Here is a 57671-nt window from a genome sequence, read left to right as displayed (position 1 = left end):
GCTAAGAATGCCACTTACACAGATCTTTTCGCGCTCTCGAACTACATGTCCGGCCTTTTTCTATGCTTAATTTACAATCCCTGGTAGGGCTTCTCTTAAAAGTTCCAACTCCTTTTTGTTTGCTTTAATCCAAAGTTTTTTCAAGTTTGGTATCGAAGCCAATATTTCTACTGTCTCTTTAGTCTTAATTACATTTGTTTCAACAAGATACAACGCAAAAATATTTTTATTTCCACGCAATTCGTCAATACTGGACAACTGTGGGTTTCCACTGAGGTCTAACATTTTTACGCTGTCCAGCGTTGAAATGATAGAACCAAAATCTAACTTTTGACATTTATTTAAAGATAAGTAACTTAAATTCTGGGTGTTTCCGGTAATTTCAGAGAGTTTGCTTGCATGGGACACACTTAATGATTCAACTGAGTCTGAGCATAAATTAATTGACTCTAATGAACGAACAATGGAGCAGTTTAATGAAATTGCGACATCAACTTTTAGATTAATAACTTTGGAGTTGAATATATTTACATGCTTAATCCCGTCAACCAATTCAGATGATTCATTTTGCTCAACATAACCTTTCCGAATGAATGCCATTATGGCTTTCCAATCATCTCGCTGCCACTCAGCGTTATATACATAATCCAATATTGGTAATATAGAATCGAAGGTAGGTAATGAATTTTCCCACCTCTGCCATTCTGAAACATTTTCTGGTGCTAACTTTATATATTTCTTAAAAGATGAAATGTCCATGTTATCACTTAATTAAAATTGGGTTGTCGAATTCAGAACGTTGATCTCTTCCTGTATATTTTTGCATTTCTTTTGAGAAACGGCTCTAAATTCTGATGATTTATTCTGTCACGCTATCCCTTTACTCACTCTTATTTGAGCTGACTAAAGCTTTAAAGCGAAGGTCACTCTTGCTCAGAGGGGTAAGTGCCTCGGCTTTGGTGAGATATTGCATAGTGATGTGGATAGCGTCTTGATGGTGACTAAATTCCCTAAAAATACGCTTTGCAATCAGCAGATTTAATTGATGTGCGGCTAATGAGGCATGCTCATGATTTATCTGCAAAATAACCTCTTCTAGGGAGATAGGGGGAATTTCTCCCAAGGTTATAAGAAAGGCTTTTGCGACAGTTCTGGCGTGTGAGAAATAGTCTGAGTGCGCATCTAAGGCGTAAATATGCTTGAAAATGTGTTTGGCTAGGGCTTTATTGCCGTTGCGATAAAAAGATTCGCCATCAAAACAAATATCCCCTAGTCCTTCCATTATCTGCCTAGGGTTATCCGATAGGGAAAGCGATTCAATTTCTTTTTGGTATTCCGAAAACGGATCCATATTCTCGACCTTACTGGCAATACAGTGTGACTTTTCGACTATTGAAGTGGGAAGGCTGACAATCTTAGCAAATCCACAAGGTTAAAGCGTAACGGTCTGAATAAAATCAACGTCATTTCTGCAAACTCAAGCTTAATTTCGGCATAAAAAAATGCCACTACAAGGGGTTAGTGGCATAAATGCATAAGTCTGGCATACGCTTAAAAGGGTGGGTAGAAGACTGACATCTTGGCTGGGAACCGTTGCAACATCAGCCTCTACGCCGGGAAGTTAGTAAAGCCTTTGGGTGTAGGGTAGTAAAACAGCGCGTTATTGCATGCTCACTGGGCCGTCGATTTTGTTAAATGTCACATCGCCAGAACCTGCCGCAAGAATCGTTAATCCCTTAGTGTTAAAGACATTAATATTGCCTGAGCCATCTGTGATGGTCACAGCACTTTGCACATTGGCGACCTCGATGTTGCCCGAGCCGTCATCAATTGCGATATTGCCGCGAATATCGGTCACCTTGATGGCACCAGCGCCATCTTCAATGGTTAGGCTGCCGTTGATTTGGTTGATTTCAATATCACCTGAGCCATCCTCTATGTTGATATTGTTACCACCGTTGATAGTGAGTTCACCCGAACCGTCTTTGACGTTCATGTCCGACGTCATCTTGTTGATCAAAATAGCCCCTGAACTGTCATCGATATCCAGTGTAAAGTGCGCAGGGACTTGCAGTTTTAGGTCTATATAGGGCGAGTTATTATTAGAATCTGCTTGCTCAAAGCTGGCCTTGAGCTTGGCTTTATTGGCTTTTTTCTCAAGGGTGAGAATGACTTTGCTGTCATCGTTGTCGTCCTTATTGCTATAGATGTCGGCGACGAGTTTAATTTGGCTGAGGCCTTCGACACCGATAATTTCCAAGCTGCCTGCGCCAGTTTCTGCAATTAGGCCTTGTAAGTCTTGGCTATTGAGGGTGAGTTCGCGTTGTTGGTGGTCTAAGTCTGGCATGCCTGCAGCGTTCACATTAAGAATGCAGCCAGTGAGCGATACCCCAGCAGTAAAAAACACTATAAAAGCGAGGGTGAATATAAATGGGCGTAGTGACATGTTAGCTTCCTTGTTTATCTGGCACTCGATTTTTTGGGTGAGTGCTGAGTCGTCTTGCGATGAATAAGACATTGCACAGCCCATGCCAATTTTAAGTTTCATTTATAATCAATTGGTTAAGCTAAAAAGTGTCCGGGATTCACTGTGCGGACATGTCCGCAACATAGGTGATTTACTCATAGATTAGTGAAATTGCTCATTTATTAAGTTAGTTTAAGCTCCGTAAGTCACGCGGAATCAAAAATACAAAAAACATAAGAAGGGATGCAGATGGATTATTTAACGACGAACAAGACGGCTTGGGATGCGCGCACTCGGGTACATTTAACTTCTGATTTTTATGATGTTGCGGGCTTTCTTAGTGGTAAGACTTCGCTGCGGGAAATTGAGCTAGGTGAACTCGAGGTTGCAGGTAAAAGTTTGCTGCATCTGCAATGTCATTTCGGCTTAGACACCTTGTCGTGGGCGCGAATGGGAGCCAGGGTCACTGGCGTCGATTTGTCAGAGGTCGCGATTGTTGAAGCGCAAAAGCTGGCAGAACGGACACAGTTGTCCGCCGAGTTTATCTGTAGCGATGTTTACAGTGTGGCGAGCAAGGTTGAGCCTCACGATATTGTGTTTACGTCCTATGGTGCCATTGTTTGGCTGCCGGATTTAACTCTGTGGGCGCAGACGGTTGCCGACTGTTTAACATCCGGCGGACAGTTTTACATGGCCGAGTTCCATCCTGCGCAGCAGTTGTTCGATGGCTATAGCTATTTTAATCGGGGTGAGCCAGACATAGAGCTGGAAGGCACATATACCGAAAATACCGGTGATGATCAGCAAACCTTAATGTGCTGGTCGCACAGTTTATCTGAAGTGATTAATGCGTTATTGCAGGCGGGCTTAGTGTTGGAGTTTTTCCACGAGTTTGATTTCAGCCCCTATAACTGCTTTGAAGGGCTCGAAGCGCAAGCCGATGGTCGTTATGTGTTAACACACCAAGGGCAGAAGGTGCCCTTGGTGTATAGCATCAGCGCGCGTAAACCCGCTTAATCACAGCCTTTTGTAATCGCGATGATCAGCGACTACGGTAAACCGGATACTTAAGGTATTGGTTATCGTAGTAAGGGCTACGTTCATAGAACCAGCGTAGGCGTGCCTCAGGATCGGCGGCAAACTCGGCATTGGTCAGTGCTTTGTCGAACTCCGCTTGTAGCTTAGGATCTTCTTTTAGCATCTTGGCTGCCAGTGGCTCTACCGCATAATCTTCAATGTATTCAGTGCGAGTGAAGATAGGGTTGAAGAAACCCCATTGCAGTAAAGAATCTGGTGATTGCGGCTCAAGCAGTAAAATCGCCAGATCACCTAGCGGTTGATCTGTACTGATTTTAATGGTGCCAGCGGGCAGAGTGGTGCTGACTTTGGTTAACTCTGACTCGGCTTTGACCGTTTGGCGGCCCTCAAAATCCTGAGTGTTAAACACGGGATTGCTGAGGGTATATTGCTGCAATTTCAACTCGGTTGGCTTTTTGAGCGTGGTCATGCGAATGCCATGCACGTTAAGACGATCAATCACTTGAGTCCATTGCGCTGGAATATAGTAAGCACTTGGACGAGTGACCTTAATGTCGGGCACTGTTTCAGCCATCACAGGTAAGTTAGGGTAAAGCTTAGGTTCACCTGTCCAGCGCACAACTTCAGCGCCACTGATGGGGCTCTTTTCAAGTTGATAATCTATGCCTTTAAAATCCCAGCCTTTTTCTAATGGTGCTAATTTCCAAGTAAGGGTGATTAGCGGTGAGGCGCGGTATTTATCTTCTTGAATCGCACTCTTAAGTTTCGTCGCCTGTTCACCCACGGTTTTGAGGGTTTGCGCTAACATCACATAAGTGCCGAGCACCCTTTGCTTAAAGGGCTTTAGGCTGTGGTTTTCAACCAGAATGGTGGGCAAATGGCGAGCATCGCCATAACCGTTAGAGAAGCGCGGGCTTGGATTCCACAGCGACATGCCTTTGTTAATATCGGCGTTATCCACGGCAAAAATCAGTGCGCCGGGAATATGGCCTTGTTCCGTTAATGCGGCTTCAACCGCAGGTCTGTAGCTGTTTTCGAGCCAGCGGTAGCTCGCTGGGCTTAAGCCTTGGGCAAGGTTATAACCAAAGGTCACATCGTATTGGTAGTCGATGCCGTCGGTAACATGCACATCGATATACAAGTCTGGCTGCCATACGTTGATTGCGCGCAGCATATGCTGCATTTCTAAGCTGTCGGCCTTAGCATAATCGCGGTTAAGGTTGAGATTATTAGCCGTAGTGCGCCAGCCCATATTCACAGGGCCACGTTGATTCACCCGATTAAATTCGCCGCTGCGCTCATGGGCATCAACACTAAAAATAGGCACAAACAAGAGGTTGGCTTTATCGAGCAGGGCACTTTTATCGCCTTGGATAATGTCACGTAGCAGCATCATGCCAGCATCTTTACCGTCGATTTCTCCTGCATGAATCCCCGCCTGCACTAGCACTGTCGGCTTAGTGTTTTGTTTGAGGCGTGCCGATTCATTAATGCCTTCACTGCTGGCGATATACATCCAAATATCGCGCCCTTGTGGGCTCTTACCTAAGCTCACCTTTTGTAATTTATCTGTCTCGCCCGCGAGTTTGTCGAGCCAAGCGATAGTGGCATCGTAGCTTGGACTTTCAATACCGCCACTTTGCTCAAAGGGAGTCGCCCACTCGCTATCAACACTTAACATGAGCGATTCGCTGGCGCCATGCCAAGTGATGTTTGGCGGTAAAATCGCATCGTTGACAAAGGTGTTGGCTCGTTCAGGAATGGGCGCTGGTTGTGCTTCTGGTGCCGTAACTGTGGTATCGGCCAGTACATTAGTCGCAGTTTCAGTCGCTTGGCTATTCGCTGCTGGACTTGCATCCTGTGACGTTGTGATTACTGGGGAGCCAACTGCCAATGTTTCTGTGGTAGAGGCTTGCGCCATAGTGGCTGCCGGAGTTGTTTGGGTTGTGGTTTTCGCATCATTGGCAAAAGCATTCCCAGGGTAGAGATTGCCCGTAGAGAGACAGGCAATGGCGATAACGGAGAAAGAAAACAAGCGCATGAAAAGAGTCCATATATCGAATTTTTATTAGGACGGTATCTTTTCATTAAACGCCCCGTTAACGCAAGGGCGGCTAAGGGTTATCCGGCATTTCTGACATGGATTTAAGCACTAAGCGGAATGGTAAAATCGACTAAGCTGTTTTGTTGGGCGTAATCTGAGAAGCTGGCCGCTTGTTATAGGCAATGTCGATAATGGCAATGTCTTTATAAAGTGCTTCGACGGCAATCGCGAGCCGATAAATTAGCCAGCTATAACCTGTGAGCGCAAATCCCTGCGGCACTTGGTCGTTTACGGCTGTCACTTGGTCGTTTACGGCTGTCACTGGATCTGCGGTCGATGCTTGAGTGGCTGCGACTAGGGCAAGCTGGAGTCTGTGTTGCAATTCTTGATCTAAGCATTCTGGCAGTGTCGGCAATTGTTGAGCTTTACCCGCCACAAATTCTGCAAGTTGTTGCAAATAGAAGGCAAGCTCAGAGGCAACCGCATTAATCTGCAGATAGGCGTCTTTGTCTTCTTCCTGCCAGCGGGTTAAGGGTAAGAGTTCAAGTAAGGTGATTAAGCGCACTTGTTTATTGGCTAACTGCGACAGTAGCACTTTGTGTTTTTTGAGGGTTTGACTTTCCCATTCCAAGGAGAAAAACAGTTTCTTTTGAGTGAGTACGGCTTTCATCGCTGCCTCCAGTCTAGCGCGAAAATCGAGCTCATGATTGGCGGGCGCTTTAAGATGCTCGGCTAATACTTCGGCCATATTGTCGATGGCATGGGTGAGTTGGGAGCGCCAATCTTGTTTAGCTTTAATCGGAAAAATGAACAGTGAGACCAAAATAGCAATCACGCAGCCGGAGAGGATGTTGGCCGTGCGCCATAGTGCCTCAGAGGTGTCATGGTTGGCGTCGCCGACCACGATTATGATGGTAAATCCGGCCACTAAATAGGCATAGCTGTAACGTCCGGCCGAGATAAAACAAATCAAGCTAACGGCTAAGATAAGCAGGCTCATGATTAGCCAATAACTGTCCACAGTGGCAACTAACATCACCCCATAAGCTGAGCCTAAACAAGTGCCTATTGCCCTTTGTAGCGACTTTTCAATCGCGCCGCCTACCTGAGGTAAACTCATCATAATGATCACTATCGTGACCATGCTCCAAATAAAATGCGGTGGCGCCCAAATGGCATTAATAGTGACAGCAACGAGTAAGGCTAGCCCGAGCTTTAGGGCGTGAATTGAGCGAAAATGGCGATAGATAAAGTCGGCAAAGGGTGTGGCTGGGGCAAATACAGACATAGGGCAAAATTCCTTTGAGCTAACTTAGCGATGTTAATCTAGTGGCAGTATCGCAGAAAAACCGTGTCACTTGCGGCCATAGCGCCATAAAGAAATGTAAATTGCGAAATCTAGCAAATTGAGCTTAGTGGATGGCGCGGGAGAGATCACATTAACACTCAGATTAAATAGGCTTAACTTATGCGTGTAGAGGCAGGCCATTATACCGTGCTGCAGATATAAAAAAGGCTTGAATAAGCGTTGCCTATTCAAGCCTATATTCAAAGTGTTTGAGTTAGCTTAAGCTGCGCTCACTATCCGCTTTAACGTCAACTTCTGTGTATTTATCCATGATCAAGGCACAAGCCGCATCGCCAGTGATATTAAGTGCGGTGCGGATCATGTCAAAAACCCTGTCTAATGCAAACAGCAAAGGTAAACCATCGATAGGAATTCCCGCAGCTAACAGCACTGCCACTACTAAGAAGGATGGGCCCGGCACACCTGCTTGACCAATTGCACCTAAGGTTGAGGTGAAAATGATGGCCGCATAGGCTGTCATCGACAGATCAACGTTATACATTTGGGCGAAGAACATGGCTACTAAACCATAATAAATCGCGTTGCCGCTCATATTTATGGTGGCGCCTAACGGCAGTACAAAAGCCGTGGTTGCCTTAGAGACTTTAAGATCTTCCTCACAGGTTTCCATATTCACTGGCAGAGTCGCCATTGAAGAGGCGGTCGATAAGGCCATTACCTGCGGTTTCTTCATTGCCGAAATAAACTGGCGCGCCGATACTCTTGAGAAGAGTTGTACCACTAATGGGAAGAAGATAAAGCCGTAGATCAGAATCGCAGCCACAAACACGGCGAATAACTTAAACACGACTTCTAGTGCATCGAAACCGAAGGTGCCGACAGAATCGGCCATCAAACCAAATACACCGATAGGGGCAATGATCATCACGCAGTTGATCATCCACACAAAGGCATCGACGACTGTGTTGAGTGCGGCCAAAATAGGCTTAGCGCCATCGCCTTTAACTTTAGTCAGTGCGATGCCGAAGAAGATACTAAAGACTAAGATTTGTAATATGTTACCGCCGTTCAGCGACTCGAATACATTGGTTGGGATCATGCCGATAAAGGTATCCATTACCCCGGGTAATGCGCCATGTTCCTTGGTTACTTCCATCAAGTCTGTGCTGCTGTGGGCGGTAAAATCAACGCCTGCACCCGGTTGGAACAGACTACCCATCAAGAGTGCAAGCACAACGGCAAAGCCCGACGTGACAATAAAAAAGCCGAAAGTGCCAATGCCAATCTTACCCGCCGATGGGCTGTCACCTAAGCTCGCCGCGCCGCTGATGATAGAAACCAATACCAGTGGTATCACTAGCATTTTGATTAAATGGATGAAAATGGTTCCGAGTGGTGCAAACACACTTGCACTCTCGCCCATGATAAAACCCACCAGTGCGCCGATAATCATGGCAATAACCACTTGCACACCAATGTTACCTAATAAACTCTTGCTCTTCATTCTTGCGAAACTCCCCAGTTGCCGCAGCATTTTGTGTCATGCACAGACGATTTGAACCTAGACGACTCAAGCTTTAGTGATTAAGGCTTACTCTAGGCTAAAGGTTCACTCTATGTTAAAGGCAAATGCCCGACATTTTTGTCCGAGTAAAGTACCACAATTGCATAGTAGGGGATTGTGAAACATCACTAACCTTGGTTTCAAAATAACCAAAGTCTAAATCACGTTAACGTTAAATGAGAAATGCTTAAATTTATGCGCTTAAAAATGAATAAAGCTTATTTAATTGTGGAATTTTAACTGCCGAATTGATGAATTGTGATTTTTACTTTGATGGGCGCAGATATCCTCTCGTATTCTTGGGGCGGCTTGAGTCGTTAGTTACCCATCTTTTACTTGTATGAATCATGAGGGTGGTTAATAGCTAAAAAACCTCCATGACCATTCAACTCTGTGACTCACTCAGTTTTCCCTATGACAACTCCATTTCGAGGACATTATGAACATCACCTCATTTTTCGGCCCGCCCGAATCGTTACAGTGCTGGATAAGAAAGTGCGTCGAACAACCTGGATTAAGTTATTGGCTTGTTTATCAAGATCTTGATGAAGGTGAATCCCTGCAACTGGCCACTCCATTATTCCCGATAGTGAATGATATGAGAGACCTATCGGATGACGAAATCGATGCCTTTGAGGATAGCTTAGGCCGGAGTGACTATGGTTATCTGCTAAACACGGATCAGATTGAGGATGTGATCGATAACCTGATGCAGCAAAAAGCCCTGCCAAGTGAACAGGAACTACTTGAAGCTATTATTTTTTACTATGAGCGAGATGCGTTTATAGATATTTAAGTGTTTATTTTTATTTTGTTGTTTCTATATAAAATAAAATTACGTGTTGTTAGCGGTAAAATACCGACGGTTAACGTCGGCATTTGTGTTTAAGGCGAGGTAATAAGTTGTGCACCATTTAGTGGTTATTGAGGTATTGAGCGCCTGTTTATTATGAATTCAATTTCGCAAGCACTCTGAATATCTCTTGAACGCCCTAAGGCATTGCGGGGAAGGAGAGCGAGCTGCCAATCCCTAGAGGCAGGCCTAATGCCCAATATGCCAGTAAGAAACCGCTCCAAAGTAAAAGAAAACTGATTGAAAACGGTAACATCAGTGCCACTAAGGTGCCGATGCCTGATTCCTTAACGTATTTTTGGCAAAACACCACAATTAACGGAAAGTAAGGCATCAGTGGGGTGATGATATTAGTGGATGAGTCGCCCACTCGGTAAGCGGCTTGAGTCAAATCCGGTGACACACCTAGTTCCATTAACATGGGCACCATAATGGCACCAATTAATGCCCATTTGGCTGAAGCGGAACCCACTAATAGATTGACGAACGCAGTGAGAAACACAATGCCTACCAGTGTCACACCCATAGGAAGGGCTAATTCCTTTAACGCCAATGCGCCTTTAATTGCCATTAATGCGCCTAAATTGGATTGACCAAAAGCATAAATAAACTGGGCGCAGAAGAAGGCCATGACGATGTAATAACCCATGCCGCTCATGGATTTGCTCATGCCTTGAATAATGGCTCTGTGGTTGTTTGCCGTGCCAGCGACGTAACCATAGACTATGCCGGGCACGAGGAAGAACACAAAAATAATCGCCACAATGGAGCGCATTAATGGCGCTGAAGCACTGGTTAAGGCGCCGTCAGTAGCACGCCAAGCAGAATGTTCACCATAGGCGGTTAATACTAATCCTAATGCACACAACAACATGGCGGCCATGGCGAATTTGAGTCCGCGGCGCTCATGGGGTTGCAGTTCATCTAGGGTTGGGAGCGTGCTGGGATCGCCATTCACCGCAGTGTTTTTTAGGCGCGGCTCGATAACTTTATCCGTTAAGAACCAGCCAACTAAGATAATTAAAATGGCAGAAGCCGAAGTAAAAAAGATGTTATTCAGTGGGTTAATCGTTAATGTGGCGGCCGCGGGATCGGCCGATAATCTTGCCGCTGCCTGAGTTAAGCCCGCTAACATAGGATCAAGACTCGATGGCACGCCAACGGTTGCAGAAAAACCGCCGGATACGCCAGCGAAAGCGGCGGCAATACCGGCTAAGGGATGGCGACCAGCGGCATAAAAGATCACCGCGCCGAGCGGGATAACGAGTACATAACCCGCATCTACCGCGACATGGCTTAGAATACCCACGGCTATCAATACCGGGGTGAGTAACATTTTGGGAGTGACAGATAAAATGGAGCGCAGCCCCGCATTAATAAAGCCGGTATGTTCAGCAACGCCTAGACCCAACATAGCAACCAGCACGACACCGAGCGGCGGGAAAGTCACAAAGGTCGTGACCATCGTCGAGGTAAACGCGGTCAGTGCACCGCCTTCGAGCATATTAACGACTTGAATCGGGTTACCAGTACGAGGGTCGATTTCATCAAAACTGACACCTGATAATCCCCAAGAGATCAACCAGACTAAGCCCAGAAACATCGCAAATAATACCGCCGGATCAGGCAGTTTATTGCCGACGACTTCGACGCCATTGAGAAATCGCTGGAATCCAGTGACAGGTTTATGATTTTCCATTTGGGAGCCGCTTCCTAAAAATGATGATTGTTATCGGCGATTATAAAAACGCAGCATTAATTTAAGCTTGGTTTAACTAATCGATAAGAAATAAAACACATAAAAATCTATCGCAGTGACTTTAGTGCGGGTGGATTTCATCGTCACTAAATCAATTTAGCCGCAAATAAAAAGCGCGGGTTCATGACTGAACCCGCGCTTTTTATAGAACGATATTTTTGACTCAATAATCGTACCGAACAGAGCCGCTACGCGCTTATGCCTTTGGACCTGCGTTACGGATAGCGTCTGACACTTGATACTTAGCGAAGTTTTTAGTGAAAGCTTCTGCTAGTTTCTGGGCGTATTCGGCATATAGCGCTTTGTCGCCCCAAGTGTTGATTGGGTTGAGTAAATTGCTGTCTACGCCTGTGACTGCCACAGGAACGGCGAGGTTCAAGGTGTCTAAGTGGACGGTTTCAACATCTTTCAATTCACCGCTGACAATCGCATCGACGATGGCGCGGGTGGTTGGGATGTCAAAACGTTTACCTACACCGTGTGGACCGCCAGTCCAGCCTGTGTTGACTAAGTACACTTGGCTGCCGAAGGACTCAATGCGCTTCATCAACAGTTCTGCGTACACGCCAGCAGGGCGTGGGAAGAAAGGTGCGCCGAAGCACGTTGAGAAGGTGGATTGAATCGCCGAGGTTGAGCCGATTTCAGTCGAACCTACTTTGGCGGTATAGCCAGACAAGAAGTGGTATGCCGCTTGTTCTTTGGTCAGGATAGAAACCGGTGGTAATACGCCAGATACGTCGCAGGTTAAGAATACAACCGCATGTGGCTCAGCGCCGCAGTTGTCTTCTTTACGTTGGGCAATGTGCTCCAGCGGATAGGCTGCGCGGGTGTTTTCCGTCAGGCTGCTGTCTTTGTAGTTAGGTACGCGGTGTTCGTCCATAACGACGTTTTCAAGCACAGTGCCGAAACGAATCGCATCCCAAATCACGGGCTCATTCTTCTGGCTTAAGTCGATACATTTGGCGTAGCAACCGCCTTCGATGTTGAATACGCCGCCGGGTGCCCAGCCGTGTTCATCGTCACCGATCAGGAAGCGTTTTGGATCGGCAGAAAGTGTGGTTTTACCTGTGCCAGATAAACCGAAAAACAGCGTAGTGTCGCCATCTTTACCTACGTTGGCCGAACAGTGCATAGGTAGCACGCCTTGGGCTGGCAGTAGGAAGTTCTGCACTGAGAACATAGACTTTTTCATTTCGCCAGCGTATTTCAGGCCGGCAAGCAGCACTTTACGTTCAGCGAAGTTTAAAATCACGGTCGCATCTGAGTTAGTGCCATCACGTTCTGGTACGCAAACAAAGTCAGGGGCATTGATGATCTGCCACACTGGTTTGTCTTTACGATTAAATTCTTCAGGAATGATAAATAGATTGCGGGCGAACAGTTGGTGCCAAGCGTATTGTGTAGTAACACGTACTGGTTGGTAATGTTCAGTATCGGCACCGACTTCGAGATCAGATACAAACAGTTCTTTATCGGCTAGGTAAGCTTCAACCCGTGCCCATAAACCTTCAAAAGCACCTGGATCGAAAGCTTGATTGACTGGGCCCCATTCGATATCAGCTTCTGAACTGGGTTCTCTTACAATGAAACGATCGCCAGGTGAGCGACCGCTGCGAGCGCCTGTTTTAGCAACTAATGCGCCATTGGCTGTCAATTCACCTTCGCCGCGTAGCAGGGCAAATTCGACAAGTTGTGCTGTTGAGGGGTTAAAGTGAACGCGGTTTAATCCATCCGCCATAGTGAGGTCTCCATTTGATTTGTAAGGTTATTTTAATATCGATCGTCTGCCGATTTAATTTTATTTATCGCCTGAGTCGTGCTAGGTGACAAAGTGAGGGCGATTGTAGCCTAAGCCGAGTGCAATGTGTGAGGGGATTATAGGTATGAATAAAAAATGGGCGCCAAATAGGGCGCCCATTTTTTAGCGGGAGTCGTTTTACTGCTGGGTTGTTGATGTTTGACCGTTAGCAAATAAGGTTGCTACGTCTATGGCATCAAAGGTGTATTTAGCGTGGCAATATTCGCAACCCATTTCTATCTTGCCATCTTCGGCGAGTATGGCTTCGATTTCTGCTTGATCTAAGGTTTTGATCGCGCCGGCACTGCGTTCATGGGAACAAGTGCATTTAAAGCTCACATCGATAGGATCAAATAAGCGTACTTCTTCCTGATGATAGAGGCGATGTAACACGCTTTCTGCATCAAGAGTAAATAGCTCTTCGGCCTTGATGGTCGACGTCAGTTGGCTCAAGTGTTCGAAGTCGGCGTTGTGATCTTGCTGGCTTGGCAGAATTTGTAGGAACATGCCCGCCGCTTGTTTGCCGTCGGCAAATAACCAAATTCCCGTAGGTAACTGCTCAGATTGATTGAAGTATTCTTCAACACAGGCCGCAAGTGTTGGCTTGTCTAGTGCAACGACACCTTGGTAGCGTTCACCTTCGTCGGGTGTTAAGGTGATGACCATGTAGCCTTGGCCGAAGAGTTCTGTGAGGCTAGCATCATCGGCGAGTTCAGCATTCCAGCGAGCCACACCGCGTAACTCTTGTAAATTGTTACCGTTGATCACCGCTAAAGATACAGGGCCGTTGCCTTGTAACTGTACGCTGATATCACCGCTAAATTTCAATGTAGCGGTTAATAGTGAGGTGGCTGCCATTAATTCACCCAGTAGCACTTGCAGTACGGCTGGGTATTCTTGGGCGCTGATCACTTGTTGATAGCTGTCTTGTAACTGCACCAGTTCACCGCGCACATCGGCATTATCGAACAAGTAGCGGTGTAAAGTATCTTGGTTCATCGTGTATCTCACTGTTAAAGGTCTTTAAAGCGCATGAGCTGGCGTCGTTGCTTTTTATCTGGTTTCTGATCGGGTATCGGGTTATTGAGCATGTGGAGGCGTCGTTGCTCAGCATTAATGGCCCGTTTAGCCAGACTTGTCGCGGTTTCTTCGTACAATTCTTGTGCAATCGAACCACTTTGGCGTAATTGCGATAATTTTTTTATGACGATCTCTTTATCGTCATATCCTTGGCGTATCTTAAGGACGGCGCCTATCTCGGCATTCCTACTAGATTTGGCACGCTGGCCGTTGTAATGTACTTTGCCGCCGTTAATCATTTCTTTGGCGATGGCACGGGTTTTATAAAAACGTGCAGCCCAAAGCCACTTATCGAGTCGAATGTCTGTTTTATCGCTTTGACTTTGAGTCATAGTGTCTCCAGCTAAAAGATCGATGAGTTCACATGCCGAGCAAGAAAATGCGTCAAGAGCATTTCTATTATGTTAAAGGGTGGCGTGCTTCACACCCTTTTATGGCGGGCAAAGTTAGCATAATTGGCCTATTTTCGCCAATTTGAATGCTGTTATGGGCTTGTTGCCAAATGCTGCCTAGGTTAGCATGAGACGGTAATCGCCTAATTATTATAATCAGAACAGAGACCTGTATCGAGGGTCCACATAAAATATGGATTTATTAGATAAAGTTATCGCAAAAGCCATTGGCATGCCCCATAAGCCCTTAAGCCGGATAGTCTTCTGGTTGGGTTTTATTGTGATCATGTTGTTAGCCGCGCAAATTACATGGAAATTAGTGCCTACTAGCTCATCACCCAGTGCTTGGTCACCAACGCCCGTTAACCTGACGGGTAAAGGTGCTGGGCAGGTTGATCTTGCGGGTTTACAGCAGCTTGGTCTCTTTGGTAAGGCAGATGCTAAATCTGAAAAGCCAAAAACTGAGGTTGTTGAGACTGTGACCGACGCGCCTAAGACCACGCTCTCTATTCAGCTCACTGGCGTTGTTGCATCGACAGCAGATCAGAAAGGCTTAGCGATCATTGAGTCAAACGGCAGCCAAGAGACCTACAGCTTAGGCGATAAAATCAAGGGCACTTCGGCATCTCTGAAAGAAGTCTATGCCGACCGTATTATCATCACTAACGCTGGCCGTTACGAGACATTAATGCTCGATGGCTTAGTTTACACTAGCCAAAGCCCAGCCAATCAACAGTTACAACAAGCTAAGACTAATAAGACTGGCTCGGCAGTGAGCCGTGTCGATCAACGTAAAAATGCCGAAATCTCCCAAGAACTCGCCGAATCCCGCACCGAATTGTTAGCCGACCCTAGCAAGATCACCGATTATATTGCCATTTCACCTGTCAGACAGGGTGACGCTGTGGCGGGATATCGCTTGAATCCAGGGAAAGACGCCAATTTGTTTAAGCAGGCGGGTTTTAAAGCTAACGATTTAGCCAAATCGATTAATGGATACGACTTGACCGTAATGAGTCAAGCGTTAGAAATGATGAGCCAATTATCCGAGTTAACCGAAGTTTCTATTATGGTTGAGCGGGAAGGACAATTGGTTGAAATCATGTTTAGTTTGCCGCAATAACACGCGTTAGAGGAAAGAAAAAGAATGAATAACAAAAGGATTCGACGCAAGCTGATTGCTGGGGTTGTTGCGGGTGCAGCCATGTTCTCCTCCCAATTCGCTTGGTCTGAACAGTATGCGGCCAACTTTAAAGGCACGGATATTCAAGAATTTATCAATATAGTTGGTAAAAACCTGAATAAGACCATCATAGTTGACCCGACAATTCGCGGCAAAATCAACGTTCGCAGTTATGATCTGTTGAACGATGAACAGTATTACCAGTTTTTCCTCAACGTCTTACAAGTTTACGGTTATGCCATCGTCGAGATGGAAAATAACGTTATTAAAGTCATTAAAGACAAAGATGCCAAAACCGCTGCAATTCGAGTCGCTAACGATAACGACCCCGGCCTTGGTGATGAAATGGTGACGCGTATCGTGGCCTTGTATAACACTGAGGCTAAGCAATTAGCGCCGTTATTGCGTCAACTTAATGATAATGCGGGTGGCGGCAACGTAGTAAACTACGACCCCTCCAATGTTTTGATGTTATCTGGCCGTGCCGCTGTCGTGAACAAGTTAGTCGAAATTATCCGTCGAGTGGATAAGCAAGGCGATACCTCGGTGCAAGTCGTGCCGTTAGAATTTGCTTCTGCGGGTGAAATGGTACGAATTATCGATACCCTTTATCGTGCTACCGCTAACCAATCCCAATTGCCAGGCCAAGCACCAAAAGTGGTTGCTGACGAACGTATCAATGCCGTGGTCGTGAGCGGTGATGAGAAGAGTCGTCAACGTGTGGTCGAGCTTATCCATCGTCTCGATGCCGAACAAGCCAGCACAGGTAACACAAAAGTCCGTTATCTACGTTATGCCAAAGCAGAAGATTTAGTTGAAGTGCTGACCGGTTTTGCCCAAAAGTTGGAAGGCGAGAAAGATCCGAGCGCTCAGGCTGCGGGTGGTGGTAAACGCCGTAATGAAATTAATATCATGGCGCATACTGAAACCAACGCCTTAGTGATCAGTGCTGAACCCGATCAGATGCGCACTATCGAGAGCGTGATTAATCAACTCGACATCCGCCGTGCTCAAGTGTTAGTTGAGGCGATTATCGTGGAAGTGGCTGAGGGCGATAACGTTGGCTTCGGGGTGCAATGGGCATCGCAATCGGGTGGTGGTACTCAGTTTAATAACTTAGGCCCAACCATAGGTGAGATTGGCGCGGGGATTTGGCAGGCGCAGGATGTGAAAGCTTCCCAAACTTGTACAGGTTCGGGTGATAATCAGACCTGTACAGATAACCCTGACACTAAAGGCGATGTTACTTTACTCGCCCAAGCCTTAGGAAAAGTGAATGGGATGGCTTGGGGCGTGGCCATGGGCGACTTTGGCGCCTTAATTCAAGCCGTGTCGAGTGACACTAACTCAAACGTACTGGCAACGCCTTCTATTACGACCTTAGATAACCAAGAAGCCTCGTTTATTGTGGGTGACGAAGTGCCTATTCTGACAGGTTCTACCGCCAGCTCGAGCAACAGCAACCCATTCCAAACCGTTGAGCGTAAAGAGGTTGGGGTTAAACTGAAAGTGGTGCCGCAGATCAACGAAGGCAGCTCAGTTAAGCTGACGATTGAACAGGAAGTTTCTGGGGTTAACGGTAATACAGGTGTGGATATTTCTTTCGCGACTCGTCGGTTAACCACTACTGTTATGGCGGATTCTGGTCAAATTGTGGTACTCGGTGGTTTGATCAACGAAGAAGTACAAGAAAGTATACAAAAAGTACCGTTCTTGGGTGATATCCCTATTCTAGGACATTTGTTTAAATCTTCTTCGAGCAAAAAAACGAAGAAAAACCTCATGATCTTCATCAAGCCAACGATCATACGTGATGGCATCACGATGGAAGGGATTGCTGGGCGTAAATATAATTATTTCAGAGCATTACAGCTTGAGCAGCAAGAGCGTGGCGTGAACTTAATGCCAAATACTCAAGTGCCAGTGTTGGAAGAATGGAATCAGTCTGAGTATTTACCTCCTGAAGTTAACGAGATTTTAGAGCGTTATAAAGAAGGTAAAGGCTTAGATACTCAGATGCGTAAAACGGATCCAACGCTCAAAACGCTCGATGAAAACAAAAACAAAGATAAAACCAATGAGTGAAATTCAACTATCCCAAGTCGATGACCTCAGCCAAGTCTCCAATGAGCTAGGCCTTGAAGCTGAAGGTGATGAGGTATTTCGTTCGAGCAGTAAAGAGCGTTTGCCTTTTGCCTTCGCACACCGCCACGATGTGGTGCTCGCGCTGGGTGAAACGGGCGAGTTAAGCTTGTTTTATACGAGTAAAACACCGTTAACGGCTATGCTCGAAGCGCGGCGTTATTCGGGTGTTGATTTGCCTTTGGTTAAGCTCGAAGTGGCGAAGTTTGAGGCCAAACTCACTCAAGCATATCAGGCGAACTCGTCTGAAGCACAGCAGTTGATGGAAGACATCGGCAACGAGATGGATTTATTCACCCTTGCCGAAGAGCTGCCGCAGACCGAAGACTTGCTCGAAGGTGATGATGATGCGCCTATCATCAAACTGATTAATGCCTTGTTATCTGAAGCGATTAAAGAAGAAGCGTCGGATATCCATATCGAAACCTACGAGAAACAGCTTGTGGTGCGTTTCCGTATCGATGGTGTACTTAAGGAAGTCCTCAAGCCAAACCGTAAACTGTCGTCGCTGTTAGTGTCGCGGATTAAGGTTATGGCTCGCCTCGATATCGCCGAAAAACGTGTGCCGCAGGATGGCCGTATTTCGCTACGTATCGCAGGTCGTGCGGTGGATGTGCGGGTATCGACCATGCCATCGAGCCACGGTGAACGTGTTGTACTGCGTCTGCTGGATAAAAATACTGGCAACCTCGATTTAGAACAATTGGGGATGACAGACAGTATTCGCGTTAAGTTTGAAGATCTTATTCGTCGTCCTCACGGGATCATTTTGGTGACTGGCCCAACGGGCTCGGGTAAAAGTACCACTTTGTATGCGGGTCTGACGGAGATCAACTCCAAAGACACCAACATACTCACAGTAGAAGACCCTATCGAATACGAGTTAGACGGTATTGGTCAGACCCAAGTTAACACTAAGGCCGACATGACCTTCGCCCGTGGTCTGCGCGCTATTTTGCGTCAAGACCCCGATGTAGTAATGATAGGCGAGATCCGTGACCTCGAAACCGCGCAAATTGCGGTGCAAGCGTCACTCACTGGCCACATGGTGATTTCAACCCTACATACCAACACAGCCTCTGGCGCGATTACACGTTTGCAAGACATGGGCGTAGAGCCTTTCCTCGTGTCTTCAAGTTTACTCGGTGTGTTGGCTCAACGTTTGATCCGAACCCTTTGTCCTAAATGTAAAATCGAGCATGTGCCCGATGCGCGTGAGCGTGAGTTGCTGGGCATAGCCGCCGATGACGACAGACGTATTTTCCGTGCCAATGGCTGTAAATCCTGTGGTAACAATGGCTACCGTGGTCGAACCGGTATTCATGAGCTGTTACTGGTTGACGATAATGTGCGTGAATTGATCCATGGCGGCCGCGGAGAGTTAGCCATCGAAAAGTATATTCGTCAGTTTGTACCGAGCATTCGTCACGATGGCATGAGCAAAGTGCTCGCAGGCATCACCACTCTCGAAGAAGTGCTACGTGTGACTCGCGAGGAGTAATTTATGCCAGCATTTGAATATAAGGCACTGGATGCCAAGGGAAAGCAGCTTAAGGGCGTGATTGAGGCGGATACCGCCAGACACGCCCGCAGCCAACTGCGCGATCAGCGCATGATGCCCTTGGAAATACTGCCTGTTACTGAAAAAGAAGCCAAAGCTAAGAGCAGCAGTTTTTCGTTTTTCAAACGTGGCATTTCAGTTGCTGAATTAGCTTTGATCACCCGCCAAATTGCGACCTTAGTGGCCGCGGGTTTACCGATTGAAGAATCCCTTAAAGCCGTTGGTCAGCAGTGCGAGAAAGATCGTCTCGCGAGCATGATTATGGCGGTACGTTCTCGGGTGGTGGAAGGTTATAGTCTGGCCGATTCCTTGGCTGAATTTCCGCATATTTTCGATGATTTATACCGTGCCATGGTGGCCTCGGGTGAAAAATCCGGTCACTTAGAAGTGGTGCTTAATCGGTTAGCAGATTACACAGAGCGACGCCAACAGCTTAAATCTAAGCTGACCCAAGCCATGATTTATCCCGCGGTTTTGACCACTGTGGCGATAGGGGTGATTTCAATCCTGCTAGCAGCGGTTGTGCCTAAAGTGGTCGGACAGTTTGAGCACATGGGCGCTGAGCTTCCCGCCTCGACCCGATTTTTGATCTCGGCCTCTGACTTTGTGCAAAACTATGGTGTGTTTGTGGTCATCGCCTTAGTGCTGCTGTTCGCACTCTTTCGGCGCATGTTAAAGTCACCTGCGTTTCGGATGAAGTACGATAATTTTTTATTGAGCATGCCAGTTGTTGGCCGCGTGAGTAAGGGATTAAATACGGCGCGTTTTGCTCGGACGTTAAGTATCTTATCCGCCAGTTCAGTGCCTTTGCTCGATGGTATGCGTATCGCCAGTGAAGTGTTGCAGAATATGCGAGTGCGGGCCGCAGTTGACGATGCGACCGCACGCGTGCGGGAAGGAACTAGCTTAGGTGCAGCGTTGACTAATACTAAGTTGTTTCCGGCTATGATGTTATACATGATTGCGTCGGGCGAGAAGAGTGGTCAACTTGAGCAGATGTTAGAGCGGGCCGCCGATAACCAAGACAGGGAATTCGAAGGTAACGTCAACATAGCATTGGGTGTATTCGAGCCTATGCTGGTGGTCAGTATGGCGTGTGTTGTGCTCTTTATCGTGATGGCAATTTTGCAGCCAATTTTAGCCTTGAATAACTTGATTAGCGGTTAATTTTTGAATTTATGGATTATGACCAAGTCGATTGGCATAGGATTTTTTAGGAGAAGTAGTCGATGCAAATGAACAAGAAACATCAAGGTTTTACCTTACTCGAAGTGATGGTTGTTATCGTGATTTTAGGGATTTTAGCCTCTATGGTTGTGCCTAACTTGATGGGTAACAAAGACAAGGCTGACCAACAAAAAGCCGTGTCTGACATAGTTGCACTCGAAAATGCCTTAGATATGTATAAGTTAGATAACGGTGTTTATCCATCGACCGAACAAGGCTTAGAAGCATTAGTGCAAAAGCCTACGATTTCGCCTGAGCCACGTAACTACCGTGAAGATGGTTATGTAAAACGTTTGCCAGAAGATCCATGGCGCAATAACTACCTGTTGTTAAGCCCTGGCGAAAACGGCAAGTTAGATATTTTCAGTGCAGGCCCCGATGGTCAACCAGGTACCGAAGATGACATCGGTAACTGGAATTTACAGAATTTCCAATAAGATGCTAAAGCTGCGTCACGCTGGTTTCACCTTAATGGAGGTGATGCTAGTGATTTTGTTGATGGGGCTCACGGCTGCGGCTGTGACTATGTCTATCGGCAATTCTGGGCCGCAACAGGCCTTAGATAGAACGGCGCGGCAGTTTATTGCGGCCACTGAAATGGTGCTTGATGAAACCGTTTTAAGTGGCCAGTTTATTGGTATTGTGATTGAGAAAACCAGTTATCAGTTTGTTTTTTATAAAGAAGGTAAGTGGGAGCCTTTGGATAAAGACAGACTCTTATCTGAAAAGCAAATGGAGCCAGGGGTTGTACTGAACTTAGTGCTCGATGGTTTACCTTTGGTACAAGAGGATGAGAAAGACGATTCTTGGTTCGAAGAACCGCTGATTGAACCCTCTGCCGATGATAAGAAGAAACACCCTGAGCCACAGGTCATGCTATTCCCGAGCGGTGAAATGAGCGCTTTTGAGCTGACGTTTATCGCTAAAACTAACAAAGGCCAGCAGGCCGAAACGTTAGTGGTCGGTGATGCGCTGGGCAGATTAACCATAGGGCGCCCCGATGAAACGCGTTAAGGGCATGACCCTACTCGAAGTGATTGTTGCCCTTGCCGTATTTTCGATTGCAGCTGTGTCTATCACTAAAAGTTTGGGCGAGCAGATGGCAAACATGCCGATTCTGGAATCGCGCACTTTGGCACAATGGGTGGCTGATAATCAGATGGTCGATGCCAGACTTGATCCACAGTTTCCTGAAATCGGTAAAAAAGAAGGTCAAGTTGAGCTCGCAGGAAAGGATTGGTATTGGCGTAAAGAAGTTGTGAAAACGACGGACGATAATTTTCGTATGATCCGCATAAGTGTGAGTGAAGACGAACGCTATCAGCGTATTGCCGCACAAGTGAGCAGTTATGTCCTTAAAACTAACTAGTGCGCAGCGGGGATTCACCCTGCTGGAAATGCTGATCGCCATTGCGATTTTTGCCATGATAGGTTTGGCTTCTAATGCGGTACTTAGCACAGTGCTGACTAACGATGAAGTGACGCGCGCGTTTTCAACTCGGCTTAAAGCTCTACAACAAGGCTTTGGTGCGATTGAGCGTGATCTCGCGCAAATGGTGGCGCGCACGCCAAGATTACTCGAAGGTGGTCGAGGTTCGACCGTCTTCCAAACGGGCAATGATATCTTAGATTCGGAATCGGAAGCCTTAGTGTTTTACCGTTTAGGCTGGTTAAATCCCGACGGTTTATTACCGCGGGGCAGCTTACAGTCTGTGGCGTATGTGGTGCATGAAGGGCGGCTGGAACGTTGGTATTTTCCTTATCCTGAGCCTGAATTTGGCGCCGAGCCGATTAAGACAGTGATTATCGACAAAGTGCTGTCGGTGGAATATTCCTTCTTTATGGAAGACAAGTGGGAGCGCAAAGTCGAGGCGACTAAGTTGCCTAAAGCGATCGCCATGGAGATTGAGATTGAAGGTTTAGGCAAGATCCAACGTAAGTTCTTGTTGCCGCTGGGTGCTGTTGCACCAGAAAAGTCTAAGGATGACGATAATAAAGACGAAAATCCTGACGATACGAACAAAGATAAAGACAAAGATGGTGATGGAGTCGATGATGGCTCGGGGAACGATCCAGGTGACGGTTCTGGTGATCCAGGTGATGGCGACCCTGAAGATGAGGGCCGCGAATGAGAACCCAATCTCGGTCTAAACAGCGTGGTGTCGCACTGATAGTTGTGCTCTTGATAGTTGCCATGGTGGTGATCATCGCGACAAATATCACAGGCCGTAATCAGTTATCCATGCGTCGAACGTTGAACTTGGCCCAGTACGATCAAGCCTATTGGTATGCTATTTCTGCCGAAGAACTGGCGAAGAAGATTTTAAAACAAGATTTAGACGACTCGGAAGGTCGAGTCCACAGGCAACAATATTGGGCCATGGCCGATGTTGTGTTTCCGGCGGAATACGGTGAAATTGCTGGCAAGATCACTGATATGCGCGCCTGTTTTAACTTAAATGCCTTGTCTGTGACCACGAAAGAGGTGGAAAACAGTCAACCTAAGCTGCCGCTGGCGGCGAAGCAATATAAGGCCTTGTTGGTGAGTTTAGGGATGGACGACTTTAGTGCGGACCGTCTGACCCAGACCTTAAAAGATTATATCGACGAAGACACCACTGCTAGCCCTTATGGTGCCGAAGATGCGGAATACGAAGCGCGAAATGTGCCTTACCGTGCGGCCAATACGCTAATGAATCATCGCAGTGAGTTACGGGCAGTGATGGGATACACCCAAGATATCTATTTGAAACTCTTGCCCTATGTATGCGTTATCCCTGGCAATGACAGGCAATTACTGAATGTGAATACCTTGGAAGTCGAGCAAGCGGCACTGTTAGCTGGCATGCTCGAAAATCAGATTTCGGTAGGCGAAGCAGAAAGTATCATCAACCAACGCCCCGGCGATGGCTTTGCCAAGATAGATGACTTTTATGAAAGCTCATCCATGGGATCGATCAAGTGGGAAGGTGCCATGAAGTCGAGCTTTGTCATCGATAGCCAATATTTTTTATTGGCCTCGGGGGCGAAGGTTGATAACGCCGTATTTAGAATGGAAAGTGTGCTCAAAAAGAGCGGCGGCAATAAAATGGAAGTGCTCACCCGTCAGTTTGGTGGCCAAAAATAATGGTAGTGCTCACCCGGCAGGGTTTGATGTTGGTGGGCAAAAATAATGACAGTGCTCACCCGTCAGGGGTTGATGTTGGTGGCCAACAATAATGGAAGTGCTCACCCGTCAGGGTTTGATTTTGGTGGCCAAAAATAATGGAAGTGCTCACCCGGCAGAATCTGGTGGACAAAAATAATAGCAACGAGCTCAGTCACGCTTTCTTGACTGGGACTGGTGGAGAAAAACTGTGAGTGAACGGCTATTTATTCGCTTAGGCAGAACAGCAGAGCAAGCATGCTCATGGCTCGTTTGGTCTGAGCAAGAACAGGAAATTATCGCCTCTGGCGAGCTCGCCAATGCCCAAGGTTTGTCGACCTTAACCGAGCGTGCGGGCAATCGTCCCGTCGATGTGTTAGTGCCCGCCGCGGCGATGACACTCACTAGTGTGCATTTGCCCGAAAAAGGCCAACGCCAAGCCTTGAAAGCCTTGCCTTTTATGCTCGAAGAAGCCTTAGCCGATGATGTCGATGCTATGCATTTTACTGTTGGTCCACGTGACGGTGACGCCTTAAGTGTGGTCGCAGTGGCACATGAGCAAATGCAGACTTGGTTGAGTTGTTTGACCGAAGCGGGTTTAAAAGTGAAGCGCATTGTGCCTGATTGTTTAGCCTTGCCATTGCAAGAGTGCCAATGGGCGGCAATGAATTTTGGCAATGAGCTATTGCTGCGTACCGGATTAGCTTCGGGCCAGAGCTTACCTCTGCCTTGGTTGCCAATTGCGTTAGAACAACTTAAGCCTGCACAGGGCGAAGTCTCTGTCGCCAGTTATACCGAGATGCAACTCGAGGGTGTCGAGCTTAAGCCGCAGTCACTTGAGCTACCTATGTTAGTGTTGGCCCGCGGTATTTTGCATGCGCCAGTGAACTTACTGAGCGGCGTTTACACGCCGAAGCGTGAATACAGCAAACAGTTGATGATGTGGAAAAGTGCGGCCATCGTTATTGCCATCGCGTGCGTGCTGGCCTTAGTGAATAAAGGGCTGACTATACATCAAGTCAATGGTCAGATTGCCGATCTTAAAGCCCAGAGTGAATCCATTTATCAGCAAGTGATCCCGGGAAATTCGCGCATTGTTAACCTACGTTCGCAGATGGAAAGTCAGTTACGTGCATTGCAGGGACAGGGCAGTGGTGCCGAGTTTTTTGCCATGCTCGATGGTTTACAGGATGCCTTTAAGCAAGTGCCTGAACTTAAACCTAATAGCTTAAGATTCGAAAGCGCGCGTAACGAGATCCGCATGCAAGTGAGTGCGAAAAATTACGCGCAGATCGAGAAGTTTAAAGAGATTGTCGGTCGTCGTTTTCAACTCGATGGCGGCACTATGAATAGCGGTGAAGAGCAAGTCACCAGTACCTTAACCTTGAGGAGCAAATAAGATGGATAATTTGCGGACTTGGTGGCAAGGGCTCGCATCGCGCGAGCAGCAATTAGTGGGCTTTTGCTCGGTATTCTTAGTTATAGGTATTTTTTATTGGGGTGTTTGGACGCCGATTGCCAATGCTGAAGCCGATGCATTACGTAACCTCAATGCACAGCAACAGACGTTGAACTATGTAAAACAAACGGCGAATAAAATAGCGAGTCTTAAGCAGAACGGTGCTAAGCCGACTACGTCGGGCAGTTTAAGCTCAGTGGTTAACCAAACTGCGGGCAATTATGGGTTAGTGATTACTCGCATGCAGCCTCAAGGCGATAAAATCCAAGTGTGGATGGACGATGTTCCTTTTGATGCCTTGTTAGGTTATTTGAGTGAGTTAGTGCAGAAGAAAGGACTTTCACTCGAAAGTGTTGATTTGGCTGAGGCCGATGTACCTGGCTATGTCAAAGTGAGACGTATCCAATTAGCGCAATAAATTAAGGTGTAGCTGTGAGTTTGATAAAAAAAGTCATCATAGGCGTACTGATTTATTTAATATTTTTAGTCGTCCTATTCCCCGCTAAGATTGCGATAGCGTTAGCCCCATTGCCCGCGAATATCAGTGTTTCGGGTGTGAGTGGCAGTATTTGGTCTGGCAGCATAGAAACCTTAAGTATGCCGCAGCGTCAGGTAGAGCAAGTGCGTTGGGATCTGAGTCCTTGGGCGCTATTTTTAGGTAAAGTGAAAGTTGATTTTCAAGTGGGTAGCCGCGCAACACCTGTCAGTGCTAAGGGATTAATCTCTTGGTCCATGGGAGGCTTAAGTGCGAAGGGGTTACGTTTCGAAGCGCCTGATAGCTTTTTACTCGGCAATGCAAAACTGCCCTTTAGAACCGAAATCACCGGTGAAGTCAGTTTGTTGGTTGAGACGCTAGAGCAAGGTAAGCCTTGGTGTGAACAGTTGTCTGGTAAGCTGTTTTTGAATCAAACCAATGTTAAGAATCAGTTTGGTAACTATCCTCTAGGTAATATTGAACTCGGACTGAGTTGTGTCGAAGGCAAAGCGCAATTGGCCACAGATGAAACCAAGAACCAGCTTGGTATTGTTGGTACTTTACAGTTAGATGAAGGCAATATGGTGAAGGTTGAGGCTAAGATTAAAGAAACGGCAGAGCAACCGGAAGATATGCGTGAGTCGCTGAATATTTTAGGTAAGCGTGGTGCGGATGGTTATTTCCCTGTGGTATATCAGGGGCGGATTCCAGGGTTATAGCACTGTTTTAGATGAGCACTTAAACTTAATGTGAGTGCTCAGATGTGAAGGCCGTAATGCGAGGGTTGTGACTAAACGTTCGATCATAAAACAACGCTATGAATAGAAACGAAGGCACCTTAGGTGCCTTTTTTATAGCCTTTTTATCGCGTTAGATCAGTCAGTAGTGAGTGATAGTCGGTAATTGCGGGAAAATCGTGAAAGACTTTGATTGGTTTTTTACTGTCAGGGTTAGCAATCCCCAATTGATGGCCCACGCCAGCAAGTTTAGCGGCTTTGAGTATGGGTTCGCTATCGTCGATAAAGAGACAGCGACTTGGTTCAAGGTTGAATTGTTTAAACAAGGTCAGCCAGAATTGTGGGTGTTCCTTAGGGTAACCTGTCTCGTGGCTAGAAATCATGTCATCGAGCCCTGCTGATAGCTCGGTATGTTCAAGCTTTAGGGCAAGACTCTTGGGATGCGCATTGGTCACTAAGATGCGCCGTTTACCCGCAGAGGCCAAGGCCACTAAAAATGGCATGCTGTCTTGGCGCAGTTGAATGCGATCCACTAAAGTGCGGTGCAAGCCCATAATGTCGAGCTGCAGTTGCTCCTGCCAATAATCGAGACAGTACCAATCGAGCGTGCCGACGACTTTCTCATAGGCGTTCACAACTAATTGCTGCGCTTCATTGTGGCTCAAACCTTGTTGGCGACTCAATTCCTGCGGTACTAAATTCAGCCAAAAATGATTGTCGAAGTGCAAATCCAATAGGGTGCCATCCATATCGAGCAGAACCGTATCGATAGTCTTCCAGTTAAACATGGGTATTTCCTATTTTTGCAAAACTGAATCACGCTTAGCATTGATTGTTGCACTGCGTAATACTCAGTGATGACGATGATTCGAGTCACTTGTATGCTCAAATCTTTGTGCTAGTCTTGGATGATTAATTATTTTTAGTCTGAAAATTAAGCGGTTGGATATGGATATCTGTTCTTTTGCCCTATTAGCTCAAGTTTCAAACTCCCTTAGTTTACAGCAAGAGTTGAATGCTTTGCTGCAACAAGACTGGTTACCCCATGTAAATCAGCGTGATTATATGGGGGGGTGGGATGTTCTCGTCTTACGCTGTGCTGCAGAGTATCGCGGTGCTCATCCTATCTTGCAAGCCTTCTCAATTTCTACTGGTCAGCACTGGCAAGATTTGCCTCAACTCGAATCGAGCCCTGCGTTATGCCATTTTCTGCAATCTTTAGCCTGCCCAGTGAAATCCGTGCGTTTGATGCGCTTACATGCGGGGGCAGAAATCAAACCCCATAGAGATCAAGGGCTCTGCCTAGAACAAGGCGAGGCAAGATTACATTTGCCACTGCAAACGAATGAGCAACTCAACTTTTACGTGGACGATAAACGTGTACCCATGCAGGCCGGAGAGCTTTGGTATATCAATGCCGACCAAGTTCATTGGGTTGAAAATAAAGGGCAGGATGCGCGGATCAATTTAGTGATTGATTGCGAGGTCAACACTTGGTTAAGGGAGTTAATCGATGCTGCAAAGATCAGAGCTTGAATTCGGGCATAGTTTGGATGTAGCTGTATTAACTCAGTTTGCTAATGCGCTACTGCTGTCGACCTCAGCGGGGGAGTCTAAACGGCTCATCGATCCCATGCTGAAGCAGTTGTGCCAAATAGCAGCAGTGGAGTTACACCCCGAGTCTTTTTTGGATACTGAGGCGAGCCATACGCCTTTTGGTAAGGCGGTGTCACTCACTACCGCGGCGCAGTGTGCCGAAGATCCCGAGCGGGGGCGAGTCTTTATACAAGGGATTTATCAAGCAATACAAGATCGTCTAAAGGCTCATCCCGGGCAGACTGTGAACATCTTATATGCGGGGACAGGGCCTTTTGCTTGGTTATTATTACCTCTGTTGCCGTTATTTTCTGCGAGTCAAATTCAAGTGACCTTGCTCGACATTCATCAAGCCTCGTTAGATAAAGTCACCAAGCTTATTGAACACTTTGATTTAGCTGATCGTGTGGTGGAGAGTGCTTGTGCGGATGCCACGCTTTGGCAGCCAAATACAGTCGTTAAGTTTGATGTGATTCTTTCCGAAACCATGAAGCACTTGTTGCAACAGGAGCCGCAAGTGCAAATTTTTACCCATTTACAGGCGTATCTTGCAGATGATGGTGTGCTCATCCCGCAAAATATTGAGTTAGAAGCTTGGCTTGAGTGTCGTACTGTGCAGGATTTTGTGGAGACGCATTATTTAGGGCCGTTATTCGCGCTCAACCTACAAACAGCACGCTTGCTTGCCAGTGGAGACCGCAGTTTCTTGGCTGGTACATTACTATTGCCCGATTTCAGCCCGAGTGCGGTAACGCTTAAGTTCACGACTTCCATTCAAGTCTATGGTAATTCCACGCTGAGCGAAAACCAATCTCAACTCACACTGCCTCGATATCGACGCGAGCATTGGCTTAAGCCTCTCTCATGCCTTGCTTTTCGATATGAGCAGGGGACTCATCCCGATTTTGTGTTTGATGTTATAGAGCAAAACCCTGTGCTTGTGTCGAGTGACGATCTGAGCTGCTTAGGCATTTATCATTTGCAGCGGCTTTGGCAAAAGATACAGCTACGCAAACGGGGAGTGTCATTCACCGAACTGGCTAATGAATGGCACTTAGATAAAACCTTGCTGGATCTTTGTGGAATAGGGCTAGAGCCGGGTCTAAGAGCTTTATATCAAAACGATCATCAGTCAGCTTTTGTTGCTTACATTCAGCAAATCGCCAAGCTGACAGCCGCGGATATTGCTGGGATTAATCAGCAATTAGGCGCTATTTCCCATGGATTAATGCCATCGGTCACAGTACCAGAAGTCGAAGACTTAAATTCAGCAGAGGTTGAAGACTCAAATCCGGCGGCAGTCCTCAGTGAGTCACAACTCAATTTTTGGCAAAGTGAAGGCTACTTAGTGATCCCGCAAGTACTCACGGCAGAGCAATGCGCCGCAACACGAGATTTTATTTGGCAGCAGTTAGGAGCCAATGAACAAGATCCCACCACTTGGTATCAACCTCATGAGTTTATGCAGAAAATCATGCTGCAACTGTTTCGCCATCCGCAACTGGACGCGAATCGACAAGTCCCCAAAATCCGTCAAGTGTTTGAACAATTGTGGCAGCGAACTGATTTAGTCATGACAACCGATAGAGTCAGCTTTAATCCACCTGAAACGCCAACTTGGCATTTCCCCGGTCCTGATATGCACTGGGATATGCCGCTACAGCTACCCGTTAAGTTTGCGACTCAAGGGTTAATTTATTTAACCGATACCAGTGCGGAACAAGGCGCATTCTGTTGTGTCCCCGGATTTCATCTCAAGATAGAGGAGTGGCTTCTCGAACAGAACAAGCCTGATATTGAGCTTCAGCAACAGGATTGGCATCGCTGGCAAGTAAAACCTATAGCTGCTAAAGCGGGCGATTTAATCATTTGGCACCATGCCTTGCCCCACGGCGCCAGTCCTAATTGTGGGACGTTACCGCGTATGGTGCAATACATTAACTTTTACCCTATGGCTTCCTAATGGTTGATTTTAAAGAACAACAGCAACGCTATTGGTTGTTAGTTCATAATCCAGCCGCCCTGAGGGAGCTTGGCAAGGTTATGACTCTCACCAACTTTTGCCAATATTTGCGGCTTTTTTGGCACTTACCAGACTGTGGTGATGATACGTTACTGGCCATCTTGCATACTGGTAATCGACAAAGGATAGAGCCGGATTATTCACTCTTCTGCCAGTTTTGGGCGCCAGCAGACTATGACCCTAAACGCAGAGTATTAGAGTGGATGTCCGCCGCAGAAAAACCGATTCATCCTTTCTACTCGGAGCATATTTCTGCCGTGCGGGGTCAGTTATTGTCCGCCTTGATCAAACCCCAAACTGCTCTGTTACCTGCGCCAAATCTTTCTGGGCTAGTAGAACAAGTGCAGCCTGCCGGATTTATATTTCACCTCTCTCGCTGTGGATCTACCTTAGTGTCGCGCAGTTTTGCGGGGTTATCTAAATGCAGGGCGTTATCTGAATCGCCTTTGCTGACTCAAGTGCTATTGGATAGGAACCTATCAGACACTGAAAGACGCGCAGCTTTAATATTTTGCATTAATACCCAAGGTCAGTTGTTTCATCCTGAACAGCATTTGTTGATTAAATGGAATGCGTGGGATTTGCAGTTTTGGCCATCGATCCTATCACTTTATCCTCAAGTTCCCGTGTTATTGCTACTTAGGGACCCCGTCGAGATCTTAGCCTCGCAGCAAAAGTCTGCTGGATATCATATGGTGCGACAACCGTCTCGACCTTTATTCCGTGAATTATCAGTACCAGAGGAGGGGGAGTCGATACTGGATTATCAATGTAAGGTATTGCGCTTGTTATTGGGTTATGGGTTAGAGATGAGTCAGCGTAACCAAGTGATGGTCGTGGATTATCAGGAGTTGTTACCCGCGATAGCGAATAAAATCGCAAACTGGTTTTCGTTGGCTCTCTCTAAAGAAGAGTGCAGCCAAGTCGAACAATGTCAGTTAATACACTCTAAAACAGCCACGCAGCCCTTTGTAGCAGATTCACAATCTAAACAAAGTTTTTTTTCGGCTAAGCAAAAAGAACAGATCCACCGTTATTGTAACTGGTCTAATCTTCACCTTTTTGAAACTAAAGGTTAACATAAATCTTGTATTTTTGTGTGATGTGAACTAGCTTTAGCCAACTATCTATATTAAAAAATATCAGCAAGTTAACGTTTTTATTCTAGGGATGGAAAATGCAACCATGTACTTCCAAGTCGTTAGCCTTTTTTATTCTGCGAACGCATTTCCCTGAGTCACTCTTTAAACCTGTCATTCGATTTGTTGAGTTTTGCCCGTTAACCCCGAGCTGCCACGACGAATTAAAGAACTATAAAGCGCTGTTAGAGTTACTTATTACAGGGAATGTATTTGATGGTAGAAGACATCGTATTACCTAAAGCCTATTCATTGCGTTATGCGTATAAAAATGACGATGCTTTTGTATTTGCACTATTTTGTTCTGCAAGGACGGAATTGTCTCTATTACCGCTTCCCCCACAGCAACGAGAGCTGTTAGTGCAACAACAATACCGCTTACAGCAAGCGAGTTACGCTGCCCAATACCCTCAAGCGGTGACTCTAATCATTGAATATCAATCAATTTCTATTGGCAAAATCATACTTAATCCCTCTGCTAACGGTGTCCATATCGTCGATTTTGTCATCGCACCGCAATTTCGTGGCTATGGTTATGGTTCAGTCATTTTGGACTCGGTAAAAGCCTATGCCCAAGCAAAAGAGGCGAGTGTGAGTCTGAGTGTTGATCGACAAAATATGCGTGCGAAACAGTTATATCTTCGTTTGGGTTTCTCACCTTTTGAAATATCACCTACTCAAGAGTGGCTATCGTGGCCATCACCATAGGTAGTGTTGTTTGAGGGAAGAGGAAAGCGTGTGTAATCAAACAGATGATGTATAGATAGGTTTATTTTTATTAAGGAGTCATGGATGTCTGATTTTTTTCTCGGAGAAATTAAGCTTCTCCCATACAACTGGGCACCTAAGTATTGGACTTTGTGTGCAGGGCAATTATTGCCCATCAACACCAACCAAGCGCTTTTTTCACTCTTGGGTACGACCTACGGTGGCGACGGTATCAATACTTTTGCGTTGCCGGATTTACGTGGTCGCGTACCAGTTCACCCTAATGTTAGTGCAGGTTTGCCTCAGGGCAGTAAGGCGGGTGTTGAAAATGTAACCCTAGTACCTAACAACCTGCCAGTACACAATCACCTTGTGATGGCCAGTTCTACGGCGGGCGATACCACGTTGCTTGCAGGCAATAATATTGCCGCCGCCAAAAATACAGCAGGTGAGGTCAATTTGTATGGGTCCGCTGCAAGTTTACAAGCGTTGGACCCTGCAACTGTATCCAGTACCGGCGGCAATCAAGCCCATGAAAATTGTCAGCCTTCACTGGTAATGAATTATTGCATTGCCACTCAAGGCATTTACCCTTCACGTAACTAGAGGAGAATCACTATGGATCCTTATATCGGTGATATCCGTCTTTTTGCGGGTAGTTTTGCACCTAGAGGTTGGATGTTGTGCGCTGGTCAGCTATTAAGTATTAGTGAGCAAAGCACTCTTTTCGCAATTATCGGAACCACTTATGGTGGTGATGGGGTAACAACATTTCAATTGCCGGATTTGCGCGGTCGCCTTCCGGTTGGGCAGGGTAATGGCCCTGGTCTGACTCCCCGTGTTATCGGTCAGCAGTTTGGTGTTGAATCCGTTACCTTATTAACGCCGCAAATACCTTCACACAGCCATAGTTTGTCGGCGAGTACTGCAAGTCCCTCCACATCACCTAGCCCTATGGGTAATGTCTTTGCCCACAGTAATACCGATAGTATTTATGCTCCTTTGCCATCTAGCGGTGCCGATCCTCAAGTTATGAATGCACTCAGTGTGCAAGCCTCAGGGGGAACACAACCACACAATAACATCATGCCTACTACAGCGATAAATTACATCATATGTATTGAAGGCATTTTCCCATCGCGTAATTAAGGAGCGAAATTATGGATCCATTTATAGGTGAAATCCGTTTGTTGCCATTCAGCTTCGCTCCCCACAATTGGGCGCTGTGTAATGGCCAAATATTGTCAATCGCAAGTAATACCGCGTTGTTTTCAATTATCGGAATTACTTATGGTGGCAATGGTACAACCACGTTCCAATTGCCTAATTTGCAGGGGCAGACCGTAGTTGGTGTAGGTCAGGGCCCCGGGCTGAGAACCTGGGATTGGGGCGAACAGTTTGGTGAAAATGGGGTGACGCTGATCTCCACTGAAATGCCAGCACACAACCACACGCTGACCGGTTTGAATAATCAGGGGACTTTGCCTTCTCCGGCAGCGAATACCTATCTTGCGAAGGATGGACGTGGTGGTGGCATAGTCAACTATATGCAGGCAGCACCAGGTACATTAAATACCACTATGGCACCACAGACTTTAGGTCTAAATGGTGGTGGTCTACCCCATGAAAACCGTCAGCCATTTATCGCATTGAATTATTGTATTGCCCTTTATGGTGTATTTCCGGCACGCAATTAATTGATGAATGATCCCGGCATGTTTGTCGGGAAGTTTTTAATAAATATTTTTAATTAGTAAGTCACATTAATGCCAAACAAATTACATTTTATTTCAGGTTTACCGCGTGCTGGCTCGACGCTGCTCGCAGGTATACTTCGGCAAAATCCACGCTTTCATGCGGCTATCAGTAGCCCTGTAGCGGGGCTTGTGAATGGTGCCCTCGAACAAATGGGGGCTGGTAGTGAGTCCTATTCATTTTTCGATGAACATAAACGTAAGGTCATTTGTCGGGCATTAATTGATGCTTATTATCAAGATAAAAATCATCCGGTTATTTTCGACACAAACCGTCACTGGACTGCCCGTCTACATCAATTGGTAGAGTTGGTTGATGATTTTAAAGTGATTTGTTGTGTGCGCAATCCGGCTTGGATTATGGATAGTTTTGAAGTGATTTACCGTAAAAACCCATTTGATTACAGCCGTATGTTCAATGCGGCCTCGCGTCAGACGGTTTATAGCCGTTGCGAGTCATTAATCAATGCTGGTGGTGCGGTTGGAAGTGCATGGACCGCACTCAAGGAAGCCTATTACGGCGAGTTTTCTGATCGCTTGCTATTAGTGGATTATGATCTGCTTACCCAGCATCCGGCACGCACGCTGGAGTTAATCTATCGTTTTATTGGCGAACCGCAATTCGAACACGATTTTAATAATGTCGACTATGCTGAAAATGAGTTTGACCACAATCTTGGGGTCAAAGGTTTGCATAGCGTTAAGCGGAAAGTGGAATACAAAAGTAGGCGCAGTATTTTACCGCCTGACTTATTTATGAAGTATCAAGAAATGGACTTCTGGCTAGATAGTACTGGCACTGCAGCCAATATTATTGCAAGTAAAAAACCTGTAGCACCTAACGCAAAAAATGAAGGGAATCACTTATCATGAGACACGCACTGCTTAGTGGGCTTTCCTCGCTGTTATTACCATTCGGACTCTATGGTGCTGGTGCTATTGCAGCGCCGAGTTATCAGCGATCCTATTTGAGTTCATCGATAAGTGCATCGACCGATCTATTATTGCGTTCAGACACCTCTCTACCACAGGATCTAATTGATTTATCTGGCGATCAACTGGATATCCAGAGTGCACATCCGGTGCGTGAGCTGGTGATTGTTGATGGCGCAGTGGCTGAAGCTGATAAATCGGTATTGCGTCGCGCCCTTAAACCTAGTGTTCAATTGGTAGAGTTAGATTCTTCTATCGCTGGATTACCGCAATTAATTAATGTACTTGATGGTCACAAAAATCTCGCAGCTATTCATGTGGTTTCCCACGCACAAGCTGGTGTGATACTGCTAGGCAATTCACGTATTACCCCAGAGATAATCCAGCAAGAAGTGCAGGCATTTGCTGCGCTAAAAGGCGCGGTGCGTGAAGGTGGCGATTTATTATTTTATGGTTGTGATTTGGCCGCGAATGAAAGCGGTGAAGCGCTGCTGGATATCATTAGCAATAACACGGGTTTGGATGTTGCCGCCTCCAATAATTTAACCGGTAATGCCGAGTTGCAGGGCGACTGGGATTTAGAAGTTACCCGCGGAAATATTGAATCTACTTTGGTGTTTTCTGAAAAAGCATTAAGGGATTTTTCAGAGGTGTTAGCGCCAATTGTAGATGGCACTTATGATTTTGCAGGTTGGAGTGGACAGGGAACTGCACAGCTCAGCACAACCCATTTCAGATTAACAGCTAAGGGGGGGGATGGAGTCACTCAAAATCTAGGTAATGGCCTTGGCAATTTTGCTTACATGCATGGTGGTGCGACTAGCACTAACCATTATTTTTATTTGCGCGCCGATGGTACCAATACTACTGCATTTGAGTTAACGGGATTAACGGGAGGCGAGTACGCTGGCTACTCTAGTGAATTTACTAATCTGCGTATTGTCGGTTACCTGCAGAGTGGCGGAACGGTTACGTCATCTGTTGTTAACGGAGTCCCAGGTGCTCAAAACTTCGCCTTTGGTGCTGGGCAGTTAGGATCTTTTTCTGGCGTTAAGCTAAAAGGGTTCAAATTATTTTTTGATTGTGCAAGTGCTTGTACTTTGCCAAATGATGGGCCGGAGAACTTTGAGTTTCGTAGCTTCACAGTCGCGAATGCAATAGATACTCCTCCTCTACCTACAGTAAGTGATGCCCGTATCAGTATCTCCGGCGCGTCAGGTACGAGCGGGGCATATAAAATTGGCGATATAGTTACCGCAACTTGGAATAATACAGCTGGAGGCGACAATAACTCAGGTGTGACGGGGGTGACTGTTGATTTCTCTCAGTTTGGCGGCGGCGCCGCAGTGGCTGCAACGGATAGCAGCGGAACTTGGACGGCAACTTATGTTATCACCTCAGGTGCGATTGATGCGTCCAGTCGTAATGTCAGTGTGACCGCAACCAATGCCCAGGGGGGAACTACTACTGCTGACACTACTAATGCTGTTGTGGATAACGTTGCGCCAGTTGTCACGGATAACCGTCTTGGCCTCAGCGGAGCCACTGGTACCGGAGGTGCCTATAAAATTGGCGACACCGTCACCGCGACCTGGAACAACACGGCCGGTGGTGATAACAACAGTGATACGATTAGTTCAGCTACCGTCAACTTTTCACAATTTGGTGGTGGTGCCGCTGTTGCAGCAACTAACAGCAGTGGTACTTGGACTGCAACCTACACGATAGTGGCTGGTGCGATTGACACCACCAACCGGAATATTTCCTTCAGCGCAACCGATAACGCGGGCAACAATACGACAACGGCAGACACCAGCAACGCGACACTCGATAACGTTGCGCCATTTGTGTCCGATGTTTATATCGGCATTTCCGGCGGTACTGGTACTGCTGGCACTTTTATCGCTGGTGATACAGTCACTGCCAGCTGGGACAATAGCGCCATTGGGGACGATAACAGCGATACCATCAGTGCTGCGACGGCTGACTTCAGCCAGTTTGGTGGTGGCGCTGTCGCGGCAACCAATAACAGCGGTACTTGGACGGCGATTTATACCTTAGTTGCGGGCGCTATTAATACCACTAATCGTAATGTGTCAGTCACTGCAACGGATAATGCAGGTAATACCAGAACTCAGGCAGATAGCAGTAACGCCACTGTGGATAATGTGGTGCCAGCGGTAACGAGTGTTAGCGTTCCGGCCAATGCGACTTATATTACCGGGCAATCCCTCGATTTTACCGTCAATACTAGCGAAGCTATTACTGTTGGTGGCACGCCGCGTATTGCATTGACGCTCGGTGCATCCACTGTGTATGCAAGCTATCTTTCAGGTACTGGCAGCAGCGCATTGACTTTCCGCTATACAGTGCAGAGTGGCGATCTCGATACCGATGGAATAGCGATCGCGGGATCGATAGAAGCCAATGGCGGCACTTTAAAAGAGGGCTCGGGTAATACTCTGAACTTAGTGTTAAATTCGATTGGCAGCACGACGGCCGTATTAGTGGATGCGGTACCACCAACTGTGAGTAGCGTTACAGTGCCCACAGATAATACTTATGCAGTTGATGATACCTTGATTTTTACGGTGAGCAGCACTGAAAATGTGACTGTTAATACGGGCGGGGGTACGCCGCGTATCGTCTTGACTATTGGTGGAACAACCCGTTATGCCTCATATATCAGTGGCTCCGGAACCTCAAATTTAGTCTTTAGCTACACAGTGCAGGCCGGTGATAACGATACCGATGGTATTGGCTTGGCATCTAGTATTGATGCCAATGGGGGCGCCTTGCTTGACGGCGCGGGTAATAATTTAGCGCTTACGCTGAACTCGGTTGGTTCAACTACCGCAATTCTCGTGGATACAGCCACGCCAACAGTACAGAGTTTTAACCCCCTAGATGGCGCTATTGGGGTGGCAGTTGGTGCCAATTTTGTGCTGACCATGAATGAAGATATTCAACTCGGTAGCGGTAATATCGTTATTTACAACACCGACGATGTGGCCGTAGCGACGATTGATGTGGGTTCACCTGTTGGACAGTTAACGATAACGGCGGGTGTGTTGACTATTAATCCAGCCGCTAACCTAGTTGAAAATACCAGTTATTACATTCAAATCGCTAATGGGGCTATTACCGACTTGGCGGGTAATCTTTACGCCGGAATTAGCAATAAAACCGATTGGAATTTTACCGTTGCCGATGTTACACCTCCAGTGGTTACTGGGATTGTCGTGACGGGATCGCCAGCAGCGAATGGGGCTAGTCTAGTATTTACTGTGAGTTTTGATGAGGTAGCGAGCAATCTATCTACCGATGATTTTGTGCTCACGGCAACAGGCTCGGCAAGTGGCAGTATTGCCAGCGTTTCTGCGGCATCTGGAACAAGTGTTGATGTGACGGTGAATACTGTGAGCGGCACTGGTAGCCTGAGACTCGATGTCAAGGCGAATTCCAATATCCAAGATGCTTCCGGTAACGGTAATGGAACCAATGGCTATACTGCCGCTTATACCGGTGGCGCAAGTCACACAGTCGATCGCGATGCGCCTTTAGCACCTTCGGGACTCGATCTTGCCACGGCTTCCGATTCTGGGATCAGCAGCACAGATAATTTAACCAGCGATACCACTCCGACACTCACAGGCAACGCTGAGGCGAATAGTACCGTGACGCTCATGAGCAGTATCGATGGTGTATTGGGTACCACAACTGCAGATGGTTCTGGAAATTGGTCGTTTACCACGCCACTATTAACCAGCAATTCCGCGCACAACATTACGGCCACTGCGACCGATGTTGCCGGCAATACTGGCGCGGTGTCGACGGCACTTGCGCTTACGCTCGATACACAAATCCCCACGATAACCAGCTCGGCTCCTGCAGTAGGTGCCGCGGCCGCGGATGCCAGTGTGATATTCAACCTCGCCTTTAGCGAATCTGTGAATAGTCTGACGACGGATGATTTTGCTCTGGCGAGCACTGGCACTGCATCTGGCACTATTTCGAGCGTTTCTGCTAGCTCTGGAACTGGTGTTGTCGTCACTGTTAATGGCATATCGGGTACGGGTAGTCTGAAGGTAGGCCACACAACGAGTGATATTGTTGATGATGCGGGTAATGCACTCGGTACCTATAGTGCTGGCACTGCACACTCTGTCGATACGGATGCACCAACTATTTCGGGTGTCAGTTTTGACCAGACGTCGGTTACTCAGGCAAATCAAAGTGCGATTAGCCTGACTTTAGTAAGTGCGGAGGTGGGAACCAGCGCGAATTACACTATTACTGGCAGTTCAGGCACGCCTGTTACAGGATCTATTGCGGTCGCAAGTGCGTCACAACAGATAGTCAATATAGACGTGAGCGGCTTAGGGGATGGCACTCTGACTGTGAGCCTTACCCTGACCGATGCGGCGGGTAATGTTTCTAGTCCCGCAGTGACCGATACCATATCGAAGGATGCTGTAATTCCCGCAGTGAATGTGGTTAATGTTAACGATGGCCATTATGGGGTCGGCAGTGCTATTGATATCACTCTTACTCTGACCGAGGATGTAACTGTTTCTGGCACACTTTCTAAGCTGTCGCTCGATATCGATGGTGTGGCTCGTCAGGCTGTGTTTGTGTCTGCGGCGAGTGGTGTGCTGACCTATAGATATATAGTCCAAGCAGGGGATAACACAGGGGCGAGCGGTTTAATTGTCGATGCCAATGGCATCGCACTTAATGGCGACACTATGCGAGATGCGGGCAGCAACGATGCTGACTTAAGCTACAGTCAGTGGAACAGTATCGATGTGATTGTCGATACGACAGCTCCCGTCGTTCCAGTGGTAACTACACCTGCTGGCGCCATCAGTACCAATCAGGTAACGACATTGATCAGCGGTACGCACGCTGAAGATGGGGTGACAATCAGCCTCTATGCCGATATGAACAATGATGGTGTTGCCGATAATGCGACTGTGTTGGATGATACTATTGTGGTGACGGGCGCTTGGACCCTGAGCGCCGGATTATCGACCGACAGTGACAATAATTTTGTTGTGGTTGCCAGCGATGCAGCGAGTAATGTTTCTGCCCCTCAGAATGTCCCTACTATTACTCAAGACGCCACTGTACCTGTTGCACCTTCTGCGCCTGATCTCGATGCGGCAAGTGATTCAGGTGTGAGTTCAACGGATAATATCACCAAGAATACGACGCTCGTACTGACGGGCACTGCAGAGGCCGGCGCCAGTGTTGTTCTTAGCAGCCATCTTGATGGTGAGCTTGGTACAGTCAATGCGGATGGGAGTGGTAACTGGAGTGTCAACGCGACCAGCATGAGCCCTGGAACCCATAACATCACAGCAGTTGTGACTGATATTGCAGGAAATAGCAGTGTTGCATCGAGCGCCCTTTCTGTGACTATTGATACGAGTGCACCCACTTCCTCGGCAATTGCTCATCAAAACATTCAACCTGGCGAGAGCTCATCTACGCTCGCATTTACTATTGCCGATGATGTAACCGCTGCAACGGATATCCTCGTAACGCCAGCGAGTTCTGATACCTCTGTGGTTCCACTTGCGGATGTTGTATTGGCAGGAAGCGATGCTAATAGAGGTGTGACTGTGACTGCGCTGGGATCGGGCACGAGCACCATCACCCTGACGCTAGTAGATATTGCGGGTAATTCTAGCTCTCGGACCTTCGATGTTGTGGTGAATAGTGTCCCCACTATTTTAGGGACACCTGCGACCAATGTGGCTCAAGGTACACTTTATAACTTTATGCCCATCGCAGCAGACGCGGACGGTAATAGTTTAGTCTTTGATATTACGAATCGACCTTCGTGGGCGAGCTTTAATACAGCTACGGGGGCATTGAGCGGTACGCCGAGCAATGCAGATGTTGGTACGACGGCGGCAATTATGATCAGTGTGAGTGATGGAGTGCTCAGTGCGAGCCTGCCCGCTTTCAATCTTACAGTGACTAACGTCAACGATGCGCCGACGATTAGTTCGACGGCGATGACGGCAGCAACTCAAGATGCGGCGTACAGCTACACCTTGACTGCAATTGATTCTGATGTGGGTGATGTATTAACGCTGAGTGCCATCAATAAACCGAGTTGGTTAAGTTTCAACGCGACTACAGGTTTACTCAGTGGCACGCCAGGCAATGCGGATGTGGGCAGTCATGCGGTCACCTTAAGAGTGACGGACACGGATGGCTTAACGGCTGAGCAAAGCTTTAGTATCACGGTGACGAACGTCAACGATGCACCGACGATTAGTTCGACGGCGGTGACGGCAGCAACTCAAGATGCGGCGTACAGTTACAGCTTAGTGGCCAGCGACTCCGATACTGGCGACAGCTTAACGCTGAGCGCAGTGACCAAACCGAGCTGGTTGAGCTTCAACGCTGTGACAGGGTTACTCAGTGGTACGCCGAGCAATGCGGATGTGGGCAGTCACGCGGTCACCTTACGAGTGACGGACACAGATGGCTTAACGGCTGAGCAGTCCTTTAGCATTACAGTGACAAACGTCAACGATGCGCCAACAATTAGTTCGACGGCGGTGACGGCAGCAACTCAAGATGCGGCTTATAGCTACACCTTGACTGCAACTGACTCCGATACCGGTGACAGTTTAACCTTGAGCGCAGTGACCAAACCGAGCTGGTTGAGCTTCAACGCGGCGACAGGGTTACTCAGTGGCACGCCGAGCAATGCGGATGTGGGCAGTCATGCTGTCACCTTACGAGTGACGGACACTGATGGCTTAACGGCTGAGCAAAGCTTTAGTATCACGGTCACGAACGTCAACGATGCGCCGACCATTAGTTCAACGGCGGTGACGGCAGCGACCCAAGATGCCGCTTACAGTTACAACTTAGTGGCCAGCGACTCCGATACTGGCGACAGCTTAACCTTGAGCGCAGTGACCAAACCAAGCTGGTTGAGTTTCAACGCGGCGACGGGTTTACTCAGCGGCACGCCTGGCAATGCTGATGTGGGCAGTCACCCGGTCACCTTACGAGTGACGGACACAGATGGCTTAACGGCTGAGCAAAGCTTTAGTATCACAGTGACTAACGTTAACGATGCGCCTGTTGCGACGAGTGCAAGTGTGACCTTAGAGGAAGATAGCTCTGTGATGATCACGCTTACTGGGGAGGATGCAGATAGTGATCCTCTTACCTATGAAGTGGTGAGCCAACCTGAATCGGGCACTTTGGAGCAGCATGGAACTGTGTGGTTATACACACCGGAGAAAGATTTCAACGGTGCAGATCAGATAAGCTTTATTGCTAAGGATGCTGAACTGAGTTCTGAGCCTGCGACTATCACCATGAATGTCACGCCAGTGAATGATGACCCACAAGCTGTAGATGATAATTACACTCTAGCCAGCACCGCGGATGATAAATACACACTACCTGCGCTAGAGAATGATGTTGATGTGGACGGTGATACTTTGACTATCGATGGCGCGGCAGCAGACATAGGTAGTGTGCTGATTACTGCTGATGGACTCATATTTACTGCCCCTGCAGCTTATGTTGGTCCGGTTGCACTTCGTTATACCATTAGTGATGGTCAGAAAGGGCGAGCAAGTGCAAAAGTCAACTTACTGGTAGAAGGTGGGGAGGCTGACAATTTACCTGTTATTACTGTACCTAGTGATGTTGAGGTTAATTCAACAGGCTTGTTCACTCGGGTGGATCTAGGGTTTGCGAAGGCAGTTGATCGTAATGGTCATCCACTGCCCGTTTCTTTGGTCGATAAGCGTTTATTCTTTGCCCCTGGTAGTTATCTTGCTTACTGGCAAGCCGTAGATCGTGATGGCAACAAAGCGACTAAGGCTCAGAAAGTAAAAGTGCATCCATTAATTTCCTTGAGTAAAGATCAAGTTGTGGGTGAGGGCAATGAGGTTGTTGTTAGTATTCACTTAAACGGTGTAGCGCCTGAGTATCCAATATCAGTTCCTTATACTGTTGCAGGTTCCGCGGACAGCAATGATCATGACTTAGTCGATGCGGTAGTGGAGATTACTTCGGGTACATTGGCCCATATTCACTTTAGAACCATAGAGGATGGGGAAGTTGAGGCTGAAGAAGAGGTGTTGATCAGCCTAGATCCAAGTTTGAATTTAGGCAGTAAGAAGCAAACACAGGTGTCGATCACTGAGGCTAACATTGCCCCGAGTGTGACTCTTGAGGTGACTCAAGCGGGTGAACGTCAGTTTATCGTGGCACAAAATGGTGGCGAGGTTCATATTCATGCGCAGATTAGCGATGCCAACATGAACGATACTTTGACATCTGTATGGTCGAGTGGCGCGCTGAACTTGCAGTCCGATGATGCGGGGATGTTCTTCTTGCCGACAGAGGTCTTGCCGGGCATTTATCCTGTGAGCCTGACTGTGACGGATAGCGGCTTACCCGCGCTGTCTACCACGGAGAAAGTTTATATTGTTGTGCGCCCATCTTTGCCACCTCTGACTGGGACTGATACCGACGGTGATTTGATCCCTGATAACCAAGAGGGATTTACCGATACAGACCGCGATGGCATTCCAGATTACTTGGATGCAATCAATGATTGTAACGTGATGCCTGAAGGTGAGTTGCAGCCTGTGTACTTCTTGGCAGAGGGGCAAGCGGGCGTGTGCTTACGCTTAGGTAATATTGCACTGATGCAAGAGCAAAGTGGTATTCAACTATTACCTAATCTGGTTCCTGAAGACAGTATCGCGGCAAATGTGGGGGGGATTTTTGACTTCATTGCTACAGGACTACCGCAACAAGGGCAGAGTTACAGTCTGGTGATACCACAACGTTCGCCAGTTCCTGCCAATGCAGTATATCGTAAGTATCAAGCCCAAAATGGTTGGAAGGATTTTGTAATTGATGCGCGCAATAGTGTCGCCAGTAGTGAAGGCGAGCGTGGTTTCTGCCCTCCTCCTGGAGATAATCGTTGGACTTCTGGATTAACTGAAGGCCATTGGTGTGTTCAGTTAACCATAGAAGATGGTGGGCTAAACGATGACGATGGCGTCGCTAACCGAACCATTGTCGACCCAAGTGGCGTGTCAGTAATACTCAATGGTAACCATTTACCTGTGGCGAACCCAGATACGGCTTCTTTACCTTGGAATCAGAGTCTCGATGTCGATGTGCTCGCCAATGATACGGATAGCGATGGTGATGCCTTGACTGTAACACAAGTCACCAGCGAGTTCGGAACCGTAGTTATCTTGGCTAATCAGCAGTTAAGTTACACGCCAGCAACCGATTTCATCGGTACAGATGTGCTGGTGTATAGCATTACCGATGGTAAAGGTGGTACTGCGAGTAGTGAGTTGACTGTGATTGTTAATGGCAATACGGTACCTACGACAGTGAATGATAGTGCTGCCATAGATGACAGAACGAGCTTGTTACTCGATGTGTTGAGTAATGACAGTGATCCCGATGGCAACGTTTTAACCTTAGTCAGCGTAACCGCGCAGCAAGGAACGGTTTCTGTTGAGTCTAATAAACTACGTTATATCCCTAAAACTGGATTTGATGGAGTAGATACTGTGAGTTATCAGATTAGTGATGGATTGGGCGGCGAAGCAACTGGGCAAGCGTTAATCACAGTTAAGGCATACCAAGATGTGGTGATAGATAACAAGTCGGGTGGAGGCAGTATGTCCTTATGGGCATTAGGTTTGATTCTTACAATGGGGTTAATTCGCCGTAAGGAATTACATAAATTAGTCTTGGGCGCTGTGTTGCTCGCAGGCTCCGTTAATCAAGCAAATGCGGCTGATAACTGGTATGTCGAGGGATTTGTCGGGCAAGCTCAGGTTGATAGCAGCAGGCGAGATCTACAGCCACAAGCGGGGACAGGCTTTGTAACATCGGTTGATGATAAAGATACTGCTTTGGGTGTGAGTATCGGTTATCAATGGACTCCCTTTGTTGCCATCGAATTAGGCTATGCCGACTTTGGTAATGGGACTGCGAGGATTGAGGGCGCAAGTCTCACCCCTGAGCAATATCATGAGCAGGTCAAAGCCGTGACGCCAGTACTGGCCGATGGTGTCATGCTGGGATTACGCTTCACTTTACTCCAACATGAAGCTTGGCGGTTTGAAGTACCCATCGGATTGTTTAGGTGGCAAGCGGATATCAGTAGCACTATGGGCAATAGTCGTTTAACTACAGAGCTTGATGGTACAGATTGGTATGCGGGGGTGCGTTTTAGCTATCAATTTACTGAGTCATGGTCTGTAGGTTTGGGATATCAATATGTGGATATCGAGCCTAATGATTTCCTCAGTTACCAGCTCAATCTACGATATCAATTGTAAGTGTTAGCATAGTAAAAAGGGGCATTCGCCCCTTTTTACTATCCAATAAAAACATCATATTTGAGAATATTTTGAAGGTGTTCACTTAAGGCTGGGCTGGGTTTGTGATGCATATCGCAAAGGATTTGTGGCTTACCATTAGGAGCATGTAATAAATTCAGGTTGTAGATTAAAGACAGGATAGTAAGATTGTCACTTACCTTATTTAATTTATCGCTTTTTTTATCCAGAGGCAGTTATGTCGCAACGGCAGAATAAGCCGGAAATATTGCATACCGAAGTTGTCGCGAGAAGCCGATTATTTCAAATTGAGCAAGTGCATCTTAAGTTCTCCAATGGTGTAGAGCGCCAATATGAGCGCATGAAAGGCGGTAGTCGTGGCGCTGTGATGATAGTGCCTATTCATCAAGGGAAAATGCTACTGGCACGCGAATATGCTGCAGGAACTGATAATTACGAACTCGGTTTCCCAAAAGGTTTGATCGATCCCGGTGAGACAGCAATAGAAGCTGCTAATCGTGAATTACAGGAAGAAATTGGCTTTGGAGCGAATAAGCTCACCTTACTGAAAGAACTCAGCCTAGCTCCGGGTTATTTCTCTAGTAAGATGCAAATTTTTCTTGCAGAAGATCTGTATGAGAGTCGCCTTGAAGGTGATGAACCTGAGCCAATTGATGTGGTGCCTTGGGCGCTCGCCGATTGGGAAGCCTTGCTCGATGATGTCGATTTTTCTGAATCCCGTAGTGTGAGCGCGTTGTTTTTGGCGCAAAAATATTTATACCCAAACAACCTGAAGATGCAGGATTCAGCGGGAGTTTAACGCACTTTAGGCAAGGCGGTTATTTGCAGACCTAGCGGGCTAAGTTAAAAATAACCAACACAGCATAAAGTGCGTTAAAACCCGCCGGGACGGAGCGCCTAGGGCACTCCACTTCGGCGTTGCATCAATTTAAAAGGTGGCCGACATTCTGTCATTGATGCGCCTTGAATTGAAGCACCCTAGGTGCTCTGAAACTCGTATCTTCAGGTAGCTTGGGTATATAACTTAAATAATCTTTTTCCTTTTAAGCGTTCAGAGTTTGCACGCTTGCAAAACATTCGCTCAGCAGGCGATTGGAGTTGTTATGAAGCCAGAAGAGTTGATCGACGAAGTTATTGCGATTGCGACCGATGCAGGGATAACTATCCGTGACATTTATCTCAAAGGTAATTTTGAGCGAGAAATGAAGTCTGACAATACCCCTGTCACTTCCGCAGATTTAGCGGCGAACAAGATCATTTGTGACCGATTGACCGCCTTAACGCCTGATATTCCTGTGTTATCTGAAGAAGCCGCTGACATTCCGTTGAGTGTGCGTGAATCTTGGAAGCGCTATTGGTTGGTGGATCCGCTCGATGGTACGGGGGAGTTTATCGCCGGCAGTGGTGATTTTTCAGTCATTATCGCGCTGGTGGAACACAATCGTCCCGTGATGGGCGTAGTTTATGTGCCGATGACGCAAGTGTGTTATTACGCTATTGCTGGTTTAGGGGCGTACAAACGCACGGATAAACAAGAAGTGCGTATTAGCAGTCGCCAAATTGAGCACCGTGAAAAGGTATCCCTAAGATTGGCCGTAAGTCGCCGTCAGGACCCTCAATCTGTGTTGACCCTATTCAACCATCCCAAACACTGCGAGTTAGTCGTGATGGGGGGCGCAGCGTTAAAGAGTTGTCTTGTCGCCGAAGGTCGTGCTGATTGTTATGTACGAGTCGGACCAACGGGTGAGTGGGACACGGGAGCCGCGCAAATTATCGTCGAGGAAGCGGGTGGACAGTTGATGGATACAGAGCTGCAACCGTTAACCTACAATGAGCGCGAGAGCTTAGAGAACCCTAATTTCATCGTAGTTGGCGCACCCAACTTAGAGTGGGATAAGATTTTAATAGGTGAATGATTTTCAAATGCAGTCTATACGTCCGGTATTAAAGCCTGAGTTATTCGCAGTTTATCAGCTCGAACAGGCCATTTTTGGCGAGCACAGCTATCCTGATTTTTTCTTCCGTCAGGGATTTGATTGTTGGCCAGAGCAATTTTTAGTGGCCGTGGATGCAGATAATCAACTACAAGGCTATTTGCTCAGTGCCCAGAGTAGCGATCCTAACTGCATGTGGATATTATCTGTCGCAGTGAGTGAAAATGCTCGTGGGAAGGGATTCGGCAAGCGTTTGATGCAACAATGTTTAGCCGAGTTGCCCGTGTCAGTTGAGCGGGTGTGTTTAACCGTTGATCCGAGTAACCCTGCCCATGGCTTATATCAGCATTTAGGTTTCATTGATTCAACTTTTGAGGCCGATTATTTTGGCGATGGCGCAGATAGGGTTGTGATGACTTATCGCAGGCCATAAATCGCGCGCTTATCTTTGAACCAAAGATTATCCTCAAATAAAAATCACCTTTGAATTAAGAGTGATTTTTAAATCAAAATAATGGACGGTGTGCTGACAGAGCGCGCCGTTTTTTATGCTCTTTTAGGCGATGTCATCCCACGGATCCCGTTATGCTTGCTGAGGGAATCTAATTCGAGTGTCTATCTTTATCCATCATCCTCAATAATATCCTTCATTATTTACCCTCTTCTGTACGTAAAACAAACTTATTTTGAACGTTGTTTTTTATTTTAACTGCTGTTAGTCTCTTGCTATTCAACAGGGGATGAGACCTATGGCCAGACGAAAAGAACACAGCCATGATGAAATTCGCGCGATGGCAATACAAGCAGCAACTGAGTTACTGATAGATAAAGGTGCCATAGGGCTCAGCTTACGCAAAGTGGCCAGCCAAATTGGTTATGTCCCTAGTACCTTGATCAATATTTTCGGCAGCTACAACTATTTATTACTGGCGGTTTCTGAGTCAACGCTTAGGACTTTGCACGACCGATTGACGGGTGTTCGTGCGACCGACAGTTTAGGTAAAATTATTGCAATGGCTTGGGAGTATAGTCAATTCGCCCATGAGCAGCGCCAAGCTTTCAAGCTGGTTTTTGAGCTGCAATTACTCGATTCTGAACCCTTACCTGAATCGCAAGGGCAATTGATTGCGGGGTTATTTACTCTGATTGAGCGTGAATTGGCGCAACTATTTCCCGAGGTTACGCCGGTGCAGCATCTCAGTATGAGCCGGGTATTATGGGGGGGAATTCATGGGCTGACCTCTCTGTCACTCGATAATAAGCTCTTCGCTGAGTCATTATCACTGCGGGATTTACTCAAGAGTCACGTACAAGCTTATTTACAAGGAATGGGTTACCAGAAGGAACTATCATGCTGCTAACAAAACGTTTTTTACCCTATTTTGCGACTCAGTGCTTAGGCGCATTGAATGACAACATCTATAAAAATGTGTTGCTGTTATTAGTGACCTTTAGCCAAGTGAAAGACCTACCCATAAGCGTCGATATGTTTGTGAACTTGGCGGCTGGGGTGTTCATTTTGCCATTTTTCCTCTTTTCGGCCCATGCGGGTGTGGTCGCCGATAATATGGATAAGGCTAAACTCATTCGCCGATTGAAACTACTCGAAGTCATCATCATGTTTAGCGCCGCGATTGCGATTCTGAGCGAGAGCTACATGATGATGTTATTACTATTATTTTTAACGGGTAGTCAGTCTGCATACTTCGGTCCGGTTAAATATTCCTTGTTACCCCAAGCGTTGAAAGAGGACGAGTTAGTCACAGGCAACGCTTGGGTTGAAATGGGCACTTTTCTCTCTATTCTGGTGGGCACTTTGAGTGCGGGGATCTTGGTTTCTAATGAAAACGGTACGCTTTGGTCGGCGATTACTGTTGCTGTATTAGCCTTTGCAGGATATTTATCGAGCCGAGCGATTCCTGCATTACCCCCGCAGGGCGTCATTGAAAAAATACGTTTCAGGCCGTTATCGGGCACTTGGCGTAGCATCAAAAAAGCCCGTCAAACGCCTTCAATCTGGATGGCTATCCTCGCTATCAGTTGGTTTTGGTTTTTAGGTGCGACCTATCTGACTCAGTTTCCTAACTTTGCTAAGCTGCATTTGCATTCTGGTGCGACTGTGGTGTCATTATTATTAGGCATGTTTTCCATCGGGATTGCTGTTGGCTCCTTCGTTTGTGAACGTTTCTCCTACGGCCATGTGGAACTCGGTTTGCTGCCGTTTGGGGTATTGGGATTAACTATCTTTGGTGTCGATTTGCTTTGGGCTATTCCACCTGCGCCCGTAGATGCTGGTTTTGTCTATGGATTAAAAGCCTTTATTGGCGAGTCCCAACATTATCGGGTGATGCTGGATTTCTTTATGATTGGCGTTAGCGGTGGCTTGTTTATCGTCCCCTTGTATGCGTTTATTCAATCTCGTTCGCCTAAGGGTGAATGTGCTCAGGCGATTGCCGCCAATAACATTATGAACTCATTGTTTATGGTGGTTTCGGCACTGTTATCTATGCTGTTACTGGGCGTTGCAGGTTGGACTATTCCACAGTTATTTCTGCTACTCGCCGTGATGAATGCTGTAGTCGCGCTCTATGTTTATTCACAAGTACCCGAATTTACACAACGATTTATCAGTTACTTACTCAGTCATGTTATGTATCGAGTGACAGTCACAGGCCGAGAGAAAATTCCAAAGGAAGGGGCTGGCATCATAGTTTGTAACCATGTGAGTTATGTGGATGCATTGATTATTATGGGAGCATCGACACGGCCAATCCGCTTTGTGATGGATAAATCCATCAGCGAAATTCCTCTGTTGAAGTATTTGTTCCGCCATGCAGGTGTGATCCCTATCTGTTCGCCTAAGCAAAGTGAAGAGACCTATAATCGGGCCTTCGAGGCGATTCATGAAGCGCTCGCCAATGATGAGTTGGTATGTATTTTCCCTGAGGGTCGACTCACACCTGACGGTGAACTTGGCGATTTTCGTCCCGGAATTGATAAGATTTTGGCCAGAGATCCAGTGCCAGTCATTCCTATGGCACTGCACGGATTATGGGGTTCTTACTTTAGCCACAAGGGCGGACATGCCTTAGCTAAAATGCCCAAGCGTTTTTGGTCAAGGGTGTCGGTGGATTTAACGGATGCCGTCGATGGTAAGCTTGCGAATAAGGAGTCTTTGAGAGTCCAAGTGGCGAGCCTGCTGGGCAAGTCTTAAATTCGTTAAGGCATGAAATAAAGTGAAGTGATAACCGCGGATCTAATGTTCGCGGTTATCTCATTTATGCGTGGGCAATTTATCGAGTTTGATAACTATCCAACCATTCGTGCATCGCTTGATGTGAGCCTTTAAAGAGTACACGTTCAGACTTTTTCTGTAATTGGTATTGATACATAGGATCGTAATACTTGTGCAATAACAGGTTTATCCAGACTAAGTGCAGCGAAGTATCATTCTGGTTGATTTGTTGATCGAGGGCTTGTTGCATCAAATCTTGCAGTTCTTGATGTTGTTTTCCGCCTAAACGTTTGCGAATACTCACTAAACTCTGTAATAGATATTCACTGAAAGCCGCAAAACCTGCTTCCGGTCCTAGGCGCTCACAGAACCCGCTATACATTTTATGCACATACTCATAGCGTAAGCGTTCGAGCCTCGCATCGTCCGACTCTTCTAGCACTAAAACATTAGCGGCTTGCATGGCATTGTAAAATGTCTGCGGCAGTGCCGAGCGCCCAATCAGGAAGCTTTCATCTTCGAGCAGTAAACACGCCGCGCCACTTGTTTGGTGCTGTAGCAAGGCAATGGCGAGTTGATTTTCAAAGTTAATCTGCGTTGGCTGTGGGTCGATATTCTTTCCAAAACTAGAGCCTCTGTGATTAGCTATTCCTTCAAGATCAACCGCTTCTTTACGCTGTAGTAGAAAATCGGTTTTACCGCAGCCCGTCATCCCGCTCAAACTCAATAACGGTTGTTGGGTCGGTGTAGCTTCAATCACGCCAATCAGATATTGGCGCATGGCCTTATAGCCACCCTGAATATAAGGGACTTCGATACCCGCTTCTTTGAGCCATTGTTGAGTGAGTTGCGAGCGTAAGCCGCCGCGAAAGCAATAAAGGTAAGCATTAGGATTGGCTTTAACATAGCTAGCCCAAGCCTCGATTCTCTGTTGCTTAATGGGACCATTCACTAGTGAATGACCTAATGCAATCGCGGCTTGCTGACCAAATTGCTTATAACAAGTACCGACTTTTTCCCTTTCACTATCCAGCATCAAGGGCAAGTTGGTCGAGTTGGGAAACGCGCCCCGAGTGAACTCTATGGGCGCTCGCACATCCATCATCGGATGTTGATTGAGAAAGATCTCCCTATATTGCTCTGCGGCTACAATAGCGCTTGGCATCAGCACAACACCACATTCGCTGCAGTAGTCGGTGTTTCCAGTGACCCAATGCAGATTGGGGTTATGTGGTTCGCATCGAGTAGGGCAATTAATTCCGCTTCAGCTGCGGCCGAGACGGCAACTAACAGGCCACCACTGGTTTGCGGATCGCACAGTATCGCTTTTTGATGCTCGCTGAGCTCGGGGAGATGCTCGCCATAACTATCGTAATTACGGTGAGTTCCGCCAGGAACACAACCTAAGGCTAAATAATCTAAGGCGCGTGGTAACAATGGCACTGCATCAAATTTAAGCTTCGCAGTGAGGTTGGCGCCTTGGCACATTTCGAGTAAGTGTCCCGCCAGTCCAAAACCTGTGACATCGGTCAGGGCATTTACACCGCTAATTTTTGCAATGGTCGCGCCTATAGTATTGAGTTGGCACATGGCATTTACCGCAATGAGACTATCTTCATCGCGGAGTTTTTTCTGTTTTTGCGCTGTGGTTAAAATACCAATGCCGATAGGTTTAGTGAGATATAAACGATCGCCGGCTTTAGCGGTATCATTCTGTTTTAAATCACTTAAGGCAATTTGCCCGGTAACCGCGAGACCAAAAATAGGTTCGGGTGCGTCTATGCTATGACCACCGGCTAGCATGATCCCCGCTTCCATGCAGGCTTGTCTGCCGCCATCGACCACTTGCTGTGCGATTTCTGCGGGTAGTTTATTGATTGGCCAACCTAAAATTGCAATCGCCATAATAGGCGTGCCGCCCATGGCATAAATATCGCTGATCGCATTGGTCGCTGCGATACGACCGAAGGTGAATGGATCGTCAACAATTGGCATAAAAAAATCGGTAGTGCTAATGATGCCTATGTCATCATTGAGTTTATACACTGCAGCATCGTCGCGGCTCTGATTACCAACCAGCAGATTTGGATCGGTAAATACAGGTAATTGCGAGGCTAAGATAGTGCTGAGCACTTTAGGGGATATTTTGCAGCCACAACCTGCGCCATGACTATATTCTGTTAGCTTGATTGATTCTGGGAGTGTAACTGGGGAATCTGACATGATCTCAACAGCCTATTTAAGTGATTAAGGCATCATCATAATCAGATACGGCCACCATGCAAGGTGGCCGTATGACTTTCGGGCAGAATTGTGGCTTAGCTATAAGTTGCGGTCAGGCTGCGCCAATGTTTTTGCTGGACTAAGAAACGCGCCTTTAGCTCTTCAACTTGTTGCAATAGTTGCTGATCGACAAGTTGTTTACGCTTGGCCTCAAGCAAGGTTTTCTGTGCTTGATAGTAATCCATTAAGTGCAGCTTTAATAACTCATACTCTGCTTGGATTTTTTCAATAATTTCATCAGCATTAGGCAGGTTATTAACCTTCCGCTTGGTACGTAATAACTGCATCTGTAAGCGTGCGCTCTCTATACGTTCCTGTGGACTCGTACGCAAATCCTTAGCTAAACCTAACCAAGATAATGACTTAATCAACCATTTGGTTGGATCGTAGTGCCACCATTTAATGCCATTACGATAGTCATTTTCGAAAATATGATGGAAATTATGATAACCCTCACCGTAGGTCAACATGGCCAAGAAGCCATTATCGCGGGCAGTATTCTTATCGGTATAAGGCTGGCTGCCCCACACGTGGGCTAAAGAGTTGATAAAGAAAGTGCAGTGATGCACCACCACTAAACGCAATAAACCCGCCATCAATAACATAGACAGCACGTCACCATTGAGCCAACCAAGCAGTGCAGGCAGTCCAATGTTCATCAGCAACACGAGTGCGAGGTAATGTTTGTGTTGCCACATGACAATACGGTCATTTTGCAGATCACGCACATTTTGATAATCGTGATAGCGTTGCGACTGATACTCACGCAGCATCCAACCGATATGGCTGTACCAGAATCCCATTTTGGCTGAGTACGGGTCCTTGTCGTTATCATCTACGTGCTTGTGGTGGACTCTGTGATCAGATGCCCAGTGCAATGCACTGTTTTGTAATGCTAAAGCACCACCAAGGGCATATGTAAAACGCACCGCCGGATGAGCTTTATAGGCCTTGTGTGACCAGAGTCTGTGATAACCCGCTGTGATTGACAGGCCACTGGCAAAGGCTAAAACAATAAAAGCGATCCATTCACTGGCACCATAGCCATGAACAATACCGCGCCATGGAACTAAAATTACCGCACTGAGGAAAGTGATGGCAAACAGACTGACATTAAGCCAGATGATAGGGGGTTTTTTCATTATAGGTTTCCAAAATTCGCTTTTGAGCGTACATCTGTAAGCTAATTTAGCTTAGCTATATTGTTTGGTCAAGGACGATGGGGCTGTGTTTAATGCCTAAAAGCGGTATTATCGCGTTATTACATTCAGTTAGCGGATTTAAGAATGGGTATTCGAGCACAGCAAAAAGAGAAAACTCGCAGAGCTTTAGTCGATGCGGCCTTTAATCAGCTAAGTGCTGAGCGCAGTTTCTCAAGTCTGAGTTTGCGAGAGGTTGCTCGGGAAGCTAATATCGCGCCGACATCTTTTTATCGCCATTTTAAAGATATGAATGAACTTGGTCTTACTATGGTGGATGAGGGCGGGTTAACCCTAAGGCAGATGATGCGTAAAGGCCGTCAGCGAGCTGAAGTGGGTGGCAGTGTGATCCGTATTTCCGTTGATACCTTTATGGAAGTGCTTGATTCTAATCCAAACGTATTCCGTATTTTATTGCATGAACGCTCTGGAACCTCCGCAGCGTTCCGTGCGGCGGTTGCCCGCGAAATTGAACATTTTATTTCTGAGTTGGCTCACTATACCGAAGCGAAAGCGGGCCGAACCCCGTTATTAGCTCGTGCACAGGCCGAAGCTTTAGTGACACTGGTGTTTAATGCCGGCGCTTCAGCATTAGATATGAAACGGGCTGACCGCAAAATTCTTGCCGATCAATTAGTCATGCAATTGCGCATGGTCGCCAAAGGCGCCGAGGCTTTGCAGCATAAGGTTGAACACCGCTAATCTGAGTGAGATGCAGATTTACTAAAATAATGGAGCCTAAGGCTCCATTATTTTTAGCGAATTTACGTTTAAGTGTTATGCAGTCGAGCTCAGTGTATCTGAAGTGATTAACGACGCTCGAGTAGTACACCCGTTTCCATGTGATCTGTGTAAGGGAACTGATCAAACAAGGCAAAGCGGGTCACTCTATGGGTTTCGTTCAGTTGTTGCAGGTTATCTTTTAAGGTTTCAGGGTTGCAGGAAATATACAAAATCCGCTCATAACCTTGGACTAACGCCAGCGTATCAGGATCAATCCCCGCGCGTGGTGGGTCGACAAAAATGGTGTTGCAAACATAGCTGTCAAGATCGATACCTTCTAAACGTCTAAAGCTGCGTTTCTTCGCCATGGCATCGCTAAAGTCTTCGGCTGACATACGAATAATCTGCAGATTATCAATACCATTCACTTCGATATTGTACTGTGCTGCATCCACTGAAGGCTTGGCCAGTTCGGTGGCCAACACGCGATTAAAGTTTTGCGCCAGTGCGATAGAGAAGTTGCCATTACCACAGTAGAGCTCGAGTAAATCCCCCTTACTGTTTTGAGTCGCATCGATAGCCCACTCCAGCATTTTTACGGAAACTTTGGCATTGGGTTGAGTAAAGCTGTTTTCGATTTGCTTATATAAGAAGGTTTTATCATTTACTTGTAATGACTCGACCACAAAGTCTTTATCTAAATCGATTTTTTGCTTACGGGCACGGCCGATGATGTTGACGTTAAACTGGCTACTTAACTTGGCTTTCAGTGCAGTCGCATCGGCGCGCCATTGGTCATCAAGCTGCCTGTGATAAAGCAAAGACACTAAGATCTCGCCGCTTAAAGTCGACAAAAAATCCACTTGGAACAGTTTGTGCCTTAGACTCGGATTCGGTTTCAGCTCGGCGATTAAGGCAGACATCATTTGATTGATGAGCACGCTAGCTGGTAAGTATTGATCGCAACGTACCTTCTCATTCAATACTTTATCGAACATGTAATAGTATAAGTCGTCACCATCATGCCACATGCGGAATTCGGCGCGCATACGGTAGTTAGCTGGCTCTGAGGCAAAAACTTCAACACTCGGTGTTTCAAATTGGGCAAAGGCTTGTTCTAGCTTGATACGCTTGTGTTCTAACTGCGCATCATAAGTCTGAGGGTCCATTGCTGCTAAGTTCATTGTTTGATTCACCGTTGCTGTAAATTGGGGCGCAAATATTATACTAGGTGACACGAATGTCCAGTATCTTGCTTTTGCGGTTTTCGCAAAGCTATGGGAAAATCCGCGCACTTGAATGTGGTTCTATGGTATTTGGCTGGATTCCGTCGGTAAAGCAGCCATCGAATCGTTAATGCGTCCAATCTGTATAGTTTATTTATATATCCGAAACTGGAGATTCGCTTGTCGCGACCTATATTAGTGTTTGATTCTGGGATTGGTGGCCTATCTGTTCTGGCTGAAATCCGTAAGAGTTTACCCCATAGCGACTATTGCTATCTTTTCGACAACGCTAGGTTGCCCTATGGTGAGTTGGAAGAGCAGGTATTAATTTCTGGCTGTGTCGAATTAGTATGCGATCTAGTGGCTCGTACCAATGCAATGATAGTGGTCGTTGCCTGCAATACCGCAAGTACTGTTGTATTACCGGCATTACGTGCGCATCTTTCTGTCTCTGTCGTAGGTGTTGTCCCCGCCATTAAACCCGCCGCTCTAATGTCTAAGAGCAAACGTATTGGACTCTTGGCTACACCTGGCACAGTTAAGCGTCATTATACCCATGAACTCATCAGCCAATTTGCTGATGATTGCCATGTCGAACTCTTTGGTTGTTCTGAATTAGTGATGATGGCAGAACAAAAAGTGGCGACTGGAATGTTGGATATGCATAGATTGGCACAGTTACTGGCACCAGTCGTTGCCGCACAATTGGATGTTCTCGTACTAGGTTGCACTCATTTCCCTATGATCAAAGCTGAATTACAACAAGTGCTCGGTGCGGGCGTAAAACTAATGGATTCTGGCGCTGCTATTGCTAAGCGAGTCGTGACTCTTTTAACGCAACAGAATCTTATTATGGAAGATCACAGAGTAACAGATGAGAGAGAAGCAGTAAGGGAGTCGGTGATGCAAGCTTTCTATACTAAGGTGGGAATCAGCGAAGGGTTAACAACAACATTAATTGATTGTGGCTTTTCAACTATCGAACGAATCACCACAACCAACTAAATTACAAAATAAAGCAAAACAGTTTAAGCGGTAATGCTACTCGTCTGTCCCTGTACGGTCGGCAGCTTCCGAATCTTGTGTTTTTGCTTCTCTTACTTTTAAGGTTCTTTCTTGGAAACTATAGTCATTCAGTTTAACCATGGCTTTCTGAGCGCCTGATTCTGACATCTCCACAAAACCAAAACCTTTACGACGACCCGTCTTACGATCTCTGACTAAACGCACAGAGTTTACTGGACCAAATTCGCCAAATAATACTTTTACTTCACCCTCATGAACACGATAAGGCAGGTTACCTACATATAAGGTCATAGTAGGGCCAACATATTGTTCTTCTGAAGCATGAGATGATGAAGTCTCTGGAACAAATTTAAAAACAAGACTTGCAATGATAGCGCCAGCGACAAAAGCAATAGCTGATAATGGCGTTGCGAACTGAGATAGTGTTACTGCGCCAATAATGGCGACAATCAAGACAATAAGAAATGACTTTTGCATAAGAATGCTCTCTGATGAATGGGAAATTGATAAATAACTGTTAACAGCAAGTATATGGTAATGAATTATTTACTTTTACACTAGACCATTGCTGAAATATTGAGCGTGAATTATCAATTATTAGATAAAAAACCTTACTTATCTCCGATAAATAGAGCTTATAAGCTAAAAAATGGACATAACGTTTAAAATATCGACGTGCGATTCAATGATCGATAAAAAGCCCTTGCGGACTTTCTCAATCTCCCTATAATGCGCACCCACTGACACGGCAGACAGCGTAACGCAAGTTAAGCAAAGAAAGCCATGCAGTTCATCGGTTAGCGAGCTAAACGATGAGTGTTGAGAAAGTTGAAAAAACTACTTGACGCACTAACGGGAATGCGTAGAATACGCAGCCCTGACCCGCTGAAAACTCAGTGTGTGGTCAACGCTCTTTAACAATTTATCAAGCAAATCTGTGTGGACACTCACAGGTGTTGAGTTAATCGAAACTGCTTAGCCTTCGGGTTGGCAGTCAAAAATTTAAATCAATGTTTTCAAGTCATTCTCCTCAACGAGAAGCGTGATTGAGTGTTCATAGTAATATGTACATACAGTAATGTATGAATTGAAACGTGATGCTTCTTAGTGAGCAAAGCGAATCAAAACAGTAGAATTCATTGAGCCGTTTGACGTCAGTCAAACAACAAAACTTTAATTGAAGAGTTTGATCATGGCTCAGATTGAACGCTGGCGGCAGGCCTAACACATGCAAGTCGAGCGGCAGCACAAGGGAGTTTACTTCTGAGGTGGCG

46 protein-coding genes and 1 rRNA gene are annotated in these 57671 nt (G+C 46.6%); 31 read left to right on the top strand and 16 right to left on the bottom strand.

Annotation, left to right across the window (positions count from 1 at the left end):
* Positions 1-66: 66 nt before the first annotated feature.
* The 3 genes from KO533_RS13545 to KO533_RS13535 form a co-directional block, all read right to left on the bottom strand.
* On the bottom strand, positions 67-759 hold the full coding sequence (locus KO533_RS13545) for a hypothetical protein (protein ID WP_105250981.1): 693 nt from the start codon (positions 757-759) through the stop codon (positions 67-69).
* Between the two features lie 121 nt (positions 760-880).
* On the bottom strand, positions 881-1351 hold the full coding sequence (locus KO533_RS13540) for a hypothetical protein (RefSeq protein ID WP_219254623.1): 471 nt from the start codon (positions 1349-1351) through the stop codon (positions 881-883).
* 309 nt (positions 1352-1660) lie between these two features.
* Positions 1661-2446 carry a hypothetical protein gene (locus tag KO533_RS13535; protein ID WP_219254621.1) on the bottom strand — a complete coding sequence of 262 codons (786 nt, stop codon included), beginning with the start codon at positions 2444-2446 and terminating at the stop codon, positions 1661-1663.
* Positions 2447-2716: 270 nt separating this feature from the next.
* On the opposite strand from KO533_RS13535, the gene KO533_RS13530 reads away from it, so the two are divergent.
* Positions 2717-3484 carry a class I SAM-dependent methyltransferase gene (locus KO533_RS13530; protein WP_219254619.1) on the top strand — a complete coding sequence of 256 codons (768 nt, stop codon included), beginning with the start codon at positions 2717-2719 and terminating at the stop codon, positions 3482-3484.
* 25 nt (positions 3485-3509) lie between these two features.
* On the opposite strand, the gene KO533_RS13525 is transcribed toward KO533_RS13530, so the two are convergent.
* The 3 genes from KO533_RS13525 to KO533_RS13515 all read right to left on the bottom strand — a co-directional run bounded on the left by KO533_RS13525 (position 3510) and on the right by KO533_RS13515 (position 8362).
* Positions 3510-5546 carry a M14 family metallopeptidase gene (locus KO533_RS13525; protein WP_219254617.1) on the bottom strand — a complete coding sequence of 679 codons (2037 nt, stop codon included), beginning with the start codon at positions 5544-5546 and terminating at the stop codon, positions 3510-3512.
* 133 nt (positions 5547-5679) lie between these two features.
* Entirely contained in the window at positions 5680-6837 is a 1158-nt protein-coding gene (locus tag KO533_RS13520) for an FUSC family protein (protein WP_219254615.1), read from the bottom strand.
* Between the two features lie 274 nt (positions 6838-7111).
* Entirely contained in the window at positions 7112-8362 is a 1251-nt protein-coding gene (locus tag KO533_RS13515) for a dicarboxylate/amino acid:cation symporter (RefSeq protein ID WP_219254613.1), read from the bottom strand.
* Positions 8363-8861: 499 nt separating this feature from the next.
* Here KO533_RS13515 and KO533_RS13510 point away from each other — a divergent pair, with 499 nt between their 5' ends.
* Positions 8862-9218: a hypothetical protein gene (locus KO533_RS13510; protein ID WP_219254611.1), complete on the top strand. Its 357-nt coding sequence runs from the start codon at positions 8862-8864 to the stop codon at positions 9216-9218.
* Between the two features lie 196 nt (positions 9219-9414).
* On the opposite strand, the gene KO533_RS13505 is transcribed toward KO533_RS13510, so the two are convergent.
* From KO533_RS13505 to hslR, 4 genes are all read right to left on the bottom strand, one after another.
* On the bottom strand, positions 9415-10974 hold the full coding sequence (locus KO533_RS13505) for an AbgT family transporter (RefSeq protein WP_219254609.1): 1560 nt from the start codon (positions 10972-10974) through the stop codon (positions 9415-9417).
* A gap of 256 nt (positions 10975-11230) precedes the next feature.
* Positions 11231-12772 (bottom strand): phosphoenolpyruvate carboxykinase, encoded by a 1542-nt coding sequence (locus KO533_RS13500; RefSeq protein ID WP_173497001.1) that lies wholly within the window; start codon positions 12770-12772, stop codon positions 11231-11233.
* 198 nt (positions 12773-12970) lie between these two features.
* Positions 12971-13831, bottom strand: coding sequence for an Hsp33 family molecular chaperone HslO (gene hslO, locus KO533_RS13495; RefSeq protein WP_105250990.1), 861 nt, complete (start codon positions 13829-13831; stop codon positions 12971-12973).
* A gap of 14 nt (positions 13832-13845) precedes the next feature.
* The gene (gene hslR / locus KO533_RS13490; protein WP_219254607.1) at positions 13846-14244 is read right to left on the bottom strand and encodes a ribosome-associated heat shock protein Hsp15; all 399 of its coding nucleotides are present in this window, start codon (positions 14242-14244) and stop codon (positions 13846-13848) included.
* 253 nt (positions 14245-14497) lie between these two features.
* Here hslR and gspC point away from each other — a divergent pair, with 253 nt between their 5' ends.
* The 12 genes from gspC to KO533_RS13430 all read left to right on the top strand — a co-directional run bounded on the left by gspC (position 14498) and on the right by KO533_RS13430 (position 26215).
* A complete protein-coding gene (gspC, locus tag KO533_RS13485; protein ID WP_105250992.1) occupies positions 14498-15427 on the top strand; it encodes a type II secretion system protein GspC in 930 nt (309 codons plus the stop codon).
* Positions 15428-15451: 24 nt separating this feature from the next.
* Positions 15452-17572, top strand: a complete 2121-nt coding sequence (gene gspD, locus KO533_RS13480; protein WP_173242583.1) for a type II secretion system secretin GspD — start codon at positions 15452-15454, stop codon at positions 17570-17572.
* A complete protein-coding gene (gene gspE / locus KO533_RS13475) occupies positions 17565-19130 on the top strand; it encodes a type II secretion system ATPase GspE (RefSeq protein WP_105250994.1) in 1566 nt (521 codons plus the stop codon). Before gspD ends, gspE begins: the two co-directional genes overlap by 8 nt.
* Positions 19131-19133: 3 nt before the next feature.
* Positions 19134-20357, top strand: a complete 1224-nt coding sequence (gene gspF / locus KO533_RS13470; RefSeq protein WP_105250995.1) for a type II secretion system inner membrane protein GspF — start codon at positions 19134-19136, stop codon at positions 20355-20357.
* Between the two features lie 62 nt (positions 20358-20419).
* On the top strand, positions 20420-20854 hold the full coding sequence (gene gspG / locus KO533_RS13465; RefSeq protein WP_105250996.1) for a type II secretion system major pseudopilin GspG: 435 nt from the start codon (positions 20420-20422) through the stop codon (positions 20852-20854).
* A gap of 1 nt (position 20855) precedes the next feature.
* Positions 20856-21431, top strand: a complete 576-nt coding sequence (gspH, locus tag KO533_RS13460) for a type II secretion system minor pseudopilin GspH (protein WP_113941577.1) — start codon at positions 20856-20858, stop codon at positions 21429-21431.
* Complete coding sequence (gene gspI, locus KO533_RS13455; protein WP_105250998.1) at positions 21418-21786, top strand: type II secretion system minor pseudopilin GspI; 369 nt, start codon at positions 21418-21420, stop codon at positions 21784-21786. The genes gspH and gspI overlap by 14 nt, the downstream gene beginning before the upstream one ends.
* A complete protein-coding gene (gspJ, locus tag KO533_RS13450) occupies positions 21767-22549 on the top strand; it encodes a type II secretion system minor pseudopilin GspJ (protein WP_105250999.1) in 783 nt (260 codons plus the stop codon). The genes gspI and gspJ overlap by 20 nt, the downstream gene beginning before the upstream one ends.
* Positions 22546-23544: a type II secretion system minor pseudopilin GspK gene (gene gspK / locus KO533_RS13445; protein WP_105251000.1), complete on the top strand. Its 999-nt coding sequence runs from the start codon at positions 22546-22548 to the stop codon at positions 23542-23544. Before gspJ ends, gspK begins: the two co-directional genes overlap by 4 nt.
* Positions 23545-23773: 229 nt before the next feature.
* On the top strand, positions 23774-24961 hold the full coding sequence (gspL, locus tag KO533_RS13440; RefSeq protein ID WP_131525233.1) for a type II secretion system protein GspL: 1188 nt from the start codon (positions 23774-23776) through the stop codon (positions 24959-24961).
* A gap of 1 nt (position 24962) precedes the next feature.
* A complete protein-coding gene (locus KO533_RS13435) occupies positions 24963-25439 on the top strand; it encodes a type II secretion system protein M (RefSeq protein WP_105251002.1) in 477 nt (158 codons plus the stop codon).
* A gap of 14 nt (positions 25440-25453) precedes the next feature.
* Positions 25454-26215, top strand: a complete 762-nt coding sequence (locus tag KO533_RS13430) for a type II secretion system protein N (protein WP_219254605.1) — start codon at positions 25454-25456, stop codon at positions 26213-26215.
* A gap of 143 nt (positions 26216-26358) precedes the next feature.
* Here KO533_RS13430 and yrfG read toward each other — a convergent pair whose 3' ends face one another.
* Entirely contained in the window at positions 26359-27021 is a 663-nt protein-coding gene (gene yrfG / locus KO533_RS13425; RefSeq protein WP_219254603.1) for a GMP/IMP nucleotidase, read from the bottom strand.
* Positions 27022-27181: 160 nt separating this feature from the next.
* On the opposite strand from yrfG, the gene KO533_RS13420 reads away from it, so the two are divergent.
* The 14 genes from KO533_RS13420 to KO533_RS13355 all read left to right on the top strand — a co-directional run bounded on the left by KO533_RS13420 (position 27182) and on the right by KO533_RS13355 (position 49919).
* Positions 27182-27769, top strand: coding sequence for an aspartyl/asparaginyl beta-hydroxylase domain-containing protein (locus KO533_RS13420; RefSeq protein ID WP_173497006.1), 588 nt, complete (start codon positions 27182-27184; stop codon positions 27767-27769).
* Positions 27747-29792 carry a phytanoyl-CoA dioxygenase family protein gene (locus tag KO533_RS13415; protein WP_219254601.1) on the top strand — a complete coding sequence of 682 codons (2046 nt, stop codon included), beginning with the start codon at positions 27747-27749 and terminating at the stop codon, positions 29790-29792. The genes KO533_RS13420 and KO533_RS13415 overlap by 23 nt, the downstream gene beginning before the upstream one ends.
* A complete protein-coding gene (locus KO533_RS13410; RefSeq protein WP_219254599.1) occupies positions 29792-30931 on the top strand; it encodes a sulfotransferase family protein in 1140 nt (379 codons plus the stop codon). Before KO533_RS13415 ends, KO533_RS13410 begins: the two co-directional genes overlap by 1 nt.
* Before the next feature lie 276 nt (positions 30932-31207).
* Entirely contained in the window at positions 31208-31699 is a 492-nt protein-coding gene (locus KO533_RS13405; RefSeq protein ID WP_219254597.1) for a GNAT family N-acetyltransferase, read from the top strand.
* A gap of 84 nt (positions 31700-31783) precedes the next feature.
* The gene (locus KO533_RS13400) at positions 31784-32305 is read left to right on the top strand and encodes a tail fiber protein (protein WP_219254595.1); all 522 of its coding nucleotides are present in this window, start codon (positions 31784-31786) and stop codon (positions 32303-32305) included.
* 12 nt (positions 32306-32317) lie between these two features.
* A complete protein-coding gene (locus KO533_RS13395) occupies positions 32318-32848 on the top strand; it encodes a tail fiber protein (RefSeq protein WP_219254593.1) in 531 nt (176 codons plus the stop codon).
* 11 nt (positions 32849-32859) lie between these two features.
* Entirely contained in the window at positions 32860-33396 is a 537-nt protein-coding gene (locus tag KO533_RS13390) for a tail fiber protein (RefSeq protein WP_113941567.1), read from the top strand.
* 69 nt (positions 33397-33465) lie between these two features.
* Positions 33466-34326 carry a sulfotransferase gene (locus tag KO533_RS13385; protein ID WP_168826979.1) on the top strand — a complete coding sequence of 287 codons (861 nt, stop codon included), beginning with the start codon at positions 33466-33468 and terminating at the stop codon, positions 34324-34326.
* Positions 34323-44750 (top strand): Ig-like domain-containing protein, encoded by a 10428-nt coding sequence (locus KO533_RS13380; RefSeq protein WP_219254591.1) that lies wholly within the window; start codon positions 34323-34325, stop codon positions 44748-44750. Before KO533_RS13385 ends, KO533_RS13380 begins: the two co-directional genes overlap by 4 nt.
* 238 nt (positions 44751-44988) lie before the next feature.
* On the top strand, positions 44989-45570 hold the full coding sequence (gene nudE, locus KO533_RS13375; RefSeq protein WP_219254589.1) for an ADP compounds hydrolase NudE: 582 nt from the start codon (positions 44989-44991) through the stop codon (positions 45568-45570).
* 304 nt (positions 45571-45874) lie between these two features.
* Positions 45875-46687 (top strand): 3'(2'),5'-bisphosphate nucleotidase CysQ, encoded by an 813-nt coding sequence (gene cysQ, locus KO533_RS13370; protein ID WP_011848162.1) that lies wholly within the window; start codon positions 45875-45877, stop codon positions 46685-46687.
* Positions 46688-46694: 7 nt separating this feature from the next.
* Positions 46695-47138 (top strand): GNAT family N-acetyltransferase, encoded by a 444-nt coding sequence (locus tag KO533_RS13365; RefSeq protein WP_219254587.1) that lies wholly within the window; start codon positions 46695-46697, stop codon positions 47136-47138.
* Between the two features lie 316 nt (positions 47139-47454).
* Positions 47455-48066 (top strand): TetR-like C-terminal domain-containing protein, encoded by a 612-nt coding sequence (locus tag KO533_RS13360; RefSeq protein ID WP_219254585.1) that lies wholly within the window; start codon positions 47455-47457, stop codon positions 48064-48066.
* Positions 48057-49919, top strand: coding sequence for an MFS transporter (locus KO533_RS13355; RefSeq protein WP_131525217.1), 1863 nt, complete (start codon positions 48057-48059; stop codon positions 49917-49919). The genes KO533_RS13360 and KO533_RS13355 overlap by 10 nt, the downstream gene beginning before the upstream one ends.
* A 79-nt stretch (positions 49920-49998) precedes the next feature.
* Here KO533_RS13355 and mnmH read toward each other — a convergent pair whose 3' ends face one another.
* From mnmH to KO533_RS13340, 3 genes are all read right to left on the bottom strand, one after another.
* Positions 49999-51105, bottom strand: a complete 1107-nt coding sequence (mnmH, locus tag KO533_RS13350; protein ID WP_219254583.1) for a tRNA 2-selenouridine(34) synthase MnmH — start codon at positions 51103-51105, stop codon at positions 49999-50001.
* Positions 51105-52163 carry a selenide, water dikinase SelD gene (selD, locus tag KO533_RS13345; RefSeq protein ID WP_105251019.1) on the bottom strand — a complete coding sequence of 353 codons (1059 nt, stop codon included), beginning with the start codon at positions 52161-52163 and terminating at the stop codon, positions 51105-51107. Before selD ends, mnmH begins: the two co-directional genes overlap by 1 nt.
* Before the next feature lie 95 nt (positions 52164-52258).
* Positions 52259-53365, bottom strand: a complete 1107-nt coding sequence (locus tag KO533_RS13340; protein WP_219254582.1) for a fatty acid desaturase — start codon at positions 53363-53365, stop codon at positions 52259-52261.
* 144 nt (positions 53366-53509) lie between these two features.
* On the opposite strand from KO533_RS13340, the gene fabR reads away from it, so the two are divergent.
* Positions 53510-54124: an HTH-type transcriptional repressor FabR gene (fabR, locus tag KO533_RS13335; RefSeq protein WP_105251021.1), complete on the top strand. Its 615-nt coding sequence runs from the start codon at positions 53510-53512 to the stop codon at positions 54122-54124.
* A gap of 107 nt (positions 54125-54231) precedes the next feature.
* Here fabR and trmA read toward each other — a convergent pair whose 3' ends face one another.
* Positions 54232-55329 carry a tRNA (uridine(54)-C5)-methyltransferase TrmA gene (gene trmA, locus KO533_RS13330; protein WP_113941559.1) on the bottom strand — a complete coding sequence of 366 codons (1098 nt, stop codon included), beginning with the start codon at positions 55327-55329 and terminating at the stop codon, positions 54232-54234.
* A 222-nt stretch (positions 55330-55551) separates the two neighbouring features.
* Here trmA and murI point away from each other — a divergent pair, with 222 nt between their 5' ends.
* A complete protein-coding gene (murI, locus tag KO533_RS13325) occupies positions 55552-56376 on the top strand; it encodes a glutamate racemase (RefSeq protein WP_219254580.1) in 825 nt (274 codons plus the stop codon).
* A 36-nt stretch (positions 56377-56412) separates the two neighbouring features.
* Here the strand turns inward: murI and KO533_RS13320 are convergent, their stop codons facing one another.
* Positions 56413-56874: an RNA-binding protein gene (locus tag KO533_RS13320; RefSeq protein ID WP_219254578.1), complete on the bottom strand. Its 462-nt coding sequence runs from the start codon at positions 56872-56874 to the stop codon at positions 56413-56415.
* 697 nt (positions 56875-57571) lie between these two features.
* On the opposite strand from KO533_RS13320, the gene KO533_RS13315 reads away from it, so the two are divergent.
* Positions 57572-57671: ribosomal RNA gene (locus KO533_RS13315) — 16S ribosomal RNA — on the top strand; the annotation flags it as partial.

The organism is Shewanella sp. NKUCC05_KAH, from assembly GCF_019345585.1.
GTDB lineage: Bacteria > Pseudomonadota > Gammaproteobacteria > Enterobacterales > Shewanellaceae > Shewanella > Shewanella oncorhynchi.
The sequence above is the reverse complement of the archived record's forward strand: the minus strand, read 5'-3'. Positions and strand labels throughout refer to the sequence as shown.

Bases quoted from the DNA above. Each gene is read 5' to 3' on its own strand.
- KO533_RS13420 (WP_173497006.1), top strand. From the start codon at position 27,182: ATGGATATCTGTTCTTTTGCCCTATTAGCTCAAGTTTCAAACTCCCTT.
- KO533_RS13360 (WP_219254585.1), top strand. From the start codon at position 47,455: ATGGCCAGACGAAAAGAACACAGCCATGATGAAATTCGCGCGATGGCA.
- KO533_RS13505 (WP_219254609.1), bottom strand. From the start codon at position 10,974: ATGGAAAATCATAAACCTGTCACTGGATTCCAGCGATTTCTCAATGGC.
- gspI (WP_105250998.1), top strand. From the start codon at position 21,418: ATGAAACGCGTTAAGGGCATGACCCTACTCGAAGTGATTGTTGCCCTT.
- KO533_RS13405 (WP_219254597.1), top strand. From the start codon at position 31,208: ATGGTAGAAGACATCGTATTACCTAAAGCCTATTCATTGCGTTATGCG.
- gspJ (WP_105250999.1), top strand. From the start codon at position 21,767: ATGTCCTTAAAACTAACTAGTGCGCAGCGGGGATTCACCCTGCTGGAA.
- KO533_RS13525 (WP_219254617.1), bottom strand. From the start codon at position 5,546: ATGCGCTTGTTTTCTTTCTCCGTTATCGCCATTGCCTGTCTCTCTACG.
- hslR (WP_219254607.1), bottom strand. From the start codon at position 14,244: ATGACTCAAAGTCAAAGCGATAAAACAGACATTCGACTCGATAAGTGG.
- KO533_RS13340 (WP_219254582.1), bottom strand. From the start codon at position 53,365: ATGAAAAAACCCCCTATCATCTGGCTTAATGTCAGTCTGTTTGCCATC.
- KO533_RS13380 (WP_219254591.1), top strand. From the start codon at position 34,323: ATGAGACACGCACTGCTTAGTGGGCTTTCCTCGCTGTTATTACCATTC.
- KO533_RS13530 (WP_219254619.1), top strand. From the start codon at position 2,717: ATGGATTATTTAACGACGAACAAGACGGCTTGGGATGCGCGCACTCGG.
- gspK (WP_105251000.1), top strand. From the start codon at position 22,546: ATGAGAACCCAATCTCGGTCTAAACAGCGTGGTGTCGCACTGATAGTT.
- gspE (WP_105250994.1), top strand. From the start codon at position 17,565: ATGAGTGAAATTCAACTATCCCAAGTCGATGACCTCAGCCAAGTCTCC.
- gspD (WP_173242583.1), top strand. From the start codon at position 15,452: ATGAATAACAAAAGGATTCGACGCAAGCTGATTGCTGGGGTTGTTGCG.
- gspC (WP_105250992.1), top strand. From the start codon at position 14,498: ATGGATTTATTAGATAAAGTTATCGCAAAAGCCATTGGCATGCCCCAT.
- nudE (WP_219254589.1), top strand. From the start codon at position 44,989: ATGTCGCAACGGCAGAATAAGCCGGAAATATTGCATACCGAAGTTGTC.
- fabR (WP_105251021.1), top strand. From the start codon at position 53,510: ATGGGTATTCGAGCACAGCAAAAAGAGAAAACTCGCAGAGCTTTAGTC.
- KO533_RS13540 (WP_219254623.1), bottom strand. From the start codon at position 1,351: ATGGATCCGTTTTCGGAATACCAAAAAGAAATTGAATCGCTTTCCCTA.
- KO533_RS13415 (WP_219254601.1), top strand. From the start codon at position 27,747: ATGCTGCAAAGATCAGAGCTTGAATTCGGGCATAGTTTGGATGTAGCT.
- KO533_RS13390 (WP_113941567.1), top strand. From the start codon at position 32,860: ATGGATCCATTTATAGGTGAAATCCGTTTGTTGCCATTCAGCTTCGCT.
- KO533_RS13365 (WP_219254587.1), top strand. From the start codon at position 46,695: ATGCAGTCTATACGTCCGGTATTAAAGCCTGAGTTATTCGCAGTTTAT.
- KO533_RS13385 (WP_168826979.1), top strand. From the start codon at position 33,466: ATGCCAAACAAATTACATTTTATTTCAGGTTTACCGCGTGCTGGCTCG.
- gspF (WP_105250995.1), top strand. From the start codon at position 19,134: ATGCCAGCATTTGAATATAAGGCACTGGATGCCAAGGGAAAGCAGCTT.
- KO533_RS13410 (WP_219254599.1), top strand. From the start codon at position 29,792: ATGGTTGATTTTAAAGAACAACAGCAACGCTATTGGTTGTTAGTTCAT.
- KO533_RS13535 (WP_219254621.1), bottom strand. From the start codon at position 2,446: ATGTCACTACGCCCATTTATATTCACCCTCGCTTTTATAGTGTTTTTT.
- gspG (WP_105250996.1), top strand. From the start codon at position 20,420: ATGCAAATGAACAAGAAACATCAAGGTTTTACCTTACTCGAAGTGATG.
- KO533_RS13545 (WP_105250981.1), bottom strand. From the start codon at position 759: ATGGACATTTCATCTTTTAAGAAATATATAAAGTTAGCACCAGAAAAT.
- KO533_RS13520 (WP_219254615.1), bottom strand. From the start codon at position 6,837: ATGTCTGTATTTGCCCCAGCCACACCCTTTGCCGACTTTATCTATCGC.
- cysQ (WP_011848162.1), top strand. From the start codon at position 45,875: ATGAAGCCAGAAGAGTTGATCGACGAAGTTATTGCGATTGCGACCGAT.
- KO533_RS13435 (WP_105251002.1), top strand. From the start codon at position 24,963: ATGGATAATTTGCGGACTTGGTGGCAAGGGCTCGCATCGCGCGAGCAG.
- hslO (WP_105250990.1), bottom strand. From the start codon at position 13,831: ATGAACCAAGATACTTTACACCGCTACTTGTTCGATAATGCCGATGTG.
- KO533_RS13510 (WP_219254611.1), top strand. From the start codon at position 8,862: ATGAACATCACCTCATTTTTCGGCCCGCCCGAATCGTTACAGTGCTGG.
- KO533_RS13515 (WP_219254613.1), bottom strand. From the start codon at position 8,362: ATGAAGAGCAAGAGTTTATTAGGTAACATTGGTGTGCAAGTGGTTATT.
- gspH (WP_113941577.1), top strand. From the start codon at position 20,856: ATGCTAAAGCTGCGTCACGCTGGTTTCACCTTAATGGAGGTGATGCTA.
- KO533_RS13395 (WP_219254593.1), top strand. From the start codon at position 32,318: ATGGATCCTTATATCGGTGATATCCGTCTTTTTGCGGGTAGTTTTGCA.
- yrfG (WP_219254603.1), bottom strand. From the start codon at position 27,021: ATGTTTAACTGGAAGACTATCGATACGGTTCTGCTCGATATGGATGGC.
- KO533_RS13500 (WP_173497001.1), bottom strand. From the start codon at position 12,772: ATGGCGGATGGATTAAACCGCGTTCACTTTAACCCCTCAACAGCACAA.
- KO533_RS13400 (WP_219254595.1), top strand. From the start codon at position 31,784: ATGTCTGATTTTTTTCTCGGAGAAATTAAGCTTCTCCCATACAACTGG.
- mnmH (WP_219254583.1), bottom strand. From the start codon at position 51,105: ATGCCAAGCGCTATTGTAGCCGCAGAGCAATATAGGGAGATCTTTCTC.
- trmA (WP_113941559.1), bottom strand. From the start codon at position 55,329: ATGAACTTAGCAGCAATGGACCCTCAGACTTATGATGCGCAGTTAGAA.
- KO533_RS13355 (WP_131525217.1), top strand. From the start codon at position 48,057: ATGCTGCTAACAAAACGTTTTTTACCCTATTTTGCGACTCAGTGCTTA.
- selD (WP_105251019.1), bottom strand. From the start codon at position 52,163: ATGTCAGATTCCCCAGTTACACTCCCAGAATCAATCAAGCTAACAGAA.
- KO533_RS13320 (WP_219254578.1), bottom strand. From the start codon at position 56,874: ATGCAAAAGTCATTTCTTATTGTCTTGATTGTCGCCATTATTGGCGCA.